The sequence below is a fragment of the Cognatishimia sp. WU-CL00825 genome, from assembly GCF_040364665.1.
In the GTDB taxonomy this organism is placed as follows: domain Bacteria; phylum Pseudomonadota; class Alphaproteobacteria; order Rhodobacterales; family Rhodobacteraceae; genus Cognatishimia.
Genome location: NZ_BAABWX010000001.1, coordinates 1,250,948 through 1,306,861 on the forward strand (window position 1 = coordinate 1,250,948; position 55,914 = coordinate 1,306,861).

Here is a 55,914-nt window from a genome sequence, read left to right on the forward strand (position 1 = left end):
CATGATCTTTCAGACGCTCATAGCCCAAAACATAGCCATGGTCATACACCCCTGCCCCCATTGTGCGACTGCGCAGGGTCACGTTTTTCAGGGCTTTCAATTCATTCAGCAAAGAGCTGATGAAATCAGCAACCGGCTGGCCGTCAATGGTTTCGCCACCCGCGGCGGCATCCACAGCAGAGCGGCCACCCCAATGCGCGGTCTGTTCCAGCACCAGAACTTTGGCCCCGCCCAGTGCTGCGGCCTTGGCCGCCTGCAAACCCGCAATGCCGCCCCCCACAACAACCACATCGACAAAGGCATAAAAATGCTCATAGGTGTCCGCGTCTTTGGTTTTTGGGGCTTTGCCCAAGCCAGCTGATTGCCGCACAATCGGTTCAAACACATGCTTCCAGGCCGCACGCGGATGGATAAAGGTCTTGTAGTAAAACCCGGCGGGCAGAAACCGCGCAACCGCGTTGTTTAAGACACCAATGTCATACTCAAGGCTTGGCCAATGGTTCTGGCTTTCACAGCTGAGACCAGCAAAAAGTTCTGTGGTTGTGGTGCGCTGGTTGGGTTCAAACTGCCCGTCGCGGCCCATATTGACCAAGGCATTTGGTTCTTCGGCACCGCTGGCAACAATCCCCCGTGGCCGGTGGTATTTAAACGACCGTCCCACCATCATTTGATCATTGGCCAGTAAAGCCGAGGCAAGGGTGTCGCCTTCAAAGCCCTTTAGGCGTTTGCCGTTAAAAGAAAACTCAACGGATTTACCGCGGTTGATCAGGCGTCCGCCTGTGGCAAGTCTGGTGCTCATAGAATGTGACCCTGCGCGCGTTGAACTGCCGGAGCCTCCGGCGGGAGTATTTTTGGAAAGATGAAGATCATGCGGCGCTCCACACCCAATCCGGGCGTTTGGCGCGAATGGCGTCCTGAATGAATTTTGGTGGCTCAAGGGTTTGCGCACTATAGGTGCCAAAAACCTCTAGTGTCATGGTGCAGCGCGCCGCGTGAAAATACTTGCCGCAGCCATTGGCGTGACGCCAGCGTTCCAGATGCACACCCTTTGGGTTCTTGCGCATAAAGAGATAGCTCTCAAAATCCGCATCTTCAGACCCCGGTCCAAAGCGTTTCAGATGGGCTTCGCCCTCGGCGTGAAACTCGGTTTCTTCCGCAGAGACATGACAACAGGGACAGGTGAGTATCAGCATTGCAATTCTCCTAGTGTGCGACGCCAGCGGCGACGCTTTCGTCAATAAAGCGGCCTTCGATAAAGCGCTCCATGCCAAATTCTGCAGACAGTGGTCCGGGTTCACCCTTGGCGATCAATTCAGCGGTGGCCCAACCGCCACCGGGAATGGCCTTAAAGCCGCCAGTGCCCCAGCCCGCGTTGATAAAGCAATTGCCCAGTGGGGTTTTGCCAATCACTGGGCTGCGATCACCGGTGACATCCACAATTCCGCCCCATTGGCGCAGCATTTTCAGGCGCGACAGCATCGGGAAAGTTTCCACCAACGCGCGCACGGTTTCTTCGACATGGTGGAAAGAGCCGCGCTGGGTATAGTTGTTAAACCCATCGGTACCGCCACCAATCACCATTTCACCTTTGTCAGACTGGCTGAGGTAGCCGTGGACCGTATTGGCCATCACCACTACATCCATGCAGGGTTTGATAGGTTCAGACACCAAAGCTTGCAACGCCACGCTTTCCAGCGGCAGTCGGAACCCCGACATTTCAGCCAAGGCTCCGGAATTCCCGGCCACAACAAGACCAAGCTTGTCGCAATCGATCGCGCCTTTGCTGGTATCAACGCCCTGCACTTTGCCATTGGCACTGCGCACGCCAACAACTTCGCATTGCTGGATAATATCCATGCCCATATCAGAACAGGCCCGCGCATAACCCCAGGCCACAGCATCATGGCGCGCCGTACCACCACGCGCCTGCCACAGCGCCCCAAGAACCGGATAACGTGGACCAGATATGTTCATGATCGGACAGAGTTCTTTCACCCGCTGGGGGGAAATGAATTCGGTGGTCACGCCCTGCAAAGCATTGGCATGTGCTGTGCGCTGATATCCACGTACCTCATGCTCGGTCTGCGCCATCATCATCACACCACGGGGTGAAAACATGATGTTATAATTCAGATCCTGGCTGAGGTTTTCATAGAGCGAACGGGCTTTTTCATACAGCGCGGCCGAACTGTCCTGCAAATAGTTGCTGCGGATAATGGTGGTGTTCCGGCCTGTATTGCCGCCACCCAGCCAACCCTTTTCAAGAATGGCAACGTTGGTGATGCCGAAATTCTTGCCCAAATAATAGGCCGTCGCCAAGCCATGGCCCCCAGCTCCGACAATGATCACATCGTATTTCTTTTGGGGCTGTGGCGAACGCCAGGCGCGTTCCCAGCCGGTGTGATACCGGGCGGCTTCGCGCGCGATGGCAAAAACGGAATAGCGTTTCATCGTGAGTTTTCCATATTGGCAACGTGATTGGCAACCTGTTCATCTTATCGTCCACAATGACAGGTCTCAGCCCGAATTAAACCGCCGGTTTGCGGCTCAGTTGCGACATGGTAGTCACAAAAACGTTTCGCCCTTTCTTGCCCGCTCTGGTCGGGCTACATGAGGGAGAGAAAAACTGGGAAAAACTCTATGCTGTTCTGGGTCATTGCCACAACTATTGCTCTAATTGTCGGTGCCTTTCTGGGTTTTGCGCTGCTGCGTGGGCGCAGCCAGCAAGACACTGCTGACGCTTCTGACCTGCGGGTGTATCGCGACCAATTGAAAGATGTGGACAAAGATCTGGCGCGCGGCGTGATCGCCGAAGCTGACGCAGAACGCATTCGCACCGAGATTTCCCGCCGCATTTTGGCGGCTGACGCAAAGGGCCAGGAAACATCAATGGGTGGTGGGCAGCCCAAGGGACTTGGCAAAATAGCCGCTGTGCTCAGCGCCGCCTTTCTGATTGCAGGTACGCTTGGTCTTTACAGCTCTATCGGGGCACCGGGTTACAACGACCAGCCCCTGATGGCGCGCATCGAATATGCCAGAGATCATCTGGCAAACCGCCTGTCTCAGGCTGACTTTGAAGCCCAGCTGTCCCCGCAACCCGCAATCGCAGTAGACCCGGATTTTCTAGATCTAATCAAAGAGTTGCGCGTGAAGGTTAAAGAAAATCCAACCGAAAAACGGGGCCTGGATCTTTTGGCAAGAAACGAAGCCACCTTGGGCAACTTCACCGCGGCCTATCAAGCGCAACAACAGCTGATAGACCTGTTGGGGTCCGAGGCCAGCAGCCAAGATTACACCCAGTTGGCAGACCTGATGGCGCGCGCCGCACGCGGCTATATTTCCCCCGAAGCCGACATGGCCCTGCGCGAAGCTTTGGTGCGTGACCCCAGCAATGGTTTTGCACGCTATTACACGGGCTTGATGATGTCGCAAAACGGCCGACCCGATCTGACGTTCCGCGCTTGGCGCACGCTTTTGGCCGAAGGGCCGGAAAACGCACCGTGGATTGCCCCCATTCGCGCCCGCATCGAAGATCTGGCATGGATTGCCGGGGTGAAATACACCCCTCCAGCCCCCAACGGTCCTGGTGCTGCTGATCTGCAAGCCGCCCAAGACATGAGCGACGAGGACCGCGCCGCGATGGTGCAGTCTATGGTCGATGGTCTGGCGGAACGTTTGGCAGAAGACGGCGGTACAGCCGCAGAGTGGGCACAGCTGATCACCGCTTTTGGCGTCATGGGAGAGCAAGACCGCGCCCAGGAAACCGCTGATGCCGCCAAAGGGAAATTTGCCGACGACCCCGAAGGGCTACGGCTCATTCAAACCGCCGCTCAAGAAGCAGGCCTTTCCGAATGACCAGCCAAATCCTAGACAGCCTTGAGGAAAACCCAACGGTATTTCCCCAAATGCAAGCCTTGATGGGCTTGGACCTTGGCACCAAAACCATTGGCGTCGCGGTGTCTGATGGTTTTCAGTCGGTAGCCACCCCGCTTGAAACAGTGAAACGCAAGAAATTTGGCCTGGATGCGGCCCGCTTGATCGAATTGATCCAAGCCCGCAACATCGCCGGAATTGTCTTGGGTCTGCCGCTGAATATGGATGGTTCCGAAGGCCCCCGCGTCCAATCCACGCGCGCCTTTGCCCGCAATTTCGCGAAGCTTTCCCCGCTGCCAATCCTGTTCTGGGACGAGCGCCTGTCCACAGTTGCCGCCGAACGCGCGCTTCTCGAAGCAGATGCCTCACGCAAACGCCGATCAGAAGTGATTGACCACGTGGCCGCGGCCTATATTCTGCAAGGCGCGTTAGACCGGCTTGGCCACCTGCGCCGCAACGCCTGATAAGGCACAAAGTATCTGGGTAAAGCATGTCAAAAGAACAAAAAGACAAGGTTTGGAAACGCGACGAAATCAACTCTCCCTGTATTCAGGTCTGCGTTGTGCACCCGGTCGAACGGATCTGCACCGGTTGCTACCGCACAATCGACGAAATCGCGCAATGGTCCAAACTCAGCCCAGAAGAACGCGCCGACATTACAAGTGACCTAGGGGCGCGTGCCAGCCGTCTTAAGGTGCGCCGGGGCGGTCGGGGTGGCCGCGCTGCGCGGCGGGCCAAATAGGACTCCTTCTGACAGAAGAAGCCCCTAATTTCTTAGCAACCGATGGCCTTAGGCTGCCGCGTAATTGTCCGTTTGTACCAGCCTTAAATTGGTGCTGTTAAACGTGCCATAGCCGTCTTCTACGCGTGCAACTTCGACACCATCAACCAGCACAATCGCTGTGGCCGCGTCGTCCTCTGCGGGTGCAACAGTCACGACACCATCCGCCGCAGTAGGCACAAAAACCGCAAGCACGTCTTCGGTTGGCTCGAAATCCTGCACAACAGGCACATCTGTGCCCGCAATATAACTTCCAGTCACAAAGACATCTTCGCCCGCGCCACCCGTGGCCTCGTCACCACTGCCCATAATCAAAATATCATCGCCGCTGCCGCCAATCAGCGTGTCCGCGTCCAACAGGTCAGCGCTGGCAAAATTATCATCGCGGGTTGTGTCCAGATAGCCATCCAGAACGTCATCGCCACTGCCGCCATCCAAGTTGTCATTGCCCCGGCCGCCGATCAGCTGATCGTGCCCACCTTGGCCATAAATTGTATCGTCATTGATGCCGCCATAGGCAAAATCATCACCAGATCCCGCCAAAATCAGATCATCACCGCGCGACCCACCGATGGCATCGTCGCCACTGCCGCCACTCATGGTGTCGTCACCCAGCCCGCCCAGCAGCACATCGTTGCCATCTCCGCCATAAAGCGAATCCTCGCCATCATGCGCCTGAATCAAATCATTTCCATCCGAGCCAACAAGGGTTTCATCCCCATCGGTGCCGGAAATCTCGTTGTTGATTTCGTCGGTTTCATCGTCAGAGGGTGAAATAAACGCCGACCCAAGGGCAAACAATCCAAGCAGCAAAAAGATTTCCATTGCCAATACCTGTTAACAAATTTCGATTCCGCCTCACACTAAGGCAAAAATGTGGCGAAACAACATCGAAAATTTGCACTGTAAACGTGTGGGAAACGATCAGACTTTCCCCTTCTGATTGTTTCGGCTTCGCTCGATAGATCGCTTGGTTTCTACAATCCCAAAGCCGCGCGCAGCATGTTCACCGCCACAAGGACCAAGAATACAGCAAAGACCCTCTTTAGCGGCTTTGGGTCCATCGCATGCGCCAATTTAACCCCCCATGGGGCCGTGATCAGGGTCATCATGATAACAATTGCAAAGGCCGGCAGATTGACCGCGCCAATCGTCAACGGCGGCCGCATCGAAGCATCAATAGGTAGCATCAAAAACCCAATAACGCCGGGCACCGCAATAATGACGCCAAATCCCGCCGCCGTCGCCACCGCCCGGTGGATCGGCACGTTAAACAAGCTCATCAACGGTACGCCAAAACTGCCGCCGCCAATGCCCATCAAAACCGACAAAAAGCCCACCGCTGGGCTGGTCAGGATGCGCCCGGCCCCCTTGGGCATTTCAGGCCCAAGCCTCCAATGCGCCTTCCCAAAGCCCATATACAAGCCAATCACAATTCCCAGCACGCCAAACACCGCTTGCAAAGTTGTCGATCGCAGATTTGACACCACGGCCACGCCAATGATTGCCCCCACAGCGATGCCCGGTGCCCAACCCCGCAAGATCGCCCAGTCTACGGCACCCTTTTTATTGTGGCTCAGCACAGACCGCATCGAAGTGACAATGATTGTTGCCAGCGAGGTCGCCAAACACATCTGCATCAATTGCGGGCCTTCATATCCAAGCGTTTGGAACGCATAGAAAAAAGCAGGTACTAAAACGATTCCGCCTCCGACCCCCAAAAGCCCGGCCAGAACGCCAGCCAGCGCCCCAATCACTAGCAACAAGGCCGCCATCGGCAACAATAACGACAAATCTGGCATGTGATTTCCTATTCTAAAGGCCGCTTCATGTATCCCGCAGCACGATTTAGCCTATTGAGCGGCCTGATGGTCCGCATAGTCAGTTGCAGACTGCGCAAGATGTGCCAGCGCGTCCAGCACAAGCTCGGGCCCAGCCCCGCGTTTGCTGGCCCCTTCTGACAACATACGCCGCCACCCCCGTGCGCCGGGCCGTCCAGTAAACAGGCCCAGCATATGCCGCGTCACCTGCCCCAACTTTCCGCCAGCGCTTACATGTGCCTCGATATAAGGCAACATCTGCTGCACCGCAGCCTCGGCCGTCAACAGGCGCTTTTTGCCAAAGACCTTTTGGTCCGCCTGCAACAAAACCTCTGCTGGCGTGTGATAGGCAGCACGGCCAATCATCACCCCGTCCAAACCAGCCGCCAGATGCGGCAGGGCCTCGTCCAAAGTGGTAATGCCGCCATTGATCGACAGATGCAGATGCGGGAAGTCCGCCTTCATCTGATGTACCAAACTATAGTCCAGCGGGGGAATGTCGCGGTTTTCCTTTGGCGACAGCCCCTGCAACCAGGCTTTGCGGGCATGCAGTGTAAACCGGGTGATGCCCGCCGCCGACACTTTTTCCAGAAAATCAGGCAAAACCACACTTGGGTCCTGATCGTCCACACCCAACCGACATTTAACCGTCACCTCTACGTCGGTTTCAGCCTGCATGGCAGCCACGCAATCGGCCACCAAATTGGGTTGCTTCATCAAGACCGCCCCAAAAGTACCAGATTGCACCCGGTCAGACGGACAACCCACATTCAGATTGATCTCGTCATAGCCCGCCTCTGCGCCCAGCCGTGTGGCCAAAGCCAATTCCCGCGGGTCAGATCCGCCCAACTGCAAGGCAATCGGATGCTCCTGCGGCGCATATTTCAACAAATGCAAGGCCCCGCCCCGCACCAGAGCAGGCGCTGTGACCATTTCGGTATAAAGCAAGGTTTGCTGTGAAAGGATCCGGTGAAAATAGCGGCAATGCCGGTCCGTCCAATCCATCATGGGTGCCACAGATAGTCGGGCACTTTGACGGATTTTTTGTTTTTTCTCTGCAGACATCAATGCCAGCCTCACCACTTCCGATAAACAAGCGCAGAGATCTTTGAACTGCGTGCTTTAAAAACGGCCCGTTTCTGCCGCGGGTCTTGCGTGCTGCCCTGGTCAGGCAACACCACTTTGCGGCCAATTACCCGTTTTCACACGCAAGAGCCAGCAAAATTGCCCAACCAAAGTCTACACAATATCGCTAGATTGCCAGCCACACAGACAGTTTGCTGGACTTTGCGTCAAAGGATACCCTAAACCCCAGAGCAGCGATCACACCAACCAAGAGCAACAATGCCGATGTCAGCAACCACCAGTTTCGTGCCCGGTCCAGAAACCGCACGTGAATTCCGAGACGCGCTTGGCTGCTTTGCCACCGGCGTGACCGTTGTCACGGCCCAAACAGCCTCTGGCCCGATCGGCATGACTGCCAATTCCTTCAGCTCGCTGTCCCTGACACCGCCGCTTGTGCTTTGGTCGCCGGCCAAATCATCCAAGCGCTATCCGTTTTTTGCCGCTGCTACGCATTTTGCCATTCATGTCATGCGCCAAGACCAGGCCCATATGGCCCAGACATTTGCCAAATCGGGCGATTGCTTTGGTCAATTTGACTGGGTCCCCAATGACAACGGCGTGCCTGTTTTAGACGCCTGCCTAGGGGTGTTTGAGTGCACTCAGGTTGCCAGCCATGACGCTGGCGATCACCAAATCCTTATTGGCCAGGTCGACCGAGCCGCCTTTCGGTCTGGCTCCCCATTGGTTTTCTCACGGGGAAAATATGGCAACTTCTCACCCTTAGGTTGATTTTTTCGTTAAATATCAACCCGATACTCGCAAGATCACAAGCCCCTATTGACCACATAATGCCGCAACGATTCGCGGTTTTTGCCGTTTTTTGGTTTGGAAATCTGGAACAGTCAGGCAAATTCAACGTGACTGGTGCTTGCCTCACAACAATCCCTGGGAACATTCCAACTCACAAAACTTTTAGCGATTTACCGTTTCACCGGACCAAACTGTTTATGATTTCGAAACAGTTTTCCGCCGAGCACCGGCAATATACTGTGAAAACCCACAAAAACACTTACTTCGAGCGCCTCCAGCCCCACATTGCTCAATGGATTGTTTCCAAAACACCAGCAATTCAACAGGTCGGTGTCACGCATCCTGCCACAACATCAGTTCACTTGACCGTTAGAAAGCGAAACAATGGATACGGCATGTTCCAAAACCATGCCGCTGGACAGTATGATAGTCGGCAGAATGTTAACTATCCCTCTGGCAGAACGTCAGAGGCACACTTAAGGCGCGCAGCATGTTGCGACGGGCCGCATCAAGTTAGGAATTGTGTTTTGGCCGGGGATGCCACACACAACACCGGATTAAAGGTATAGCCCTCGCGGGCGAGGTACGGACAACGGCAAGTTACTCCTTGCTGAAATCTGGAAAGGTTTGAAAAATGGCGCTTAACGAGTTTGGAATGTCCCGCACGGTCAACACTTTGGAAAACGGTGTGATTTGCTTTGCAAATGACACGCTGATCGCAACGATGTCGGGCCAACGTCCTGTACAATCCTTGCAGGCTGGTGAAAAAATCATCACTCGTGACAACGGGTTGCAGGAAATCGCCTGGATTGGGTCAAAGCATCTTGATGCCAGCGCTTTGGCGCAACAAAGCAACCTACGCCCGGTTCTGATCAAAGCCGGCGCGCTTGGCAATAACATGCCGGAACGCGACATCATGGTTTCGCCCAACCACCGTATGCTGATTGCCAACGACATCACATCGCTGTTGTTTGACGAGCGCGAAACTTTGGTGGCCGCCAAACATCTGGTTGGCAAAGACGGCGTCGAGATCGCGGCAGTTGCCGAAACCACCTATCACCACATCCTGTTTGAAAACCACGAAGTGGTCCTCGGCAATGGCGCTTGGTCTGAAAGCTTTCAGCCGGGCGACTATTCTATGGGCACGCTGGAAAACGAACAACGCGCAGAAATCTTTACCCTGTTCCCTGATCTCAAGGCCCAAGGTGCATTGCAAGATTATGCCGCAGCGCGCCGGTCGCTAAGCAAGAAAGAAGCCGCGCTGCTACACGCGCATTAACCAGCGCCACAACCTAAAAAAGCTGCGCTTTATCAAATGCGCAGCTAATAATGGCGTGCGCGCGGCTCAAAACACGCCCACCTATTCTAATCCCTAAGATCAGGCAGTCGTCGCTAAGCCAAAGCCGTCAACTCGATTTCAATGCGATATTTTGCATCAATCAGATTGCATTCGATCATCGTTGCAGCCGGTGGGTTGTCGCCAAAAGCCTCTGCCAAGATCGGCCAGCACGGCTCGAACTCTGCCGCATCCGGCAGGTAATAGTTCACTCGAACGGCTTTTTCCAAACCGCTGCCTGCCTCTGCCAATGCTTTGCCGATGACATCCAATGCTGATCGACATTGCGCTTGCACATCATCGCCCTGCCCGACGGTGCCAGCCACATGCACAAAGCCCCCCGCCACAACCGCACGGCAATAGCCAATCTTGGCCTCAAACTCACCACCTGAATGAATACGTCTGATCATATCTCGCTCCATAAAAAAACGGCGCGGTCTTAAACCACGCCGTTGATCATCTAAATTTTCACACGTCTCAGCCCGCAGAGGCCGGGGCTTGGTCCGCATCTGCATGGATCATCAGCGGCGCACTATCAGAGATCACAGCCTCTTCGTTCACAACAACTTCTGTCACGCTGGTCTGACCGGGCAGATCAAACATGGTATCCAACAAGATGTCTTCCAGAATAGAGCGCAATCCACGTGCACCGGTTTTGCGTTCAATCGCGCGTTTTGCAATCGCCGACAGGGCATCTTCGGTAAAGGTCAGCTGCGTGTCTTCGATTTCAAACAGACGCTGATACTGTTTCACCAGCGCGTTCTTAGGCTGGGTCAGAATTGTGATCAGCGCGTCTTGATCCAGATCCTCTAGTGTTGCCAATACCGGCAGACGCCCCACAAATTCAGGGATCAGACCAAATTTCAACAGATCTTCTGGTTCCAGATCTTGGAAAATCTCACCAACGCCACGCTCGTCATTGTCACGCACATCCGCGCCAAAACCCATTGCAGAGCCTTTGCCGCGTGCGGCAATGATCCGGTCCAGACCCGCAAATGCGCCGCCACAGATAAACAAGATATTGGTGGTGTCCACTTGCAGAAATTCCTGCTGCGGATGTTTGCGCCCACCCTGTGGCGGAACCGATGCAACGGTGCCTTCCATCAGTTTCAACAGCGCTTGCTGAACCCCTTCACCCGACACGTCACGTGTGATCGAAGGGTTCTCAGATTTGCGCGTAATTTTGTCGACTTCGTCAATATAGACAATGCCGCGCTGCGCACGTTCGACATTATATTCAGACGCCTGTAACAGCTTCAGAATAATGTTTTCAACGTCTTCACCCACATAACCAGCCTCTGTCAATGTGGTGGCATCCGCCATGGTAAACGGCACGTCTAGAATCCGCGCTAGCGTCTGCGCCAGCAAAGTCTTACCGCAACCGGTTGGCCCGATCAGCAAGATGTTGGATTTTGCCAATTCAATATCGCCGCCCTTTTGGGCGTGATTCAGACGTTTGTAATGGTTGTGAACAGCCACAGACAAAACGCGTTTTGCAACGGCCTGACCAATCACATAATCGTCCAGCACTTCGCAGATCTCTTTTGGCGTTGGCACACCTTCAGAGGACTTCAGCCCAGTGGCCTTGGTCTCTTCGCGGATGATATCCATGCACAGCTCAACGCATTCATCACAGATGAACACCGTTGGGCCCGCAATCAGCTTGCGCACCTCGTGCTGGCTCTTGCCGCAAAAGCTGCAATACAAAGTGTTCTTGCTATCGCCACCGGAATTAGATGCCATGGTCTACCTTTCAGGCCTCAAGTCGTCTTAGCGCTGGATGCTTTTGCACCAACCAATGCGCGCGTTCCGCCTAACTTAGGCCAGTGCAAAACTGCGCACAATCTCAAATTGACCCCGCCCCCAAATGGCGCAGGGTCAAAAGCTTATTTTTCGTCGTCAGACGTATTGCGGTTCTCGACAATCTCGTCGATCAACCCCCAGGCCTTCGCATCTTCTGCGGACATAAAGTTATCCCGCTCAAGCGCCGCTTCGACCTCGGCGTATTTCTGACCGGTGTGCTTCACATAGATGTCGTTCAGACGCTTTTTCAGTTTCATCGTGTATTCAGCGTGAATCATGATGTCTGTCGCCTGACCCTGATATCCGCCGGATGGCTGGTGCACCATGATCGAGGAATTTGGCAGGCTAAAACGCATGCCAGCTTCGCCCGCAGTCAACAGCAGCGACCCCATGGACGCGGCCTGCCCTACGCACAATGTGGATACTTTGGGTTTGATGTATTGCATGGTGTCATAAATCGACAGGCCTGCGGTCACAACGCCACCCGGGCTGTTGATATACATCGAAATCTCTTTGGTCGGGTTTTCCGCCTCAAGGTGCAACAATTGCGCCACGATCAGGCTGCTCATACCATCATGCACCGGGCCATTCAGGAAAATAATCCGCTCCTTTAACAGGCGCGAGAAAATATCATACGCACGTTCACCGCGGCTCGTTTGCTCCACGACCATGGGAACCAAATTCATATATGTTTCAATCGGGTCTTTCATATGCGCCTGCCTACTGCTGTGTGCTGACCCTAACGATCAGCGCCTAAGAGAGTCTTAGTAGTGCCGCCAACGGGCTGCAAGGGCAACGGGTGAATTTAACCAATCCTGTTGGTTCGGCCCGCAAACTTCCGCACAATCAATTTGCAAATCTGCATATTGTTTCCCCTTCTATTTGGGCCTCAGCCCTGCCAAACTCGTTAAAATGACCGCAGAGGGGCCTATGCGTACATTCAATGAACTTTTTGAGATCGCCGCCGCTCGCAAGGGCGGCACCGTGGCGCTAAACGCGCTATTGCCCAAACCCCTACCCGCAGCGGAACTTGCCGCCATCCCCGAGGACCGATGGCTCGCCACGATGACAAAATGTATCTTTCAGGCGGGTTTCAACTGGAAAGTCATCGAACACAAATGGGACGGCTTCGAAAAAGCCTTTAGCGGTTTTGACGTCAACCGCTGCGCCTTTCTGAATGACGAAGAATTTGACGCCCTGCTGTCCAACAAGGACGTCGTGCGCAACGGCATGAAACTGCGCACCGTCATCGACAATGCGATCTTTATCCAGGAATTGCGCGCTCAGGGCGGCGTGGCCCAAGTCTTGGGCAACTGGCCCTCAACCGACTACATCGGTCTTCTGGATTTGCTTAAAAAGCAAGGCGCACGGCTTGGTGGCAGCACCGCGTCTTATGCCATGCGGTTTATCGGGCGCGACAGTTGGATTTTATCGCCCGACGTCACCGCCCGCCTGATCGCCGAGGGCATCATCGACAAACCCGCCACCTCCAAAACCGCCCTAAAATCAGTACAGACCGCCTTTAACACTTGGATGGATCAATCAGATCGCAGCCTCACCGAAATCAGCCGCGTCTTGGCCATGAGCGTCTAAATAGGCCTTTTGTGGGTATCTATTTCACAAATAGGTTAAATATCCTTGACCTCAAACGCCATTCAAGGCTCAAATAGACAGGCCTCAATCGCCAGAAAGAGAGAGACCCATGGAAACCATCGTTCCCTACACCGCTGCAATCATTTCTCTGCTGTTATTCACCCTGATCGTTCTGCTGCAATCTGCCCTGGTTGGCGCAGGCAAAGCCAAAGCCGGCCTTACCCCTGGATCAGACCCCAAAGTGGACTATGACAGCCCGATATATCGGTTAAATCGGTCGCATCAAAATGGTGTCGAGATCATGCCCGCCGCCGCCATTGCCCTGTTCACAAGCATCTTTCTGGGTGTTTCCCCAGGTTGGGTGAACATGTTGATGGCCGTATTCCTGCTGACACGCATCATCTATGTTGCGATCTATGCGCGTAACGTCGGCAAACCAACCCAAGGCGTGCGCACCATCATTTTTGTCCTGGGCTGGGCAACCCTGGTGGCGCTGTGCCTCATGTCAATCTGGGCCTTGATCTAAACCTTCTTGGCAGATCACTTCTGCAAGCTTTCAATATACTCCACCAGTGCGACCACAGGTGCGCTGGTGGCAATCGGTTGCCCCAACTCGCTTTTCAAAAACGCATCTGACCCTTCAAAAAAATCCCCATAGACCGGCATCGGCGAACCATGTGACACCAGCGGATCGCGCCCATCAATGCGGGTCACAACCTGCAACACCGGAAACACCCCATCATTGGCTTGCGCCAATACCGTCAGATCCTTGGGTTTGATGATCATAACTCCAGACATCACCCCCTGCCCATCAAGCTCCATCCCGTGACACGCCGCGCAATGATTAAAATACAGGCTTTCTCCGGTCACCGTTTCCTGTGCGGCAACCATCCCGGCCCCCGCCATCAGCCCCGCAGCCATCACCGTTCGAAAAAACATCTTTGCTCCTCCTCTGCTCATCAATACTCAACCACAGGATGCCACAAATAGCGCAACGTCACTTTGATCCGTATCAGCAATCCAGTGACAATTCTAAATTTCACAGCAATTCTGTCGCTGACACAAAATTAAGGACCGGCCCATGCCCCAAGCCACCACCTATGCGATGATCATGCTTGCAGCCGGCATCGGCATTCCAATTCTCGCGGCTCTGAATGCTGCTCTTGGTCAACACATCGGCTCTGCCCTTGCAGCAGGCGTCGTGATTTTTGTGGTTGGATTCCTGATCAGCCTGACCGTCGTCATTCTCAGCGGAGACCTGCCGCATCTCGCCCAAATCACCACAGCCCCCAAACATCTGTTTCTGGCGGGTGGCTTTATGGCGTTCTATGCCATCACCATCACTTTTGTGGCCCCAAAATTTGGCATCGGCAATGCGGTGTTCTTTGTCTTACTGGGGCAGTTGATCTCTGCCGCCATCATCGATCAATTTGGTCTGTTTGGCGCACAAATCTCACCGCTCTCTCTGACCCGAGCGGCGGGCATCGCGGTCATGGCGGCAGGCGTCTGGCTCACGCAGATCGCCTAGGCATTCCCCCTCGAATCGTACAATTCAGGCCGTGAAACGTACAATTTGTACAATTAATCGGAAATTAAAACGCCGTCCTGCAGACGCAAGACCCGATCCATGCGCGCCGCCAGTTCTAGATTGTGTGTCGCTATCAGCGCCGACATGCCGGTGCCGCGCACCAACTGCATCAACGCTTGGAAAACCGTATCCGATGTGGCCGGGTCAAGGTTACCTGTAGGCTCATCGGCCAACAACAGTTTTGGCTGATTTGCCAACGCCCGACAAAAGGCAACACGCTGTTGTTCTCCTCCTGACAGCGCCGCTGGCCGATGCTCGGCGCGCGCGGCCACCCCGACTGTGGTCAGCAACTCAATGGCACGATTTCGCGCTTGGGTGGCGGGCACACCATCGGCAAGCTGTGGCAGAACAATGTTTTCTAAGGCACTGAATTCAGGCAACAAATGGTGGAACTGATAGATAAACCCAACATCTTGCCGACGCGCTATAGTGCGCCGCCGATCAGACAATTTCGTCATATCAACTCCGTCGATATGCACCGTTCCTGCATCAGCTGTATCCAGCAAGCCAGCGATGTGCAGCAAGGTGGATTTGCCTGATCCAGAGGGGGCCACAAGCGCCACAATCTCACCTTTTGCAAGGCTCAGATCGCAGCCACGCAACACATTCACCTCATTTGGGGCCCCATGATTATAGGCTTTTGTCACGCCCTCAAGTCGCAACACAACATCGCGCACAGCTTCACTCATACCGCAGGGCCTCCACCGGATTCATCCGCGCCGCCCGCCGCGCCGGAAAGATTGTCACAACAAACGACAGCCCCAAAGACAAACCCACAGCTTTCATCACGTCTTCCAGCCTAAGTTCCGCTGGCAATTGATAAATTCCGCGCACAGCCGGGTCCCAGACCCCGCCGCCAGCGACATAATTCACGAAAGAGAAAATTTGATCTATATAAATTGCGAACAAACACCCAAGCGCAACACCCAAAACCGTGCCAATCACCCCGGTAAAAGCCCCACAAATAAAGAATATCCGCAGTACAGATCCCTCGGTCAGCCCCATCGTGCGCAAAATTCCTATGTCTCGGCCTTTGTTTTTTACCAACATAATCAAACCACTTACGATGTTCATTGCCGCGATCAGCACCAATATCGACAGGATGATAAACATCACATTGTCTTCGATTTCCAAGGCGCGCAGAAACCCACCCGACGAGTCGCGCCAGGTCCAAAGCAACGCGCGCTCCCCAGCGGCGCGGATCAAAGACAAAGCCAGATCGTCAACCTCTTCGGGTGCCACAACCATAACCTCGATTTCATTGGCCACGCCTTCGGAATTGAAATAGCTTTGCGCCTCGGCAAAGGGCAGGTAAACACGTGTTTTATCAATGTCATAGCGCCCTGCCGTAAAGATATAGACGATCTCATATGACTTCACACGCGGGCTGGTGCCAAAAGCCGTCTTGACGCCATTGGGCGAAATCAGCTTGATCCGATCCCCCAAACTGGCCCCTAATTCCCGCGCAACGCCCGATCCGATGGCAACCCCATCATTAAAATTGTCTATACTTCCTATTGCGGTGTCGGCCCGCGCAACGCGCGGAATGGTCTTCAGATTTTCCAGTGTAATTCCAAAGACTTCCACCCCGGCATTGCGCTGGCGCAGGTTCACCATGATCTGTCCCTTGACCAAAGGCGCTGCCCGCACAACGCCTTTGACATCGCGCAAACGTGTTGCCATGGCCTCATAGTCATGAATCGTACGATCCAACCTCCCCGAAGCCGTCACTTCGGCACTTTGATAAATGGTAATATGCGCATTTGAACCAAGGATTGTATCGACAAATTCCGTGCGAAATCCGGACCTTACGGCCAATGTGGCTATAAGTGCAAACACCGCTAGAGTGATGCCCACTAGGCTGATCCAGGTCATCACACTCACGCCACCTTCGGCGCGGCGCGCGCGCAGATACCGCCACGCGATCATCCATTCAAACTTCGAAAAAGGAGCTGTGCCTGCCATGCTAATCCCGGCTTTTGTTTTGTGGCAACCTATGTGCCCCCCCGGCGTCGGTCAAGCCGACTGATCAGCGCCCTTCCGCCGGCGAAAAACATTACGCAACGCCGCAAAATTTGCCCAACACCCTAAAATTCCAGCAAAAAATCCAACAGCTGCAAAAATCAACCCTTCAAAAGTCAAAGGCAATGCTGGCCGAAACGCCCGCCAAGCCGCCCGCTGAATCGCCGGATCATTGAATTGCCCCATATGGTAGGCCCGTGTAAATGGCCCGGCATCCGACAAATCACGCATCGCTTGTTTCAATCGTTCGTAACGGTCAATTGTCGCCGACATGGTTTCCGCCCGCGCCGCACTGATATCACCGCCTTGTGAAAGTTGGCCAAGCGCATCGGCACGGCTAAGCCCTAAGTCGTTGGCATCACGGTCAAAATCAGCAACAAAGCTTTGTAACTCATCCACCGCCCCACCAAGACGTTGCGCATATTGTTGCGAAAACTCAGGAAACTGCGACAGCCCCGCCGCGCCGCTCAAACCAGTCATCAATACCAACGCACGCGTGATCATTTGCGATGCCGTCCCGTCTTCATCTTTCCAAAAATACTCAATTCTTCCAGTGCCAAACGTTCTAAGCCAAAAAAAGCCCCCAGTCTCCTGGGGACTTTTATCATAGTTCCGCGTAAATCGCGGCGATTTTGGCAATCGCCTCTTCAGGCGGCAGTTCTTCGCTTTCACCGGTGCGTCGACAGGTAACTTCGACCACGCCGTTTTTCAGCCCGCGTGGACCAACCGTGATCCGCCAAGGCAATCCAATCAAATCCATCGTCGCGAATTTGCCACCTGCGCGTTCTTTTCTATCGTCGTAAAGCGGCTCTAAGCCCAGCGCCTCAAACGATTTTTCCAAAGATTCACAGGCCGCGTCAGCTTGCTCGTCGCCCTGCTTAAGGTTGACAATACCCACATGGAACGGCGTCACGCCTTCGGGCCAAATGATGCCTTTTTCGTCATGGCTTGCCTCGATGATGGCTCCCAGCAAACGCGACACCCCAATGCCGTGGCTGCCCATATGAACCGGCACGTTGGCCCCATCTGGGGTTTGAACCGTTGCGCCCAGTTTTTCGGAGTACTGCGTGCCAAAATAAAAAATCTGCCCAACTTCAATCCCGCGCGCAGTGCGCCGGCGCTCTTCTGGGACATCGGCAAAAACTGCCTCATCATGGGTCTCATCGGTGCGCGCATAGCGACTGGTGAACTCATCCAACACCGCTTTGCATTCGTCTACATTGTCATAATCAATCGCGCGGTCGCCAAATTTAAGATCCGTGATGTCGCTGTCATAAAACACCTCAGATTCACCGGTATCCGCGAGCACAAGGAATTCGTGGGTGTAGTCACCTCCAATAGGCCCAGAATCTGCACGCATTGGAATAGCTTGCAGCCCCATACGTTCATAGGTGCGCAAATAGCTTACCAGATGGCGGTTATAAGCGTGCAACGCATCTTCTTTGGTCAAATCAAAGTTATAGCCGTCCTTCATAAAGAACTCGCGACCGCGCATCACACCAAAACGCGGACGCACTTCGTCGCGAAACTTCCATTGAATTTGATACAGGGTCAGGGGCAAGTCTTTGTAAGACCGTACGTGACTGCGGAAGACATCCGTAAACATCTCTTCAGCTGTTGGTGAAAACAACATGTCGCGCCCGTGCCGATCCTGCATCCGCAGCATTTCATCACCATAGCCATCATAGCGCCCGCTTTCGCGCCACAAGTCCGCCGATTGCAGTGTTGGCATCAGCATAGGGATGTGCCCAGCGCGCACCTGTTCTTGGTGAACAATATCTTCCAGTTTCCGCAAGACCTTAAAGCCCAAAGGCAACCAGGAATAAATGCCGGCACTGGACTGTTTGATCATGCCGGCACGCAACATATAGCGGTGGCTGACAATTTGAGCTTCAGAAGGGGTTTCCTTCAACACGGGCAGAAAGTAACGAGAAAGGCGCATTAGGACTCCATAAGTTGCCCAAAGACTGGACGGGTTTTCTACGGTCTAGGGACTTGTGGCTATGCAGGCAAGAGAATGCGGTGCAAAACTCCTGAGCAACGCGCTGCTAATTGCGCAAACTCACTTTTTTTGATCCAATTGCGCAGAACCCGCGTATTCCTTCTCAGTTGCACCCCAGAAAGGTGCGTCCAACAGAGAGGAATTCCTATGAAACTCGCAAGAAAGTTTGCGGCCACACTCGTGGCTGCCACCATCGGCACGTCTGCAGTTGCCTCAAATACCATCGTTGACATCGCCGTCGCTGATGAACGCTTTTCGACCCTGGTTGCCGCTGTCAGCGCCGCAGGACTTGTGGAAACCCTACAGGGGCCTGGTCCCTTCACCGTCTACGCGCCTCTTAATGACGCGTTTGCTGCCCTACCAGCGGGAACGGTTGATACATTGCTAAAACCAGAGAACAAAGACCAGCTCACAAATGTGCTGCTCTATCATGTCGATGATCGCAACTTAACTGCGGCTATGATCCCCTCAGGATCAAACTACTTCAAACCGGTATTGGCGTCAGAGCGGCTCTGCATAAGCAAAGGTTCAGACGGTGTTATGATTGCTGACGGAACCGGAGAGATGGCCTCGGTGGTCATTGCTGACATTATGGCCGACAATGGCGTCATTCATGTCATCGACAAGGTTCTGCTACCCGGTCAACGTCCAGCCTGTCATTAAGCCCTCAATAAATTTACAGCGTTCGCTCTTTAGCGGGGGCGAACGCTAATCCTGTCCATGACTTAGGACTTTTTGCCATTGCAACCCTCCATCAAAGCAATCCCAAGATTGCCTTTGCCTCTATTCAGCCTCCCCCTACCCGTAATGAAATCTCGCCACGAGTCTTGCTTTACACAGGGGCATACGCCATTTACCTCTCATAAGATTTTGCGAGGCGACTATGGCACTTCCCGTACAACAGCAGGTTAAATACTGGGGTATCTCTACAGCGGTATTTCTAATCACGCTCTGGTTTTTGGGTGACGTGATTTTGCCGTTTGTGCTGGGCGGGGCAATCGCATATTTCCTTGACCCGGTTGCGGACCGTTTAGAGACCATGGGCTGCTCACGCGCTGCCTCGACCACCATCATCACTTTGATCGGCGTTTTGATCTTTGTCGTTATGGTTCTTGCGGTGGTTCCGACTTTGGTGTCGCAGGCAACCTCTCTCATTCAGATCGCGCCGCAGCTCGCAAGCGATTTACAGGCGTTTTTGACCGAACGCTTCCCCCAACTCTTGGAACCTGACAGCGCCGTCAGCCAGACCCTCTCTGTCATAGGGCAGCAGGTTCAAGAAAAAGGCGGAGCCCTGCTTCAGACAGCTCTCAGTTCAGCCGCCTCATTGATCAATGTTGCAGTGCTCATTGTCATTGTCCCCGTTGTGGCCTTCTACCTGCTTCTGGACTGGGACAACATGGTTGCAAAACTTGACGAACTTTTGCCCCGCGATCACGCGCCCGTTGTGCGTCATCTCGCGTCAGAGGTCGATAAAACCTTGGCGTCGTTTGTACGCGGCATGGGGACCGTTTGTCTGGTGCTGGGCACCTATTATGCAGTTGCCTTGATGCTGGTCGGATTACAGTTTGGCCTTGTTGTTGGGTTTATAGCTGGCCTGGTCACTTTTATTCCCTATGTGGGTGCACTGGTCGGCGGCGCTTTGGCCATTGGCCTTGGCTTGTTCCAATTCTGGGGGGACTGGTTTTCACTTGGATTGGTGGCTGCGATTTTTGGTCTTGGCCAGGTGATCGAAGGCAACGTTTTAACACCAAAACTGGTTGGCAGTTCGGTTGGCCTACACCCGGTTTGGCTTATTTTCGCCTTGTCAGTCTTTGGGGCACTGTTTGGGTTTGTTGGCATGCTGGTGGCCGTACCGGTTGCTGCCTCGATCGGCGTTCTGGTGCGTTATGGCACAACCCAATACAAAGCCTCTCGGCTCTATCGCGGCCTGAGTGATCGCAGCGATACCTAACCATGGCAGAACAACTCGGTCTCAAGCTTCCTGCCCGCCCCGCATTGGGTCGTGATGATTTTTTTGTAACCCAGGCCAATGCGATGGCGCTGGCACTGGTTGAAAGCTGGCCGAATTGGCCCGGCAACAAATTGGCCATCATTGGTGCCCAAGGCAGTGGCAAGACCCATCTCACACATGTGTGGGCCGCCCTAAGCAACGCCCAGATTGTATCAGCACGCAACCTCACCCGAAGTGACATTCCGTCCTTGGCTTCGGCACCGATCGCCATCGAAGATGTGCCCGCCATTGCGGATGACCCAGATGCTCAGAATGCTCTCTTTCATCTGCACAATCTCACCTTGGCAGAGGGCCATTCCATGTTGTTTACCGGCATCTCAGAACCCAAACACTGGGGCCTAGGCTTGCCAGACCTTGCAAGCCGTATGCAGGGCACAACAATCGCGGCGCTTTCCGACCCTGACGACACTTTGCTAACGGTGCTTTTAGCAAAGCTCTTTGCTGACCGGCAAATTGTGCCGACCCCCGACACGATCCCCTATCTGGTCAAGCACATGGATCGCAGCTTCGCCGCCGCAAGCCGATTGGTTGAAACACTCGACAACGCGTCTCTTGCACAAAAAAGGCCTATCACCCGGGCCTTTGCGGCAAAACAGCTTAAGTCTGCTTAGACTTTTTGGCACCCAATGCCAGCAGCGACAGATCAATTGCCCTGTTCTCTGGACTTCTTTGTAAACCAACGCGATAGTGCCATATTCCCGTTACCGCCCTCAGGCAAATGTAGGCATATGACTCACGCAGACTTTCTTAAAAATGATTTTCCCGCCCCCGTTGAACTTGCGCACCTTGATCAGACCAGCCAAGCGCGGTTTTTCAATCGCGAGCTAAGCTGGCTGTCGTTCAACTGGCGGGTTTTGGAAGAAGCGGAGAACCCACGTGTGCCCCTGCTTGAACGGCTGCGCTTTCTGTCCATTTCAGCCTCTAACCTTGATGAGTTCTTTACGGTGCGTGTCGCCGGATTGCGGGAACTACACCGAGAAGGCAATGCCGTGCCTGGGCTTGATGGTCTGACCCCAGCCGAGCAACTTGTGCTGATCAATCAAGACGCGCGTAATCTGATGCAGCGGCAACAAAGAACCTTCGGCACGCTTCGTTCCGAGATGGAACAAGAAAACATCATCCTGCTGGATCACAAGAGTGTCACGCCCGAGGACAAGATCTTTCTGGCTGATGTGTTCCTAAACAACGTATTCCCGGTTCTGTCACCGCTTGCGATTGACCCGGCGCATCCGTTTCCCTTCATTCCCAACACCGGCTATTCGCTGGCGCTTGAACTAGAGCGCAAGAAAAGCAAACGCACCTTGCAGGCCCTGTTGCCCATCCCCGCCCAGATCGACCGGTTTGTCGCACTGCCATCTGATCCCGGCATTTTCCGTTTCTTGCCGCTCGAAGATCTGTTGCTCTTGCATCTGGACAGTCTCTTTCCGGGATACAAAACCAAAGGCCATTGCACTTTCCGTGTCTTGCGCGACAGCGATCTAGAAGTCGAAGAAGAAGCCGAAGATCTGGTGCGCGAATTCGAAGTCGCGCTAAAGCGCCGCCGTAGGGGTGAAGTTGTTCGGTTAAAAATGTCCGCCAATGCGCCATCCAGCCTGCAATCCCTGATCAAACACGAACTGCATGTGCAGGGCGATGAGATTGTTGAAATCGATGGGATGATCGGCATTGGTGATCTCAGCGAGTTGGTTTTGGACGAAAGACCAGATCTGTTGTGGCCCTCCTTTACCCCGCGCGTCCCGGAACGGGTGCAAGACCACCATGGCAATATGTTTGAAGCCATCAAACAAAAAGACATGCTGTTACATCACCCCTATGAAACCTTTGACATGGTTGTCCGGTTTCTCAATCAAGCAGCCCGCGACCCCAATGTTGTTGCGATTAAGCAAACCCTGTACCGCACATCCAAACGCTCTCCGATTGTTGAAGCCTTGTGCGAGGCCGCTGAGGATGGGAAATCGGTCACAGCATTGGTCGAGCTTAAAGCCCGCTTTGATGAGGCCGCCAATATTCGCCAATCCCGCCGCTTGGAACGCGCTGGTGCCCACGTGGTTTACGGCTTTACTGACTGGAAAACCCACGCCAAGATTTCAACCGTGGTGCGACGCGAAGGCGATCGTCTTGTCACCTATACGCACTATGGCACCGGCAACTACCACCCGATCACTGCCAAGATTTACACTGACCTCAGCTTTTTCACCTGCGACGCCGCCCTAGGGCGCGATGCAACCAAAGTGTTCAACTATCTTTCGGGCTATGTTCAGCCAGAAAGCCTCGAGAACCTAGCGATCTCGCCGCTGTCGCTGAAATCAAAACTGATCGGAATGATCCGCGCCGAAGCAGAGTACGCGACAGCTGGCAAGCCCGCCGTGATCTGGGCGAAAATGAACTCTTTGATCGAACCCGAGATCATCGACGAGCTTTACAAAGCATCGCAGGCGGGTGTGAAAATCAGCCTCGTGGTGCGTGGTATTTGTGGCCTGCGCCCTGGCATCAAAGGCCTGTCAGAAAACATCCGGGTAAAATCTATCGTTGGGCGCTTTTTGGAACACAGCCGCATCGCGTGTTTTGGCAACGGCCATGGCCTGCCCTCTAACAAAGCCAAAGTTTTCTTTTCCTCTGCTGATTGGATGGGCCGCAACCTTGTGCGTCGTGTTGAAACTCTGGTCGAAGTAAAAAACCCGACCGTGAAGGCCCAGATTGTTGGGCAGATCATGGCGGCAAACCTAGCAGATGTGGCCCAAAGCTGGGTGATGTCAGCGGAAGGGTCTTTCATCCGCACTCCAATGCCCGAAGGAGAGTTCTCGTTTAATTGCCATCGCTTCTTTATGGAAAACCCGTCGTTGTCTGGCCGCGGTTCTGCAGGTGCGGCAGATGTTCCAAAATTGACGCACACCGATTGACCCAGCCGCGCGCTTAGCGCATTTTCAGGACCAACACAGGGCCGGAGTGATTCATGAAGATAGTTGGCGAGTCTGCTCAAGATTGGGGCCCCTTTGGGCGCCCATTGTTCAATGATCCTTCTGCCCGCAAACTGTCCCGCGTTGGCGTTGTGGATGTTGGCTCCAACTCAGTGCGTTTAGTGGTCTTTGACGGTGCCGCGCGCAGCCCCGCCTATTTCTACAACGAAAAAATTATGTGTGCCTTGGGGGCCGGCCTGTCTGACACCGGCCGATTGAACCCAAAAGGACGCGAACGCGCCCTTGCTGCCATCCGGCGTTTCCAAGTTGTCGCGCGCCAAATCTGCGACGAACCTTTGACCGCCGTCGCCACGGCTGCGGTGCGCGAGGCAGAAGACGGCAACGATTTCTGTGACGAGGTTCTGCGCGAAACCGGGCTGAAAATTCATATCATCGACGGTCAAGAAGAGGCCCGTTTGTCAGCCCAGGGCGTTTTACTTGGCTGGCCGGGATCTTACGGATTGGTCTGCGATATCGGCGGTTCCTCGATGGAGCTCGCCGAAATCAGCGAAGGCGAAATCGGCAAACGTGTCACGTCCCAGCTTGGCCCGCTGAAACTGCGTGATGTCTCTGGCGGCCAAAAAGGCCGCAAGGCCTATATCAACGAGACATTGGATGCGTTGCAACAGGCCATGGGCGAACAGCAAAATCGCCTGTTTTTGGTAGGCGGTTCTTGGCGCGCAATTGCCCGCATTGATATGGAGCGTCGCGGATATCCATTGCGGGTTCTGCACGAGTATCGCATGAGCGCCAAAGCCATTTCAGCAACCGCAAAATTCATCAAATCGCAAGATCCGCAAGACTTGCGCAGCCGCTGCGGGGTTTCGGCCCAGCGGATGTCTCTGGTGCCACTCGCCATCGAGGTTTTGAAAGGCGTTGTGCGTCGCTTCAAACCGCACGATATCGCCATTTCCTCATATGGTATTCGCGAGGGTATGCTTTATGAACAAATGCCCGACCGACTGCGCCGCAGAGACCCGCTGATCGAGGCCTGCCGTTTTGCCGAGGCGAAAGATGCACGAGTGCGAGGATACGGCAAAGTCCAATTTGATTTGATCAAACCTTTGTTTAATGCCGCCAGTGAAAGCCGCATGCGCATCATCAAAGCGGCCTGTTTGTTGCATGACGTCAGTTGGCGCGCACACCCAGATTACCGCGCAGAAACCTGTTTTGACTATGCAACGCGCGCCAACTTAGGGGGGCTAACCCACAGCGAGCGGGTGTTTCTAGGCCTCGCCCTGCTGCACCGCTATCAAAACAAGCGCGAAGGCACCCGCTTTAATGATCTGTTTGAATTGCTCAGCCAAAAAGATTTGCAGCAGGCCGAAGTGCTTGGAAAAGCCCTGCGGTTTGGAGCCATGCTCTCGATGCAAAGAGATGTAAATGTGGGCACTTTCACTTATCGCCCCAAAAAGCGCGAACTGCATTTGAAATTACCCAAATCCTCTGAACCGTTGTTTGGTGAGGTGGCCAAAGCCAGGCTTGAATCTTTGGCGTCATCCTTAGATGCTCAAGCTTTCGTCAAGATCACGCGCTAAAGTTCTATTGCTTCATCCGCAGCGTCGCTTTGCTCGTCTTTACGAGGCTTACGCCGAATGATGATATCGCCGTTTGGCAACATCTCTGGTGCCTCATAAGCGCTCCAGTCTTCAACCTCTTCCAGCAAGTTGCCAAAGGCCGGACCCATCTCCGCGAAAAACTGCAACATCTGCGGGCCCATTTCTTGGGTCAAAGAGCGTAGCTCTTCAAGCGCCGGTTCCATTTCATCCGTCAGCCCTTTGAAAAACATTTCGGCACCCATTTGCATCAGCGACTTGCCGCTGCCGTGCTCTGGTTGTTCCTCCGCCAAAGGTGACGTTGCCGTCAGAGCAGCAACCAATATCAAACCAATCGCATCTGTGCGCATAGGATCTCTCCGCATGTGGATGCCTTAGATATCAAGATCCAAGGTAACAGGAAAATGGTCTGACGCTGTCAACAACGCTTGGCGCAGCTTGGGGTCGTGCCAGCAGGCCTGATCATCAAACGGGTGCCAGATGCGCCATTCCGGTCGTTTGCTGCGCAAACTTTCTGAAACCATAATGTAATCCAGTAAGGCCTGCAAAAAACGCTTATCCTTGTGGATGTAAAACCGCGACGTTGTTGGTTTTGCCCCCAATCTGCGAGACAAGGCAGCGCGTGCATGTGGGTCATGCAAACAGTTTTTTCCCTTTTCGCCCATGACAATTTCGACTGACGAGCGCCCAAAAAGGTCTTCGTATTCATCAAGACCCGGTCCATCGTTGAGATCGCCCAATACAATCAGGTGTTCATTTGCCTCAAGATACCGAACAACCCGTCGCCGCAACCAAATCGCTTGCGCCAATTGTTTACGCCGATTGGCAATCGAAATGCGCATCACATCCGCTGCATTGCGCGCGCCATGCGGGGCCTTTGATTTTAGATGTACCCCAATCAAACGCAGCGTCTGATTGGTCAAAGTGGTCAACTCCAGCTCGAGAGGTGGCTTTGAAAACTGCACAATGTCCTGATTTTCATCTACGTCCAAATCAATGTGAAATTCCTGATCAAAACGCGGCGCATCAAAACTTCCGTGCGGATTATGTTTGACGCGCACAACATCCGGGTCATACAGCAGGGCGATTTCCTGTTGTGTATCGTTGGAAAACCCGATGATCGCCTTGTTTGTGCGTAAATCAAAGGCATTTGCAAACCCTTCTAGCGCGGCAACAGTAGAGCGCCGACCATTTTGATCAGGCGCTTCAATCACCATAATCGCGTCACTGTCCAAGGTTTGAAAAACCACCGACAAGGCGTCGATTTGTTCCGCCTTGGTGACATCGCGCCGCGACGACCAACTGCCATCCTTAATCAGCTGGTCCTGCTCGTCAAATAGACCAGTGAACCACTCCACATTATAGGTGGCAATGCGCATCAAGCGGCCTTGCGGCTGATGGTTTCCCAAGCCTGATTGACATCAATCATTTTTTTCTCTGCCATTTTGATTGCCTCCTGAGGTACACCACGCGCCATCATGGCATCAGGGTGGGTCCGCCGTACCAATTGCCGCCAGGCCTGACGAATTTCTGGCATGGGCGTGTCCGGAGTAACGCCTAGAACGGTATAGGGATCTGGAGCACTGTCTGGCACAAACCGCGTTTTGATCGCCTGAAATTTGGCAGGGTCCATTTCAAAGATCTCTGCAACACGTTCCAAAAACACATCTTCGTTTGGATGAAACGTGCCGTCTGCCATCGCGATATGAAACAGCCCCTCCATCAAGTCACAATAACAACTGTGATCCTCGCGAAAGAGATTGCGAATGCTCTGGGCATATTCTTCAAAGCCCGCCGCATCCTTGCGCGCAAGGTTAAACACCTTGGCAGCCCCAGCTTCATCCTGAGCAGAAATTTGAAAGACCTCACGAAACGCAGTCACCTCGTCGCGGGTCACTTGACCATCGGCCTTTGCCATTTTTGCGCCCAAGGCAATCACTGCAATGGTAAAGGCCACCGACCTTTCCGGCGGTGCGCGCAACTTTTCAAAGACCTCGGTGAGGCTTTCACCGCTGGCCAAAGCGGAAATCGCATCGCTTATTCGAGCCCAAATAGACATACCAAAATCCTACTCGTTTCACACGCCATTGTCACCGCGTTACAATTTTCTGCATTAAAATCAAATTCATCCACCTGTCAAACTTTCGCCCTACCTCCGGCATTTGTCCGACATGCTCAAATCCCATATGCGTATGGAAATCCACCGCACCTGTGTTCTCACCACCAATCGCCGCGACAAGTACGTGAACATCTGACTGGCGCGCCACCTGCTCGAGCGCCCGCAATAAGGCGCTGCCAATGGATTTGCCCTGCGCGCTGGCAAGCAAATACAGACTATGCTCTTTGCAATGCGCATATCCAGGCCCTGCCCTAAAGGGGCCAAGGGTGCCAAACCCAACAACCCTGCCCTGCAATTCAGCCACCAGAAAGCATCCGCGGCGTGCTGACACCAATTGCGTTACGTCTTTTATTGATTTTTCAGTGGAATTAAAGGTACTGATGCCGTCGCGAATTTCAGCATTCCATATCGCGGCAATCGATTTGGCATCGTTTGCGGTGGCGTCGCGCAAGATCATCACAAAACCTTTTGAGCAGGAGACGTTTAGTTTACATCAATAGCTTGGTAGCCCAAATGCAGGTCACAAAGCATCACAGATATCGCGACGTCAAGCCCTGTCCGGAGATTACGGGGCAAACATAGCAATGCAACCGCGTTTACTCAGTTTCGCTGAGCCCCACCCCAGCAGCTTTGCCAAATCCAATCCAAAAGCAAAAAACCACTTTTTCCGCAGGCAATTGACACAAAAACGGGCAGAGAAACCCTGCCCGTTCAAATCTCTTTTGCTTAGAAACCCGAGGTTTAACTACGCGCTTGACGGATCAAAGCCAGAATATCTTGCGCGGCTTCCGGAATATTTGTCCCCGGACCAAAAATCGCTTTGACCCCTGCTTTGACCAAGAAATCATAATCTTGCTGCGGAATAACCCCGCCACAGATGACGATAATATCGCTGGCGTCGTTATCGGCCAAAGCTTTGATCAGCTGCGGTGCCAGAGTTTTGTGGCCAGCAGCCTGTGACGAAATCCCAACCACATGAACATCATTGTCGATGGCATCTTGCGCGGCTTCTTCGGGGGTTTGGAACAACGGACCTACATCAACGTCAAAGCCAATATCCGCAAAAGCAGTCGCAATCACTTTGGCACCGCGATCGTGGCCATCTTGACCCATTTTCACAACCAGCATCCGTGGCCTGCGGCCTTCATCTTCAGCAAAATCCTCTACTGATTTCTGGATCTTGGCAAAACCTTCGTCGCCTTCGTAAGCCGCACCATAGACCCCCGCCAAGGTTTTGACTTCGGCGCGGTGACGACCAAACTCATCTTCCATGGCCATGCTGATTTCCCCTACAGATGCCCGTTGGCGCGCGGCTTCGACGGCCGCTTCCAAAAGGTTTCCACCTTCTTTTGCCCGCCGCGTCAGCTCTGCCAAAGCGGCTGCACAGCCAGCACTATCGCGGGTGGCCTTGATGTTCTCTAGACGCTCAATCTGGCTTTGTCGAACAGCCACATTGTCCACATCCAAAATGTCCAGATGGTCTTCTTTTTCCAGACGGTATTTGTTGACACCAACAACCACCTCATCACCGCGATCCACCATGGCTTGACGCCGCGCGGCGCTTTCTTCGATCCGAAGCTTAGGCATGCCAGAGGCCACAGCCTTGGTCATCCCGCCCATTTCTTCGACTTCTTCGATCAGCTCCCAAGCCTTAGTGGCCAAATCATGGGTCAGGCTTTCCACATAATAAGACCCTGCCAATGGGTCGACCACATTGGTCACACCAGTTTCCTCTTGCAAGATCAACTGCGTGTTGCGGGCGATACGGGCCGAGAAATCTGTCGGCAAAGCAATCGCTTCGTCCAAAGCGTTTGTGTGCAAGGACTGTGTCCCGCCCAACGCCGCTGCCATAGCCTCATAGGCGGTGCGCACAACGTTGTTATATGGATCTTGCTCTTGCAGCGATACGCCCGATGTCTGGCAATGGGTCCGCAGCATCTTTGACCGCTCTGACTTTGCGCCAAATTCTGTCATAATCCGGTGCCACAACAAACGCGCCGCGCGCAGTTTGGCGGCCTCCATAAAGAAATTCATACCGATGGCAAAGAAAAAGCTCAGACGCCCAGCAAATTTATCAACATCCATGCCGGCTTCGATTGCGGCACGGACATATTCACGCCCATCAGCCAAAGTATAGGCCAGCTCTTGAACGAGGTTCGCACCGGCTTCCTGCATGTGATAGCCGGAGATCGAGATAGAATTGAATTTGGGCATCTCGTTAGAGGTGTATTCGATGATGTCTGAGATAATCCGCATCGACGGTTCTGGTGGATAGATATAGGTGTTGCGCACCATGAATTCCTTCAGAATATCGTTCTGAATGGTGCCTGCCAGCAACGCCTTGTCATGCCCTTGTTCTTCACCTGCTACAATGAAACTTGCCAGAATAGGCACCACCGCGCCGTTCATGGTCATCGACACTGACACCTTGTCCAACGGAATGCCGTCAAACAAAATTTTCATATCCTCGACGCTATCGATCGCAACACCAGCTTTGCCAACATCGCCCACCACCCGTGGATGATCGCTATCATAACCGCGGTGGGTCGCCAGATCAAAAGCCACCGATACACCCTGCTGGCCAGCCGCAAGGTTACGACGGTAGAACGCATTGGATTCTTCTGCCGTCGAAAACCCGGCATATTGACGAATGGTCCAAGGGCGTCCAGCATACATCGTCGCCTTGACACCACGGGTAAACGGTCCAAATCCGGGCATAGAGCCCAAGTGATCGACGTTTTCAAGATCTTGCTCGGTGTACACCGGCTTGACGCCAATGCCCTCTAGCGTGTCCCAATCCAGATCTTTTAGGGGGCGCCCACGCAATTCTTTCTCTGCAAGCGCTTGCCATTCTTTTTTGGTCGTCATCTCGGTATCCTCTCATTAACAGGCGGATCGCTCTTTAAGGGAAACGATACTTGCGCTGCCATTCTTTGTCTTTGTTTGCCGGGCGCGGTAATAATTCCGCGATTCAAAAATTCAGCCATCGCATTCACCGCGATACCGCCTATATTGAGTCTTATGGGAACATTTAATCGACTCTGCTTAGCCCTTGTTATTCCGCTCTTTCTTGGCTCTGAACTGGCCGCACAAGAGGCCGTGGAACCAGACCGTCCTTCCGTCTTCATCGACGACACAGACGTCGACATAGACGGCTTCCTTTGGACACACCGTCCGATCGTTGTTTTTGCCGATAGCGAAAACGACCCGCGCTTTGTAAAACAACTCGAGTTGCTCAACGCGCTGCCGGAAGAATTACGATTGCGGGACGTGGTGGTGCTCACCGACACCGACCCAGCCGCAAAGTCGGCGCTGCGCAAAAAACTGCGACCACGCGGTTTTATGTTTGTTCTGATCGGCAAAGACGGCACGGTATATCTGCGCAAACCTTTGCCGTGGAATGTGCGCGAGATCACCCGATCTATAGATAAGCTGCCGATGCGCCAGCAAGAAATTCGCGATCGACGCGTCACACAATAGGTTGGGCACCATGGCAGCCTGGGAAAAGCTGGCTTTTCCCTGCAGTCCATATGGTGCCCAAACCCAATCACGGCTTATTCAAACTCCATGATCACATCATCAACCGCCAGGCTATCACCGGCACTCGCGTTGATCTTTGCCACCACAGATTTCTTTTCTGCCCGCAGAATGTTCTCCATTTTCATGGCCTCTACGGAACACAAAGCCTGACCTTCTTGCACTTCTTGGCCAACCTCTACCTCGACCTTGACGATCAATCCCGGCATGGGGCACAGCAATAGCTTGCTGGTATCTGGCGCGACCTTTTCGGGCATCAGGCGGGCCAATTCTGCCTGACGCGGCGTGCGCACGTGTACTTTCATATCTGCGCCACGGCTGCGAATGCGGAACCCACCAGAAATTTTGCCAACCTTAAGTGCAAGCAATTTGCCGTCAATATCCAACGTCGCCAGTTGATCCCCCGGTGTCCAGTCACTGCTGACGCGCACAGCGGTTCCATCAGAAAAGGAAACCGTTGACCCATCACGATCCGCGTCAATCTGCACTTCAAAGTCGGTACCTTGCAAGGAAACGACCCAATCCGCACCCACACGTCGCTCGTGGTTATCCATGCGCCCCGACACGCGGGTCCGGCGGATTTCAGCCACACGGTGCATTGCCGCTGCACTTGCTGCCACTTGGCGCAACTCCGACTCTTTCAGCTGAACACCGTCAAAGCCTTCGGGGTATTCTTCTTCGATAAACGCCGTAGTCATGTCCCCTGAAATGAACTTGGGGTGATCCATGACGGCGGACAAGAACGGCAGGTTATGGCCAATGCCTTCAACTTCAAAACTGTCCAAAGCCACGCGCATCGCATCGATGGCTGCTTCGCGGGTTTCAGCCCAGGTACACAGCTTGGCGATCATCGGATCATAATACATGCTGATTTCGCCGCCTTCATATACACCGGTGTCATTGCGCACAGCCGCTTGACCAGTTGGCGCATCGCCCATCCATTTGCCATTCACCAACATCGGACCAGCTGCAGTTTCTGCAGGTGGGCGATAGCGGGTCAAACGCCCAATGGACGGCAAAAAGCCGCGATACGGATCTTCGGCATAAAGCCGGTTTTCAATCGCCCAGCCCGTCAAGGTCACATCGTCTTGTGAAATGCTGAGCGGCTCGCCATTGGCCACGCGGATCATCTGTTCGACCAGATCAACACCAGTAATCAACTCTGTCACCGGGTGTTCAACCTGCAATCGCGTGTTCATTTCCAAGAAATAGAAATTGCGCTCGCCATCAACGATGAATTCCACCGTGCCTGCTGACGCGTAATCAACGGCTTTGGCAAGCGCCACTGCCTGCTCGCCCATGGCTTTACGGGTTGCTTCATCCAAGAACGGCGACGGGGCTTCTTCAACCACTTTCTGCTGACGACGCTGAATAGAGCACTCGCGCTCACCCAGATAAATGCCATTACCATGCGCATCACACAGCACCTGAATTTCAATATGGCGCGGTTGCGTGATGAATTTCTCGATAAAGATCCGGTCATCACCAAAGCTGTTGGCAGCCTCGTTTTTGGACGATTGAAAGCCTTCGCGCGCCTCTTGGTCATTCCAGGCAATCCGCATGCCCTTGCCACCACCACCGGCAGAGGCCTTGATCATCACCGGATAGCCAATTTGATTGCTGATTTTCACAGCTTCGTCGGCATCTTCAATCAGACCCATATAGCCTGGCACGGTACTCACATCTGCATCTTGCGCGATTTTTTTCGAGGTGATTTTGTCACCCATCTTTTCAATCGCCCCAACAGGTGGGCCAACAAATGCCACGCCCTGCGCCGACAGTGCCTCGGCGAACTTGGCATTTTCAGAAAGAAACCCATATCCAGGGTGCACGGCTTGGGCACCGGAATCTTTGATCGCCTGCATCACCTTGTCGATGACAATATAGGATTGATTGGCAGGCGGCGGCCCAATGTGAATGGCCTCATCCGCCATCTCAACATGCAGTGCATTTTTATCAGCATCCGAATAGATGGCCACGGTTGAAATGCCCATCTTTTTAGCCGTTTTGATAACACGGCAGGCGATTTCGCCCCGGTTCGCGATCAGGATCTTATTGAACATGGGATGTCCCTTCTGGTTCTTGGCTCAAAGGCTGGCCCTTGAGTTTCGGCAACAAAAATCCACCAGCGCGCAGAGCACCAGTGGATACAATGTCATTGGGTCGCAGTTGTGCGACAGGATTGGATTTAGCGGCAGCGTTCTGGGTAGGTTTGGCAGTAGGCCACATTGGCAAAGCCGCCAATGACCGCCGCAGTTTTTGCATTTCCGCCAGTGACGATGGCTGCACCGGCACCCGCGCCCGCGCCCAAGACACCCTGTTCAAGCGCTGTGTCGCCACAGGCCGACAGGCCAAGCGACGCCGCGCAAATGACGGCAATCTTCCAGTATTTATACATGATCTAAAGCCTTCCCTGCTGTTGCTCGATGTCATCCAGCATGGCACAGCCCACGGATTGCGAAAGCCACAGGCAACAAACGCAGTTATTTCGGCAAGGCTTTGCGCAGAGCGTGTCAGGCCAGGGAATGAAATTGCAGACGGTTCGGAGGGGACATCGCCAAACCGTCTGCAGGGGGAAGGGTAACGGAATACTCTGTTACAGGCGACCACGGAGGGATATGTGATCGCCATGGGTGCACTATCTTTGCGTGCATCGCGAAAGACAAGCGCACCCGTGGCTTGAAGAATTGCGCCAGCCAAAACCTGCCCAAACCCTGTAGGCGTCGGCAAATACATGCCAGTTACGCGACAGGCCCCGCCCTTTTTTGTAAGGCGATAAGCGATATTTGGCTGACAATTCCTCATTGCCAGTCATCGTCCGTTTCAAAGGCTTCCGGAAAGGACGCCCGCGCGACATTTTCATTGATCACCATGACCGCGTCATAGCTTGTGGGGTCAAAACCCTCCTCGACCGCAACCACTTCGCGGCCAAACAGCCAGCTCAGGCGGCCCGCGTCCAGATTGCCGCGTTCAAACGGCTGATCGCCAAAGCATTCCCACAGGGCTTTCATAAAAGCCGCGTCCGCACGCCGATCCGCTGGGCGACGGTCCTTAAACCGCTCACGACGCGTGACGGCTGTCGCCCCTTTGGGATTTGGGCGACGAATGACAAATTGAAAATCCGAACCCGGCAAACGCCCCGGGAAACCACGATGCTTGATCATGCCGCAACCCCCCGGATGTCAGAGGTGCGGGATTGGGCAGACGTGAAAGCCTGCCCAAGATACTTATTTATATTTGCCGGTGTGCATTGGCTCTGTCGAGATCGGCTCTGGATCAACAACAACATATTCTTCAACAGGCTCTTGGGCGCAGGCTGCGACCAGAACAACAAGGCCAACGGCCAAAACGGTTTTGATGCTCTTAGACATCTTTCTCTCCTAAATTTATTTTCAATAGAAACAGGGCCAGTTTGCCCTGCCTGCCTCTTTGTTAGGTACGAGGTATCTCGGGTGTACCCATGGGGCAGATTAAGAGAATTGGATGCAAAAAGAAACGCATAGCCCCCAAAGCCCAACTCATGTGGCTTCAAAGACGCAAATTTCCGCCGAACAGCGCGCCATGGCGCAATATCTTGTGGGTACATTAGAATCCCTCCCAGATGCAGATGTCAGTTTCGAGTGTGAATGCCTCGAAATACTGGGTCGCATCAGAGTTTGACACCCCAAAATCGGTTTCACGGTCAGAAAGCGAAACTACGATGTGATCGATGTCTTTTGACTGCGCGCCAACCACGCGCCAAGCCAAATGATTACACAGTGCCTCAAAATCTCCCGCCACATCAGAATAGACGTGGTCCGGACGGGCAATGGCAGGCATCACAAACCGCAGCCGCAAAACCTGCGCCCCATCTGGCAATTGATCAACGCGTTTTTCTTGCAGTTGAACCGCATACCCAGAGGGCACAGCCAGGGTTTCCTCCAAAACCCCAGCCGTGGCCGCGCCCGCAAGGGCCCCTCCTATCGCGGCGTATTTCAACCAATTCGCCATTTTACACCTGGCCTGCAGCACGCGCGTAGTTGCTCCAGCGCGCGCGATTGCGCGGGTCCGCCAGAACTTCCGCTATCAAGGCGTCAACCGTGGGTTTGTGAAAGGTCGCCTCGATGCGACCGCCTGCAGTTACCCGCAAACCGGTGCCTGCCTGCACAACACAAACCACTGGGGAAAACCCGCGCAGCTTTTGCAACTTGCGCCACAGATCCTGACGCACTTGCTGGGCCACCTTCAAAACGCGGCCAGCAGGCAAGGTCGTTTCCGCACAGACATCAAAACGCACGGGCAGAACACGCGTCACCGTCACGCTGCCCTCATCGCGTAGAATATGCCAAGTGTTGCGTCCCACATCTCACCTTTGTTCTTGATCCAAATACCCTTGGGGGAAAGCGAAACCCTGTTTCGCTGCGGGGGCAAACAGCCCCCGACCACCCCCGCCTAAAGCGGAATGTTGTCGTGCTTTTTCCAAGGATTCTCGAGCTTCTTATTGCGCAGGCTTGCAAAAGCCCGGCTGACACGGCGGCGGGTCGAATGCGGCATGATCACCTCATCGATAAAGCCGCGCTCGGCAGCAACAAACGGGTTAGCAAAGCGATCCTCGTAATCTTGCGTATGCTTGGCGATTTTCTCCGCATCCCCAAGATCCGCACGATGGATGATTTCCGTGGCTCCCTTGGCCCCCATCACCGCAATTTCCGCCGTCGGCCAAGCATAATTGAAATCACCGCGCAGATGTTTGGACGCCATCACGTCATAGGCACCGCCATAGGCTTTGCGGGTGATCACCGTGACCTTTGGTACGGTGGCCTCGCCATATGCAAACAACAACTTGGCCCCATGTTTGATCACGCCGCCATATTCTTGTGATGTGCCCGGCAAAAACCCAGGAACATCCACAAGCGTCAGGATTGGGATCTCAAAACAATCACAAAATCGCACAAAGCGTGCGGCTTTACGGCTGCTGTCAATATCAAGACACCCCGCCAAAACCATTGGCTGATTGGCCACGACCCCAACGGTCTGTCCTTCAAGACGCATAAAACCGGTGATGATATTCTTGGCAAAATCTTCTTGGATTTCGTAAAAATCACCCTCGTCGGCAATCTTCGCGATGAGTTCTTTCATGTCATAAGGGGTATTGGGGTTCTCTGGAACAATCGTGTCCAAACTCGCCTCCACGCGACCCGGCTCATCAAAAAACGGCCGCACCGGAGGTTTCTCGCGATTGTTCAATGGCAGGAAATCCACCAGACGCCGCACTTCTGCCAAGGCCTCGACATCGTTTTCAAATGCGCCATCGGCAACAGAAGATTTCTTGGTATGGGTAGAAGCCCCACCCAATTCCTCTGCGGTCACCACTTCGTTGGTCACTGTTTTGACGACGTCCGGACCGGTGACAAACATGTAAGATGTGTCTTTTACCATAAAGATGAAATCTGTCATCGCAGGTGAATAAACCGCACCGCCCGCACAAGGGCCCATGATCACGGAAATCTGCGGCACAACGCCCGAAGCCATGATATTGCGCTGAAACACTTCTGCATAGCCTGCCAAAGACGCCACACCCTCTTGGATACGCGCCCCGCCGGAATCATTGATGCCGATCACAGGCGCGCCATTCTGAATGGCCATATCCATGATCTTGCAAATCTTTTCAGCGTGGGTTTCAGACAGGGAACCGCCAAACACCGTAAAGTCCTGTGAGAACACATAGACCATGCGGCCATTAATCGTGCCCCAGCCGGTGATCACGCCATCACCAGCAGGCTTTTGCTCTTGCATGCCAAAGTCTGTACAGCGATGCGCTTTGAACATATCGAATTCTTCAAAGCTACCTTCGTCCAGCAACAATTCGACACGTTCCCGCGCGGTCAATTTGCCCTTGGCATGCTGACTATCAATACGGCGCTGACCACCACCCAAACGCGCAACATCGCGGCGGCTCTCTAGCTCTTGAAGAATATCTTTCATTCCGGTTCCCCTTGAATTTCCCAGCACCATAGGGGCGACTGGGAAAATCCGGAAGTAAAATTCGGCAAATTTGCAAATACATGCAAATGCAATGCTTGAATAATGCAAACTTGCTAATTTTGAACCGCTAAGTTCATTTTCTGTTTGGATTCTATAGACAGCTCAGAACACAGGCCCTAGCTATCTCAATATGACACAAAGCCAAACAGTTCGCTATTTTGACAGCGCAACTCCACCGCATATTTCAACTCTGATCCTATTGGCCGGGGCTAGCGCTCTGACCATGAATATCTTTTTGCCCAGCCTGCCCGGCATGGCCGCATATTTTGAAACCGACTACCGGATCATGCAATTGTCGGTCGCGGTCTATCTGGGTTTCAGCGCGTTTCTGCAAATCATCATCGGCCCGATTTCTGACAAAGTGGGCCGCCGACCCGTGATGCTCTGGGGCCTCGTGCTCTTCTTGATCGCCACTTTGGGCTGCATCTTTGCGCCAAACGCAACCGTATTTCTTGCATTCCGAATGGCCCAAGCCGTAATGGCCATCGGCATGGTGCTGTCGCGCGCCGTGGTGCGCGATGTGTTTCCTTCAGACAAAGCCGCCTCAATGATTGGCTATGTCACCATGGGCATGTCGATTGTGCCCATGCTTGGGCCGGTTCTGGGCGGTGTCATCGAACAAAGCTTTGGATGGAAGGGTAATTTCTGGGTGCTATTTAGTTTGGGCGCGCTGACGCTGGCAATTGTCTGGCGCGACGTGGGCGAGACCAAATCCTCCAGTGGCAAGACATTGATTGCCCAATTCAAGGAATATCCAGAGCTTTTGACCAGCCCGCGATTTTGGGGCTACACGCTGGCATCAGCCTTTGCTTCGGGCGCGTTCTTTGCCTACCTCGGCGGGGCACCTTTTGTGGGCACTGAGCTGTTTGAAATGCGCCCTGCCGTTCTTGGGACCTATTTTGGCGCACCAGCTGTTGGCTACTTTTTTGGTAATATGATCACCGGGATCGTTTCTGCCCGCATCGGCATAAATCGCATGGTGTTTTGGGGATGTTTTGTGAATGCAGCAGGCATAGCAGCCTCGCTCATGGTATTTGAAATGGGGCTTGGTTCGCCGCTCAGCTTCTTTGGCTTTATGACGCTTGTCGGTCTGGGCAATGGCCTGGTGATCCCCAGCGCCACATCCGGAGCGCTCTCGGTGCGACCGCACCTTGCGGGAACAGCCTCCGGGCTAACTGGCGCAATGATGATCGGCATCGGTGCACTGCTGTCAGCTTTGGCCGGCGTCCTACTTACCCCTGACACTGGCGCATTCCCTCTTTTGTGGTTGATGTTCATCAGCTCTGTGCTTGGCATTATCTCAATCTGGTGGGTTGTTTGGCGCGAAAAACAGATCAGAGGCTAGCCATCCGCAATTTGCAAAGCTAAGCTAAAGCACTGCTAATTTGCAAAGGACGGCACAAATGGCCAGTCAAAAGCTCTATGCCGGAGCCAAACTACGCGAAATCAGAAACCGCGTGTCTCTGACACAAAAGGAATTTGCGCAAAAGCTCGGCATTTCCCTGCCTTACCTAAACCAGATGGAAAATAACAACCGACCAGTGTCCACCACGGTGGTTCTGGCGCTGGCCCAGGAATTCGGCGTTGATGTCACCGAGTTGTCTACCGGCGATTCCGAACGCATTGTTAGCGACCTGCGCGAAGCGCTCGCTGACCCTGTCTTAGCTGAAACCGAGGTGCCTCTGGCTGACCTCAGGCTATCTGCCTCTAACGCCCCGATGCTGGCGCATGCCTTTCTAAAGCTGCATCACGCCTACCGTCAAACTCATGAACGTCTGGCCTCGTTGGACGAGGCCCTTGGTCGCCAAGATGTGAAAATGCAGCCCAGCCCCTGGGATGAAGTCCGTGATTTTTTCCACTATTGCGACAATTATATTGATGCGGTTGATCACGCCGCCGAAAACTTTGCAGTGCAGGCCCAAGACCACGGTGGCGTGCAAAACGCCGCAATTCGGGCGCTGACCCATATCGGGGTTACGGTAAAGATGGTTGATCAAGAAGTGCTGCGAAACTACGATCCGGCGACCAAAACCCTCTCGTTGTCCAATCGCAGCGCTGCTGAAACCCAAGCTTTCCAGTTATTGTTGCAAGTGGCTCTTCTACAAAGAAATTCCCTGTTGGAAGCCACGCTTGACCTGGCAAGATTTCAATCAGACTCCGCACGTAATATCGCAAAGATCGGCTTGGCCAATTATTTCGCCGGGGCCGCCATGATGCCCTATGCAGCCTTCCTGAAAGCCGCGCAAGATTTGCGCCACGATCTTGAACTCTTGGGTCGTCAATTTGGGGCCTCTATCGAACAAATCGCCCACCGGCTGTCGACTTTGCAGCGCCCCGGCAAGAAAGGCGTGCCATTCTTTTTCGTCCGGGTCGACCAAGCGGGCACAATCACCAAACGCCACTCCGCCACCCGGTTACAGTTTGCCCGATTTGGCGGGGCTTGCCCTTTGTGGAACGTACATCGCGCCTTTGAAACGCCGGGCCATTTTCTGCGCCAGTTGGCAGAAACACCCGATGGGGTGCGCTATTTTTCTCTCGCCCGAGATATCTCCAAATCTGGTGGTCACTACGGTGCCCCGGTGCGGCGTTATGCGATTGCCTTAGGATGTGAAATCAAACATGCTGACCAGCTGGTTTATGCCGACAATATGGATGTGACCAGCGCAGCGGCCTACCAACCGATCGGCATATCTTGTCGTATTTGCGAGCGGCCCAATTGCCATCAAAGATCTGTGCCTCCTCTGGAACGCAAACTGACAATACATGAAAACACCCGCGGTGTGTTGCCCTATGAAGTTAGCTAACTTTGCAATCATCAAATGCAAAGTAATGAAATACGACGCGCGTCGCCAAAGTTTCCCCTTTGGTAGCAAACCCCGCTAACTATATGCTCGGGCTTTGGGCCAGTGTAGCTTCTTTCACCGTTCGATTGCCCTAACCAACGGATGTAATAAAGGCATCAGATGTTTCGTATATTTGCGCTTTTGATTGTGGGCTTTTTCGGTGTCGCCAGCTTAGGGAGCTATGCAGAACGTTGGCTGCTCTATCCGTTTGACAGCGCTCGCATAGCTCCGGGATCCGTTGGCCTAAACGCCGTCAGCGAACAGATCATGACCATCAAGGGTACCCAATTGGTGGTGTGGACAGCCCCTCCCAAACGCGGCAAACCTATCATTTTGTATTTCCACGGCAACGCCGGAAATCTAGCCAATCGTGCTGGCCGTTTTCAGCGGTTCCTGGATCGCGGCTATGGTTTGGTCGCCCCGGCCTATCGTGGCAGTTCAGGCAGCAAAGGTACGCCCGACCAAGACATCCTAACGCAAGATGCGACCACCATTGCCATGCAGCTTGCCACCCGCACTGCGGCCTTTGCCGACTTCGCGCCCAAATCCCCGATCGTGATCTATGGCGAAAGCCTAGGCACCGCCGTATCAATTCAGGTGCTAAACGCCAAGAGCATCGGACATAACCAGCATATTTCTGCAGTGGTTTTAGAAGCGCCGTTTACCTCACTAAAAGACCTAGCCGCAGAGCATTATTCATCTTTTGCGGCGCTTGCCGACAGTTTGGACAGTCAGTGGCGATCCATCGACGTCGCCCCGCTTGCGCTGTCTTCACCGCTGTTGGTGATACATGGCACAAACGACACGTTGATCCCCATCAGCCAGGGTCGACGCATTTTTCAAGCCGCCCCCACCCGTTCAAAACAATTTATTGCCGTCAAAGGCGCGGGACACACGGATTTGTGGCGCAGCGATGTTCTGCCGCGCCTTTGGTCCTTTATCGACAAGGTCTTATGAAGCGGTGCTTAGCACGCGATAGATTTCGTCCTTAAGCGCGCCACGTTTTTTGCGCAAGTCAGTCTCAGCGCTCTCGTTCATCGGCTCTACATTGGTTTCCGCGCGATGAATGTCGCGATTAACCTGATGATACTCATCAGACAGCCGCGCGAAATGCGCATCCGTTTGCTTAAGCTCGCTCATTTTTTCGGCGTGCTCCGGAAATTCCTCGGCCAATTCATGTGGGGTATGAGACATTTTGCGCTCCTTTGCTCGTGTTCAAACAAAGGATAAACCTTTTCAATTTCCGCCCACTTTGACCGGGATCAATTAGCTGATCAAAAGCGCTATCTTTGTGCTGTTTCCCAGGTTTCATTCACCCATGGCACCGCATTGGAACTGGGCAGGTTTTTCCCCAGAATATGGTCAGAGGCTTTTTCACCCGTCATGATCGACGGGCCGTTTAAATTGCCGTTGGTGATGCGCGGGAAAATCGAACTGTCAGCAACCCGCAACCCCTCAACCCCAATGACTTTGCATTCCGGATCGACCACGCTTGTTGGATCGTCTGCGGCCCCCATTTTACAGCTGCCGCAGGGGTGGTAGGCACTTTCAACATGTTCCGCGATAAAGCTGTTCAACTCGTCATCGCTCTGCACGGCGTCCCCGGGTTGGATTTCGTGCTTCACAAAGGGCTCAAAGGCATCCTGGGCAAAAATTTCGCGCGTTAGTCGAATGCACTTTCTGAAATCCGACCAATCTTGCTCTGTTGACATATAGTTAAACAAAATATTAGGCGCGTCCTTTGGGTCGGCGCTCGCCAATGTGATTGCCCCACGAGAGGGGCTGCGCATCGGGCCAACATGGGCTTGGAAGCCGTGACCTTCTGCTGCCACTTGCCCGTCATAGCGCACAGCAATTGGCAAAAAATGGTATTGAATATCGGGGTAAGACACCCCTGCGTCAGAGCGGATAAATCCAGCAGTTTCAAACTGGTTAGAGGCCCCAAGCCCAGTCTTAGTGAACAACCATTGAGCGCCGATCAGCGCTTTGCCAAGCAGGTTCCAATATTTGTACAAAGTAATAGGCTGGCTGGCCGCCATTTGCAGATACAGTTCCAAATGGTCCTGCAAATTTTGCCCAACACCCGGACGATCCGCCACCACATCTATGCCATGCTCTGCCAGATGCGCCGCTGGTCCAATGCCAGACAACATCAAAAGCTTCGGAGAGTTGATCGAGCTTGCAGCCAATATAACCTCACGCGCGGCACGTAAGATTTCCACTTTTCCGCCGCGCTCTACTTCAACCCCAACGGCGCGCCCGTCTTCGATCACCACACGGCGGGCAAACGCTTTGATTATGTCGCAGTTTTCGCGCTTTAACGCCGGTTTCAAATAGGCATTCGCCGCAGACCAGCGACGGCCCTTCCATACGGTCATGTCCATCGGGCCAAAGCCCTCTTGCTGATGACCGTTATAATCTTCGGTCACAGGATAGCCGGCTTCACGCCCGGCGTCGACAAAGGCCTTGTGCAACGGATTGTTGCGCGGTCCGCGAGACACATGCAAGGGCCCGGTATCGCCCCGCCAATCCGGGTCGCCGCCCTGCCCTCCGGCGTGCCAGTTTTCCATGCGCTTAAAATACGGCAAGACATCAGAATAGCCCCACCCATTGGCCCCGCTCTCTTGCCAATGGTCATAATCGCCAGCGTGTCCGCGCACATAAACCATGCCATTGATAGAACTTGATCCACCAACCACTTTGCCGCGCGGCGTGGCCAATCGGCGCCCTCCAAGATGCGGCTCTGGCTGTGTCCGAAAACCCCAGTCATACATTGGCATATTCATTGGATAGCTCAATGCCGCAGGCATCTGAATCAAGGGGCCCATATCGGTGCCCCCATGTTCGATCACCAATACACGTTTGCCTGCTTCGGCCAACCGATAGGCCATGGCGCAGCCAGCAGAGCCCGCGCCCACAATGATATATTCTGCAATCATGCTCAAACTCCGCCGCCGAATTCCAATTGGTGCCATCAATCAAAGATTGCGGTATCCTCGCCTAAAAGGCCGCTTCCACATCACCCATGCGCACATAGACCGATTTGACTTGGCTATAGTGTTGGATCGCTTCTTTGCTGTTCTCGCGCCCAACGCCGCTCGCCTTAACACCGCCAAAAGGCGCTTCGACCGGGGCATCGTTGTAGGAATTGATAAAGCAGCTGCCTGCTTCCAACTTGCCAATCACCCGATGTGCGCGTGTCAGATCTTTGGTAAAGACGCCAGCTGACAAGCCAAATTCTGTGTCATTGGCCCGCGCGATCACCTCGTCCTCGTCTTCAAAATCCAGAACAGCCATGACCGGCCCAAAGATTTCCTCGCGGGCAATGATCATGTCGTCACTGACATCCGCAAAAACCGTTGGCTCCAGAAACCAACCTTTTTGGTCCAGCCGTTTGCCACCACTCACCAGACGAGCGCCTTCGGCTTGCCCCTTTTCAATATAGCCTGCGACAATGTTCAACTGTGCTTCGCTGACCATCGGGCCAAAATTCGTCGCCTCATCCAAAGGGTCGCCAATCACCGCATTTTGCAAACGCTCTGTTAAACGCTGAAGAAACGCTTCTTTCAGGCCCTTTTGCACAAAGACCCGTGTCCCATTCGAACAAACCTGCCCAGAGGAATAGAAATTTCCATTGATGGCCCCGCCCACGGCATTGTCCAGATCCGCATCGTCAAAGATGATCAGTGGCGACTTGCCACCAAGTTCCATTGTGACGTGTTTCATCTGTGCAGCCGCAGCCGCATAGACCTTTTTGCCAGTTGGCACGGACCCCGTCAGAGAAACCTTATCGACCCGAGGGTCGGTCACCAATGAACCGCCAACTTCCCCCATGCCCTGTACCACATTAAACAGACCTGCCGGCAAGCCAGCGTCACACAAGATTTCGGCAACCTTAAGCGCACACAAAGGGGTGGTTTCTGACGGTTTGAAAATCATGGCATTGCCACAAGCCAAAGCGGGTGCTGCCTTCCAACATGCGATCTGGGTTGGATAGTTCCAGGCCCCAATCCCCACACAAACCCCCAGGGGTTCCCGCACGGTATAGACCCAGTCTTCACCCATCGGAATATGCTCACCGGTCAAGGATCCAGCCAGACCGCCAAAGTACTCTAAGGCGTCTGCCCCGCTTGTCGCATCCGCGACCAGGGTTTCCTGCAACGGTTTACCGGTGTCATAGGTTTCCAAGATCGACAAATCGCGGTTTTGCGCCCGGATCATATCAGCTGCGCGACGCAATATCCGGCCGCGTTCTGTACCAGACATGGCGGCCCACTGTTTCTGAGCGCGCTTGGCGGCCACAATCGCTTGGTCAACAATTGCTGGCGTCGCCGCATGCACTGTTGCGATCTGTTCACCGGTTGCCGGATAGACAACCGCAATCGGCGTCCCAGCAACGTCGTCGACATAGGCACCATCAATAAAATGACTGGCTTTAGGCTGAATCTGCATAGGACCCCCAGAAAGGACAAAACACTGAACAACAGCGGTGACACGAATTTCTTGGCTTCTCAAGAAAAAACTTAAATGATCATTTAAGAAAATTCACCAGAATTCGGATTGCACATTTGATATTGCACGTCAAAACTGCGCGCCATGACAAGAAGACGTATCCGCGATATTCGCAACGAAGAGTTGATCGACGCCACCATCCAGGCCGTCTATGACAAGGGCTATTCTCTTGTTACTATGGCGGAAATTGCTGAAGAAGCTGGGGCGTCCGCCGCAAGTATCAATTACTATTTCGGTTCCAAAGACCGATTGATGGAAGCGACGATGCGCCGCTTGTTGACGATTCTAAAGACAGCAACGCTCGACCGCCTCAAAAACGCCCATTCACCGCAAGATCGCTTATTGGCTGTCTTGGATGCAAACTTTGACGATCGTCTTTTTACCGTCGAGCAATGCTCTATTTGGATGCAATTTTGGGCGAACGCACCCTATTTCACGTCCTTGTCACGTTTGCACCGGATCAACCGGCGCCGGGTGCAAAGTCACTTTCGCGCGGAATTGCGTCATCTGGTGGGGGCGGAGCATCGCGAAACCGTGCGCGTCGCGCTGCAATGCTATATGGATGGCGTTTGGCTCGAGGCCGCACAGGCCGCCAGGCCGCTTGACCCGCAATCTGCGCGCGCCGAAGCCCGCCGTGTCGCGGGCCTCATGATCAGCGGCTCGCCGGATTAGCCCAAAGCAAGTCCCACAGCGCCAGCACATCAAATCTAGGACATCAAAAGCGTCGCCGCGATGGCCCACATCGTGACACCAATTCCAGCGTCTAATATGCGCCAGGCGCGTGGGGACGCAAAAAACGGGCGCAGATAACGTGCTCCAAAACCTAAAAGCGCAAAGAACGTCAGGCTGGCCGTGGCTGCGCCGATTCCAAACGCCCAAGCCGGCGCATAGGTCGCTGAAATCCCACCTAACAACACCACGGTATCCAAATAGACATGCGGGTTGGCCCATGTCAGCAAAAGACAGGTTGTCACCGCAACCCAAAGCCCGCCACCGCCTGCCTCTGCCGCATCCAAACTGCCGCCGCCCTGCCAGGCAGAGCGAAAGTTTAGCACGCCATAGACAAACAAAAACAAGGCCCCTCCCCATTTTGCTGCCGAAACAACCCAAGGCGCGGCCAACACCAAGGCCCCAAAACCCGCAACCCCCGCAGCTATCAATAGAGCATCAGAAATCGCGCAGGTCATCACCACAGGCAGCACAAATTGCTTCTTTAGGCCCTGTCGCAAGACAAAGGCATTCTGCGACCCGATCGCCATGATCAATGAAAACCCCAGGGCAAACCCAGCAAACAGTGCATCTTGCATCGTCCTACTCCATATTAGTCTTGGCCTTGTCTAATGGCTGCGATAACATTACTCAAATTAAAGCATTTAGCCATTCATTAGGAATACTAATGCAATACGACTATCACCAGCTTGCTACTCTGGCGGCGATTCTGCGCCTTGGGAGTTTCGAAGCCGCCGCTGCTGAGCTTGCGGTGACACAGTCGGCAATTTCCCAAAGGTTGAAGGCCCTTGAAGAGCGCACCGGAGCCCTTTTGGTTCATCGAGGGCAACCCTGTACGGGCACTGCCCTTGGCACCCGGCTTGCGGCGCATCACGGCCATGTGGCTTTACTCGAACATCAACTAAACGACGATCTGCAAACCCGCGCAGCCCTGCCCAAAGGACGGTTGCGGCTTGTCGTGAATGCCGACAGCTTGGCGTCATGGTTCATGCCCGCAATCGCCAATGTGTCAGGTATTCTTTACGATCTGGTCATTGATGATCAGGAATTTTCGGTCGACCTGTTGCGCCGTGGCGAAGTGGGCGCAGCGGTGACCTCGCATGGTGGGGTGATTGCGGGCTGTGAATGTTACTATCTGGGACGACTGGTGTATCGCGCGACCTCCAGCCCCAAGTTCTGCGCGCGCTATTTCCCCACCCAAGCCACAAAACAAAGCCTGCGCCACGCACCGATGCTGCGGTATAATTCCAAGGATGATTTGCAAAACCGGTGGCTGCGCACCCAGGTTGGCACCGATGATTTCTCAAACTTTCATATGATCGCCTCCACCCAAGGCTTTATTGACGCAAGCCTTGCAGGCCTTGGCTGGGGCATGAACCCAGCGTTGATGGTAGATGGCCATATCGCAGCGGGTCGATTGCAGGAAATCATTCCAGATACCGCATTAGACACACCGCTATTTTGGCAATGTAACCGCCTTTTGGCCCCTGCCCTTAAGCCGCTGACCCGCAGCATTTGCCAAACTGCGCACAAACACTTGCCACAATAATAACAAACCCCTGGGCTACTCAAATAGCCAACACATGCAATCCCAAGCGCGCCGAGGGGCACAGAGACCAATGATAGCGACACATCAACTGGCACGCCAAACCAGCTTTGGCCAAGCGATTTTTGTGACTGGGTTGGGCATCAGGCTGGTCATCTTTTTGATCATGTTTCTGGTGCTCTTGCTCAAGCCAGAACATTTTTTTGTGGTTGGCGCGATCATCTTGTTGGATCTTTCGATTTTCGCTTGGCAATCCAAACACATGCATAAAAAAGCTCTGAACTACTTCCTTCAGACCGGCAGATTTTGGACCATGGCATCAGGCTATCTGGCGTTTTTCTTTTTGGCTCTGTTGATGTTTTCCCAATGGGTTCCCGTCATCAGCAATGTCTCGTTCCATGAACGTCAATGGGAGGTCGTGATCGACGAAGATCTGCCAGATCGTCAGTTTCACGAGCGTTTCAAAGCTGTGTTGTCCGAAGATGGCAAAACGCTAACCTTAACCGGCATTATGGCCAAAGATATGAATGAAAAGTTGTGGCCACTGTTGTCAGAGGCCAAACTGCTCGAAACATTTGTACTCAACAGCCACGGCGGCAATTTGCACGAAGCCCGAGATTTGGCGCAATATGTGCGTGACCGCGATCTGGACACACATGTAACTCAGATTTGCGGTGCCAGCTGCCTATTGGTCTTTGCCGCCGGATCACAGCGCACATTAGGCCCTGGTGCCGAACTGGGCGTGCATCGCTATGGTTTGGATTTTCTGAAATTACAGCCACATTTGCGCCCTGAACAGGAAATGAGCACCGACCGACGCTATCTCCAAAGCCGCAATGTTAGCCCAAAATTCCTCGACCAATTGTTCAATTTTGATCGTGCCCCGCTTTGGTTCCCTTCACGTGGCGAAATTCAAAGCAGTGGCTTTCTCACAGACTACTAAACAAAAAGGGCGCTGCAAATTGCGCGCCCCTTTTCACATCATCAAACACAGACTTTAAAGCTGCGCCATAACCTCGTCCGAGGCTTCAAAATTTGTCGTAACGCGCTGCACGTCGTCGTCATCTTCCAGCGCATCCACCAATTTCATCAGTTTCTGCATATTCTCCAGATCCAACTCGGTTGTTGTGGTCGGCTTCCAGATCAATTTGGTGGATTCAGACTCGCCAAGATCCGCTTCCAAAGCATTTGAAACATCGTTCAGATCGGTGTCTGCACAATAAACAACATGCCCGTCTTCGCCGCTTTCAACATCTTCCGCGCCCGCTTCGATCGCCGCCATCATGATGTCGTCTGCATCACCCGCATCCGCCGGATAAATCACCTCGCCCTTGCGTTCAAACATAAAGCCAACAGACCCGGTTTCTCCCAGATTGCCGCCATTCTTTGAAAACGTGGAACGCACCGTCGACGCCGTACGGTTCTTGTTGTCGGTCATAGTTTCAACGATGACCGCCACGCCATTGGGGCCATAGCCCTCATAGCGGATCTCATCATAGTTTTCCGCATCCCCGCCAACGGCCTTTTTGATCGCGCGATCAATCACGTCCTTTGGAACAGATTGCGATTTCGCTTCTTTCACAGCCAAACGCAAACGTGGGTTTTTCTCCGGATCCGGATCCCCCATCTTTGCTGCAACTGTGATTTCTTTTGCGAGTTTTGAAAACAGCTTAGACCGCGCGGCGTCCTGACGCCCTTTACGGTGCTGGATATTTGCCCATTTACTGTGGCCAGCCATGCGTATTGCCCTGTATTTGATCGAGTTTCGCCCCATATACCCCATGCGCCCGGTGGGCTCAAGTTGGCGAATACCGCTGATTTCCCCTTGCGCCGAACCCCGCAGTGAGATTGGCTGGTCAAAAGCCAGGCAGGGACACCAATGTCACAAGATCAAATCATCCTATTTTCGCTCTTCGGCATTGTTTTTGCGATGTTTTTATGGGGCCGTTTCCGCTACGATATCGTCGCCTTTTCCGCTTTACTGGTCGGGGTTGTGCTCGGGGTAGTCCCGGAAAAAGATGCGTTTTCGGGCTTTGGCCACCCGGCAACTCTGGTGGTGGCCCTGGTTTTGGTGGTTTCGGCGGGGCTTGTGCGTTCTGGTGCCGTGTTTTTGATCACCCGCACCTTGGTTGACAGCTCACGCGGCCTAGGGGCGCATATCACTTTGATGGGCGGTATCGGCGGGGTTTTGTCGGCCTTTATGAACAACGTCGCCGCATTGGCGCTCTTGATGCCGGTTGATATTCAAACTGCGCGTAAAGCGGGCCGCAGCCCGGGGCTTTCGCTGATGCCCCTGTCCTTTGCCACCATACTGGGCGGGATGGCCACTTTGATCGGCACCCCGCCAAATATCATCATTGCCTCAATCCGCGAAGACAGCCTTGGCGCCCCCTTCAAAATGTTTGATTTTGCCCCGGTTGGCGGCATCACTGCGTTAGCCGGTCTGGCCTTTGTGGCCCTGATTGGCTGGCGCTTTATCCCTAAACGCGAAGACGCCGGCCAAAAGCTTGGCGACATCACTGAATATATCGCCGAACTCACCGTGCCTGACGATAGCAAACACATCGGCAAGCGCTTGGCAGAACTCGAAGATCTGGCCACCAAATCTGATGTTGCCCTGCTGGGATTGATCCGCGGCGGCAAACGCCGCTATGGGGCGGCCCGCAATGTTGAATTGGCCGCCCATGACACGCTGATCCTAGAAGCCGCACCAGATGCGCTGGATGAATTTCGCGCCGCCGCCTCGCTGAATTTTTCAGACAGCGAACGCGAAGATCACTTAAAAGCTGCAGGCGAAGGCCTGGATGTGATCGAAGTGGTTGTGCCAGAAAACGCCCGCATTGCCGGTAAAACCGCCCAACGTTTGGGCCTGGCCTGGCGGCGCGGTGCTGTTCTTATGGGCCTGTCTCGCCAAGGCCGGCGCATCACCCAACATCTGCGCCAAACCGAAGTGAAGGCCGGTGACATACTGCTGCTTTTGGTACCCAAAGACCGCGGCAACGACATCACCGAATGGTTGGGCTGCTTGCCCCTTGCAGACCGCGGTCTCGCGGTGACTGCAGATAAAAAGGTCTGGCTGGCGATTGGCCTCTTTGGCGCAGCCGTTGCTGCCTCTGCCCTGGGTCTGCTTTATTTGCCGATCGCGCTTGGGCTGGTTGTAACGGCCTATGTGCTGACAAAAATTGTTCCGCTGTCTGAACTCTACACCCATATCGAATGGCCGGTGGTGGTTTTGCTGGGCAGCATGATCCCCTTGGGAGCCGCGCTGGAGAATGTCGGCGGCACCGAATTGATCGCGGGCACATTGGTGGGGATCACCGACGGGCTGCCCGCCTGGGCCATCCTGACAGTGCTGATGCTCGTGACCATGACGCTCAGTGACGTCTTAAACAACACCGCCACCACCATCGTGGCCGCGCCGGTAGGGATCCAGATGGCCCAAAGCCTGAACGTTTCACCTGATCCGTTTCTCATGGCCGTGGCCATTGCCGCAAGCGCGGCCTTCCTGACCCCGATTGGCCATAAGAACAACACGCTCATTCTGGGCCCCGGTGGTTATCATTTTGGAGATTACTGGCGCATTGGTCTGCCGCTCGAGATCATCGTCGTGTTGGTGTCGATCCCGTCGATTCTGATCTTTTGGCCGCTGTAGGCCACCCAGCCTACAGCTTGTTCTTGATCAAAATACCCAATGCAACCTGGCCTAAAGCGGCCAGATCCAGGGAATAAGCGCACTGGCCAACAGACCAACACTCAGGTTCAACGGAATGCCAACCTTCATGAAATCCGTGAATTTATAGCCCCCTGGCCCATAAACCATCATATTGGTTTGATAGCTGATCGGCGTCGCGAACGTCGCGCTTGCGGCCACCATAACCGCCACCACAAGCGGACGCGGATCCACCCCAAGCGACACTGCCAAACCAATGGCCACCGGGGTCAGAACGACGGCCACCGCATGGTTGATCAGCTCTGACAAAACAGAGGTCAGCAAATAAATCGCCCAGACGATAAAGAAAGGCGAAAAGCCAACGATCAACGGCGTCAAATTTTCGACAATCAACTCAATCGCCCCAGACGTCTCAAGCGCTGTCGCCACGGCAAGCATGGCAAAAATCAACGCCAACAAACGCCCATCGACAAAACCAAAGGCCTCGTCACTGTCGATACAGCGGGTCAAAAACACCACGGCCATGGCCAGAACCGCCAACAACAAAATCGGTGCCACCCCAAAGGCCGCCAACAGCACAATGCCAAACAAGGCCGCAATTGCGACCGGGGCGTGGCTGCGCCGAAACGCCCGCGCGGTAGGCTTTGATACATCCAGCAGGTTCATTTCAGTGGCCAAGCGCTGGATGTCCTCAGGCGCGCCTTCCAGCAACAGCGTGTCACCGGGTTGGATCACCAGATCATCCAATTGACGGCCAATATTCTTGTCCCGCCGGTGGGCCGCAATCGGATAAACCCCAAACCGGCGACGCAAGCGCAAATCTCCCAATCGACGCCCAGCCATTTTACAATTGGGCGTGATCAACACTTCAACCGTGTTGGTTTCTACGGCCGACACCTGATCCACGCGCTTCAAACTTTTGTCGCGCTGCAAACTCAAGAGTTCCGTCATCTTGGTGCGCAGAACAACCCTGTCGCCGGCCTGCAACTTCACCCCATCCATTTTGCGCCGCAACGAGGCATCGCCGCGGACCACATCCACCAAGCGCACCCCATCACGTTTGAACAGCTGCACGCTCAGCACTTCGCGGCCAATCAGATTTGAGTCAGGCGGCACCACAGCTTCGGTGAAAAATTTCTTAGACGCTTTGTCGCTGGTCAAAAGATCAGACATGCTGCTGCGGTCCGGCAAAAGACGCGGCGCAATGAAACGCAGATAAACACCCCCCCAAATCGCCAAGACAATCGCCAAAGGCGTGACCTCAAAAATGGTAAACGGCTCCAGCCCGCGCGCCCGCGCCACCCCATCCACCAACAGATTGGTCGAGGTGCCAATCAAGGTCAGGCAACCACCTAGAATCGCAGCATAACTTAAGGGTATCAACAACTTACTGGCAGATATGCCCACTTTTCGCGACAGCTGCACAAAAACCGGGATCATCACAACCACAACCGGTGTGTTGTTCATAAAGGCCGAGGCCACCATGACAAAGGCCATCAAAGCGCCAATGGCAATCGCCGGGCTGCGTTCCGCCTGGGCATTGGCCAGGCTGGTGAACCAATCCAGCGCCCCGGTGCGCACCAGCGCGCCCATCACGATGAACATTGCGGCAATTGTCCAGGGGGCTGGATTGGACAAAACATGCAGGGCTTCGTCATAGGGTAAAAGACCCAAGATCAACATAACCGAGGCCCCGGCCAAAGCAACAACTTCGGCGGGATAAACCTCGCGCATAAAAAGGGCAAACATCACAGCCACGACGCCAAGCGCCAGAAAGGCTTGTGTGGACTGGGAGAAATCAAAGAGTTCCATAGACCATCCAAAACTTATGCTTCAAATTACAATTGCTGATGCACTTGCAATAGGCAAGCACAGCTTTCTGCGGCAAATCCGGCGCGCTCTGCTGGCACGCAAAGCATTATTCTGGGCCAGACTGGCTTAGCCGCCCGCCCTGCCGCACCATTTCGATGCGCGTCGCAGCGCCGGTTTTATCATCGGTTTCAATATAGACCCCTGACAAGGTGGCCTCGCCCAGAGCCGGGGTAAAGCGCGCCTTTGGCATGCCGGTGATAAACCGGCGCATTGGTTCGGCTTTTTCCATGCCAATCACCGAGTTATAATCGCCGCACATGCCCGCATCCGCCTGAAATGCCGTGCCGCCAGGTAAAATCTGGGTATCTGCTGTTGGCACATGGGTATGGGTGCCCACCACCAAGGACGCACGGCCATCACAGAAATGACCCATGCCCATTTTTTCAGAGGTGGCTTCGCAATGCACATCGATGATGCTGGCCTGCACCATGCCGCCGCGCGGGTGGGCTTTGAGCACTCGGTCGACCGCGGAAAACGGGTCATCAAACGGCCGTTTCATAAAGACCTGCCCCAGGACCTGCATCACCAACACTTTGCGACCACCGCGGGCCTCAAACACCCGAAACCCACGTCCCGGCACATTGCCATGGGCGTAATTGATAGGTCTGATAATGCGACTGTCTTGCCCGATATGCTGCATCATGTCTTTTTGGTCAAAAGCATGATCCCCAAGCGTGACACAATCCGCGCCCGCCTCAAACAGACCCTTGGCATGCTCGCCACTGAGCCCCATACCATTGCTGGCGTTTTCACCGTTGATCACAACAAAATCCAGCGCCCAGTCTTTGCGCAACTGTGGCAGCCTGTCTTTGACAGCAGCACGCCCGGCGCGCCCCATCACATCTCCGAGAAACAGAATTTTCATAAAGACCCGGCCTAATGCCCAATCATGGTCCGGGCAAGATGCCAGCGCGGATTTTGGGTATTTTTGTCAAGAACAAAGCCGATTTGAGTGGTTTTTTGGCACTCTTAGCTCAGATCGCGAATGCTGCTCTCGGTCACGATCAGATCAAGCGGTTGATCTGTAGGTTCCAGCGGCAGTGTTTCCGCTTGCTGGGCGTCAAAGGCAAAGCCAATCGCCAGCGTGGCACGTTTGTTGCGCAGCTCTTGCAGCGTGCGATCATAAAACCCGCCGCCATAGCCCAACCGGCCACCCTGGGCGTCAAAAGCCACTAACGGCACAATCACAATTTCAGGCTCAAAAAAGGCATCAACCTCGGGAATGCTGGCCCCAAAGGGCCCGGCGCGCATTGGCGCTTCGGGGGTCCAAAGGGAAAACTTAAGTGGCAGGCCCGCGCCTTGGATCACCGGCACACCCACCGGCCCATATGCTGCCGCCTCGGCCATGGCGCCCAGCGGATTTATCTCTGTTTGAATGGGCATATAACCAGCCAAGGCAACGCCGCGATAGCCGGCCAGCACCTCTGACAAATAGGCTGATTGGCCAGGGTGACGCGCGCCAAATGCAGTTTTGCGGCGGGCAAATCCAGCTTTGCGGGCCTTGGTTTTGATCTCTGAAATATCCATCTCGGGCCCTAAAATAATATCATGCCGGCCAAGGCCAAAAAGGCAAAAAAGCCCACAACATCGGTGACCGTGGTGACAAATGCTCCAGAGGCCAAAGCCGGGTCAATGCCAAACCGCTCTAGCAGGACCGGAATGGCGGTGCCCGCAAGGCCCGCAACCACCAGATTGATGACCATTGCCACAGCGATCACCAGCCCAAGCAAAGGCGACCCAAACCAAAGGATGCCAATCACTCCCATGATCACCGCAAACACCAAGCCATTAACCAGACCAACCAGCACTTCGCGGCGAATAACCCGCCACACATTGGCCCCGGTCAAATCCTTGGTGGCAATGGCACGCACGGCAACGGTCAACGACTGGGTGCCCGCATTGCCCCCCATCGAGGCCACAATCGGCATCAGCACCGCAAGCGCCACAAGCTGCACAATAGTGGCTTCAAATTGCGCTATCACCAATGAGGCCAATATCGCTGTCACCAGATTAACCGCCAGCCATGGCAAACGTTGACGCGTGGTTTCCATCACCCTGTCAGACAACGAGCTTTCCTCGCCAACACCAGCAAGACGCAGAATATCTTCTTCGTGTTCCTCATCCAGCACTGCCATCGCATCATCGATGGTGATCACCCCTACCAACCGCTCGTCTTCGTCCACCACAGGGGCAGAAATCAAATGGTATTGGTTGAACGCATAGGCGACATCCGCTTCGTCTTGGGTGACCGGGATCACCTGAAACATTTCTTCGGCGAGGTTTTTGAGCGGCGCGGTGCGCGGCGCCCCCATGATTTTTCCCAAGGTTACATTGGCCACCGGCCGCATCCGCGGATCCACCAAAATCACGTGATAAAACTGCTCTGGCAATTCTGACGCATCACGCATGTAATCGATCGCATCCCCAACAGCCCAATGTTCAGGGGCCATAACGGTTTCGCGCTGCATCAGGCGACCAGCAGAAAACTCCGGATAGTTCAGCGCTTGCTCAACCGCTACCCGATCCGCGTCTTCCAAAGCGTCAAGAATGGCCTCTTGCTGAGGCTCGTCCAGATCCTCAACCAGATCCACCACATCGTCTGATTCCATATCCCGGACCGCTTCGGCCAGGGTTTCAGGATGCAGGGCTGCAATGACCTCTTCGCGAATACTCTCGTCAAGTTCCGACAGAATTTCGCCGTCAAACTCTTGATCATAAAGCTGGATCAAACGGCGGCGGTCAAAGGCGTTGATTTGCTCAAGAAGGTCAGCAATATCAGCCGCATGCATCGGTTCGATCAGCTCAAGAAGCTGCGCGCGATCCGCCATTTCCAAGGCCTCTAGAACCGCCGAAACATTGCGGCGATCCAGGATGTAGGCGTCGTCCTCATCCAATTCGGTGTCAGGCGTAATTTGTTCGTTGAGTTCGGCCAAGTTCTGCCTCCCTGCCACCGGATTGATTTCTGCCGTGACCATAGGGGAAGCCGCACCAGAAATTCAATGCCATAGCGTGATTTACTCGCCAATTTGCCCGCGTTAGGGTGATCAGGAAAGGATGTGTAATGCGTAAAGACACAAATGCGACGTTGCTTTTGGGCCAGACCCTCAGTTTCTCGGCCAATCCGTTTGAGTTGCCTGTCACCGAAGCCGTGCACCTGCAATCCGCAGGGGCGGTCTTGATCCGCGGGGGCAGCATTGCAGCTGTCGGCGATGCGGGCACCCTGCGAGCCTTGCATCCCACGGCACGGGTTGTGGATTATGGAAAAGGCCTGATCATGGCCGGTTTTGTCGACGCGCATGTGCATTATCCACAAACCGCCATCATCGCCAGTTGGGGCAAGCGGCTGATTGATTGGCTCAACAGCTATACATTTCCCGAAGAAATGCGATTTGGCAGTAAAACCTATGCCACTGAAATCGCCAATCGTTATCTGGATCTGACCACAAGCCATGGCACAACCACCAGCGTCAGCTATTGCACCATTCATCCGCAATCGGTGGATGCGTTTTTTGACGCCGCTCAAACCCGTGGCCAACGGGTGGTCGCGGGCAAAACCTGTATGGACAGAAATGCGCCCGACGATCTGACCGACACGGCGCAATCTGCCTATGATGACAGCAAGCGATTGCTGACAAACTGGCATGGCGTCGACCGGCTTGAATATGCCATCACGCCCCGGTTTTCCCCCACCTCTACGCCCGAGCAACTAGAGGCCTTGGGGGCGCTTTGGTCTGAACACCCAGACTGTTTGATGCAAACCCACCTGTCGGAACAAACCGACGAAATCGAATGGGTGCAGTCACTTTTTCCGGCAGCGCGCGATTATCTTGATACTTACGAAGAAT

At 54.0% G+C, this 55,914-nt stretch carries 57 protein-coding genes (2 of these 57 only partly in view); 22 read left to right on the forward strand and 35 right to left on the reverse strand.

Translation table 11 applies throughout. The features are described from left to right. From ABXG94_RS06195 to ABXG94_RS06205, 3 genes are all read right to left on the reverse strand, one after another. Positions 1–799: the start of a sarcosine oxidase subunit alpha family protein gene (locus tag ABXG94_RS06195; protein WP_353532947.1), read on the reverse strand. Its footprint begins 2,225 nt before the window's first position; only the first 799 of its 3,024 coding nucleotides appear in the window; it begins with the start codon at positions 797–799; the stop codon falls past the left edge of the window. Positions 800–866: 67 nt separating this feature from the next. Further along, complete coding sequence (locus ABXG94_RS06200; protein ID WP_353532948.1) at positions 867–1,193, reverse strand: sarcosine oxidase subunit delta; 327 nt, start codon at positions 1,191–1,193, stop codon at positions 867–869. A gap of 10 nt (positions 1,194–1,203) precedes the next feature. Continuing rightward, positions 1,204–2,451 (reverse strand): sarcosine oxidase subunit beta family protein, encoded by a 1,248-nt coding sequence (locus ABXG94_RS06205; RefSeq protein ID WP_353532950.1) that lies wholly within the window; start codon positions 2,449–2,451, stop codon positions 1,204–1,206. Between the two features lie 189 nt (positions 2,452–2,640). Between ABXG94_RS06205 and ccmI the strand changes: the two genes are divergently transcribed. From ccmI to ABXG94_RS06220, 3 genes are read left to right on the forward strand one after another with little or no spacing between them, the layout of a single operon-like run. After that, positions 2,641–3,855, forward strand: coding sequence for a c-type cytochrome biogenesis protein CcmI (gene ccmI, locus ABXG94_RS06210; RefSeq protein WP_353532951.1), 1,215 nt, complete (start codon positions 2,641–2,643; stop codon positions 3,853–3,855). Continuing rightward, positions 3,852–4,337 carry a Holliday junction resolvase RuvX gene (ruvX, locus tag ABXG94_RS06215; protein ID WP_353532952.1) on the forward strand — a complete coding sequence of 162 codons (486 nt, stop codon included), beginning with the start codon at positions 3,852–3,854 and terminating at the stop codon, positions 4,335–4,337. The genes ccmI and ruvX overlap by 4 nt, the downstream gene beginning before the upstream one ends. Positions 4,338–4,363: 26 nt before the next feature. After that, complete coding sequence (locus ABXG94_RS06220; RefSeq protein WP_353532953.1) at positions 4,364–4,615, forward strand: DUF1289 domain-containing protein; 252 nt, start codon at positions 4,364–4,366, stop codon at positions 4,613–4,615. 48 nt (positions 4,616–4,663) lie between these two features. Here ABXG94_RS06220 and ABXG94_RS06225 read toward each other — a convergent pair whose 3' ends face one another. From ABXG94_RS06225 to dusA, 3 genes are all read right to left on the reverse strand, one after another. Continuing rightward, entirely contained in the window at positions 4,664–5,479 is an 816-nt protein-coding gene (locus ABXG94_RS06225; RefSeq protein WP_353532954.1) for a calcium-binding protein, read from the reverse strand. Between the two features lie 152 nt (positions 5,480–5,631). Beyond that, on the reverse strand, positions 5,632–6,456 hold the full coding sequence (locus ABXG94_RS06230; RefSeq protein WP_353532955.1) for a sulfite exporter TauE/SafE family protein: 825 nt from the start codon (positions 6,454–6,456) through the stop codon (positions 5,632–5,634). A gap of 51 nt (positions 6,457–6,507) precedes the next feature. Next, positions 6,508–7,539: a tRNA dihydrouridine(20/20a) synthase DusA gene (gene dusA, locus ABXG94_RS06235; protein ID WP_353532956.1), complete on the reverse strand. Its 1,032-nt coding sequence runs from the start codon at positions 7,537–7,539 to the stop codon at positions 6,508–6,510. A 279-nt stretch (positions 7,540–7,818) separates the two neighbouring features. Between dusA and ABXG94_RS06240 the strand changes: the two genes are divergently transcribed. Beyond that, positions 7,819–8,328: a flavin reductase family protein gene (locus ABXG94_RS06240; RefSeq protein WP_353532957.1), complete on the forward strand. Its 510-nt coding sequence runs from the start codon at positions 7,819–7,821 to the stop codon at positions 8,326–8,328. 655 nt (positions 8,329–8,983) lie between these two features. Then, on the forward strand, positions 8,984–9,628 hold the full coding sequence (locus tag ABXG94_RS06245; RefSeq protein WP_353532958.1) for a Hint domain-containing protein: 645 nt from the start codon (positions 8,984–8,986) through the stop codon (positions 9,626–9,628). Between the two features lie 113 nt (positions 9,629–9,741). Here ABXG94_RS06245 and ABXG94_RS06250 read toward each other — a convergent pair whose 3' ends face one another. The 3 genes from ABXG94_RS06250 to ABXG94_RS06260 form a co-directional block, all read right to left on the reverse strand. Next, positions 9,742–10,095, reverse strand: a complete 354-nt coding sequence (locus ABXG94_RS06250) for a RidA family protein (RefSeq protein WP_353532959.1) — start codon at positions 10,093–10,095, stop codon at positions 9,742–9,744. A 67-nt stretch (positions 10,096–10,162) separates the two neighbouring features. After that, on the reverse strand, positions 10,163–11,428 hold the full coding sequence (gene clpX / locus ABXG94_RS06255) for an ATP-dependent Clp protease ATP-binding subunit ClpX (protein ID WP_353532960.1): 1,266 nt from the start codon (positions 11,426–11,428) through the stop codon (positions 10,163–10,165). A gap of 143 nt (positions 11,429–11,571) precedes the next feature. Then, on the reverse strand, positions 11,572–12,198 hold the full coding sequence (locus tag ABXG94_RS06260) for an ATP-dependent Clp protease proteolytic subunit (protein ID WP_353532961.1): 627 nt from the start codon (positions 12,196–12,198) through the stop codon (positions 11,572–11,574). A gap of 220 nt (positions 12,199–12,418) precedes the next feature. Between ABXG94_RS06260 and ABXG94_RS06265 the strand changes: the two genes are divergently transcribed. Continuing rightward, positions 12,419–13,081, forward strand: a complete 663-nt coding sequence (locus ABXG94_RS06265) for a DNA-3-methyladenine glycosylase I (RefSeq protein ID WP_353532963.1) — start codon at positions 12,419–12,421, stop codon at positions 13,079–13,081. Positions 13,082–13,190: 109 nt separating this feature from the next. Continuing rightward, entirely contained in the window at positions 13,191–13,607 is a 417-nt protein-coding gene (locus ABXG94_RS06270; protein ID WP_353532964.1) for an MAPEG family protein, read from the forward strand. Positions 13,608–13,621: 14 nt separating this feature from the next. Here ABXG94_RS06270 and ABXG94_RS06275 read toward each other — a convergent pair whose 3' ends face one another. Further along, positions 13,622–14,020: a c-type cytochrome gene (locus ABXG94_RS06275; protein ID WP_353532965.1), complete on the reverse strand. Its 399-nt coding sequence runs from the start codon at positions 14,018–14,020 to the stop codon at positions 13,622–13,624. Positions 14,021–14,162: 142 nt separating this feature from the next. Here ABXG94_RS06275 and ABXG94_RS06280 point away from each other — a divergent pair, with 142 nt between their 5' ends. Next, positions 14,163–14,609 carry a DMT family transporter gene (locus ABXG94_RS06280; RefSeq protein WP_353532967.1) on the forward strand — a complete coding sequence of 149 codons (447 nt, stop codon included), beginning with the start codon at positions 14,163–14,165 and terminating at the stop codon, positions 14,607–14,609. A 53-nt stretch (positions 14,610–14,662) separates the two neighbouring features. Here the strand turns inward: ABXG94_RS06280 and ABXG94_RS06285 are convergent, their stop codons facing one another. The 4 genes from ABXG94_RS06285 to proS form a co-directional block, all read right to left on the reverse strand. Further along, complete coding sequence (locus ABXG94_RS06285) at positions 14,663–15,358, reverse strand: ABC transporter ATP-binding protein (RefSeq protein WP_502901680.1); 696 nt, start codon at positions 15,356–15,358, stop codon at positions 14,663–14,665. Continuing rightward, positions 15,351–16,634 (reverse strand): lipoprotein-releasing ABC transporter permease subunit, encoded by a 1,284-nt coding sequence (locus ABXG94_RS06290; RefSeq protein WP_353532968.1) that lies wholly within the window; start codon positions 16,632–16,634, stop codon positions 15,351–15,353. Before ABXG94_RS06290 ends, ABXG94_RS06285 begins: the two co-directional genes overlap by 8 nt. A gap of 51 nt (positions 16,635–16,685) precedes the next feature. Next, positions 16,686–17,195 carry a DUF2937 family protein gene (locus tag ABXG94_RS06295; RefSeq protein WP_353532969.1) on the reverse strand — a complete coding sequence of 170 codons (510 nt, stop codon included), beginning with the start codon at positions 17,193–17,195 and terminating at the stop codon, positions 16,686–16,688. A gap of 100 nt (positions 17,196–17,295) precedes the next feature. Continuing rightward, a complete protein-coding gene (gene proS / locus ABXG94_RS06300; protein ID WP_353532970.1) occupies positions 17,296–18,633 on the reverse strand; it encodes a proline--tRNA ligase in 1,338 nt (445 codons plus the stop codon). A 207-nt stretch (positions 18,634–18,840) separates the two neighbouring features. Here proS and ABXG94_RS06305 point away from each other — a divergent pair, with 207 nt between their 5' ends. From ABXG94_RS06305 to ABXG94_RS06325, 5 genes are all read left to right on the forward strand, one after another. Further along, positions 18,841–19,356, forward strand: a complete 516-nt coding sequence (locus ABXG94_RS06305) for a fasciclin domain-containing protein (protein WP_353532971.1) — start codon at positions 18,841–18,843, stop codon at positions 19,354–19,356. A gap of 220 nt (positions 19,357–19,576) precedes the next feature. After that, a complete protein-coding gene (locus ABXG94_RS06310; protein ID WP_353532972.1) occupies positions 19,577–20,644 on the forward strand; it encodes an AI-2E family transporter in 1,068 nt (355 codons plus the stop codon). A 2-nt stretch (positions 20,645–20,646) separates the two neighbouring features. Beyond that, the gene (locus ABXG94_RS06315) at positions 20,647–21,315 is read left to right on the forward strand and encodes an HdaA/DnaA family protein (protein WP_353532973.1); all 669 of its coding nucleotides are present in this window, start codon (positions 20,647–20,649) and stop codon (positions 21,313–21,315) included. Between the two features lie 117 nt (positions 21,316–21,432). Further along, positions 21,433–23,604: an RNA degradosome polyphosphate kinase gene (locus ABXG94_RS06320; RefSeq protein WP_353532974.1), complete on the forward strand. Its 2,172-nt coding sequence runs from the start codon at positions 21,433–21,435 to the stop codon at positions 23,602–23,604. A 53-nt stretch (positions 23,605–23,657) separates the two neighbouring features. Next, complete coding sequence (locus ABXG94_RS06325) at positions 23,658–25,199, forward strand: Ppx/GppA family phosphatase (RefSeq protein ID WP_353532975.1); 1,542 nt, start codon at positions 23,658–23,660, stop codon at positions 25,197–25,199. Here ABXG94_RS06325 and ABXG94_RS06330 read toward each other — a convergent pair. From ABXG94_RS06330 to scpA, 5 genes are all read right to left on the reverse strand, one after another. Continuing rightward, the gene (locus tag ABXG94_RS06330; RefSeq protein WP_353532976.1) at positions 25,196–25,567 is read right to left on the reverse strand and encodes a hypothetical protein; all 372 of its coding nucleotides are present in this window, start codon (positions 25,565–25,567) and stop codon (positions 25,196–25,198) included. The two genes, ABXG94_RS06325 and ABXG94_RS06330, sit on opposite strands and share 4 nt — an antisense overlap. Before the next feature lie 24 nt (positions 25,568–25,591). After that, positions 25,592–26,596 (reverse strand): endonuclease/exonuclease/phosphatase family protein, encoded by a 1,005-nt coding sequence (locus tag ABXG94_RS06335; protein ID WP_353532977.1) that lies wholly within the window; start codon positions 26,594–26,596, stop codon positions 25,592–25,594. Beyond that, positions 26,596–27,276: a TerB family tellurite resistance protein gene (locus ABXG94_RS06340; RefSeq protein ID WP_353532978.1), complete on the reverse strand. Its 681-nt coding sequence runs from the start codon at positions 27,274–27,276 to the stop codon at positions 26,596–26,598. The genes ABXG94_RS06335 and ABXG94_RS06340 overlap by 1 nt, the downstream gene beginning before the upstream one ends. 31 nt (positions 27,277–27,307) lie before the next feature. Continuing rightward, positions 27,308–27,793 carry a GNAT family N-acetyltransferase gene (locus tag ABXG94_RS06345; protein ID WP_353532979.1) on the reverse strand — a complete coding sequence of 162 codons (486 nt, stop codon included), beginning with the start codon at positions 27,791–27,793 and terminating at the stop codon, positions 27,308–27,310. 284 nt (positions 27,794–28,077) lie between these two features. Further along, positions 28,078–30,204 (reverse strand): methylmalonyl-CoA mutase, encoded by a 2,127-nt coding sequence (scpA, locus tag ABXG94_RS06350; protein WP_353532980.1) that lies wholly within the window; start codon positions 30,202–30,204, stop codon positions 28,078–28,080. A gap of 153 nt (positions 30,205–30,357) precedes the next feature. On the opposite strand from scpA, the gene ABXG94_RS06355 reads away from it, so the two are divergent. After that, entirely contained in the window at positions 30,358–30,816 is a 459-nt protein-coding gene (locus ABXG94_RS06355) for a DUF4174 domain-containing protein (protein WP_353532981.1), read from the forward strand. A 74-nt stretch (positions 30,817–30,890) separates the two neighbouring features. Here ABXG94_RS06355 and ABXG94_RS06360 read toward each other — a convergent pair whose 3' ends face one another. From ABXG94_RS06360 to ABXG94_RS06390, 7 genes are all read right to left on the reverse strand, one after another. Beyond that, positions 30,891–32,936 carry an acetyl-CoA carboxylase biotin carboxylase subunit gene (locus ABXG94_RS06360; RefSeq protein WP_353532982.1) on the reverse strand — a complete coding sequence of 682 codons (2,046 nt, stop codon included), beginning with the start codon at positions 32,934–32,936 and terminating at the stop codon, positions 30,891–30,893. A gap of 125 nt (positions 32,937–33,061) precedes the next feature. Further along, positions 33,062–33,271, reverse strand: a complete 210-nt coding sequence (locus ABXG94_RS06365) for a hypothetical protein (protein WP_353532983.1) — start codon at positions 33,269–33,271, stop codon at positions 33,062–33,064. A 403-nt stretch (positions 33,272–33,674) separates the two neighbouring features. Beyond that, positions 33,675–34,037 carry a hypothetical protein gene (locus tag ABXG94_RS06370; RefSeq protein WP_353532984.1) on the reverse strand — a complete coding sequence of 121 codons (363 nt, stop codon included), beginning with the start codon at positions 34,035–34,037 and terminating at the stop codon, positions 33,675–33,677. 63 nt (positions 34,038–34,100) lie between these two features. Then, positions 34,101–34,244 (reverse strand): hypothetical protein, encoded by a 144-nt coding sequence (locus ABXG94_RS06375; protein ID WP_353532985.1) that lies wholly within the window; start codon positions 34,242–34,244, stop codon positions 34,101–34,103. Between the two features lie 214 nt (positions 34,245–34,458). After that, complete coding sequence (locus tag ABXG94_RS06380; protein ID WP_353532986.1) at positions 34,459–34,863, reverse strand: DUF6497 family protein; 405 nt, start codon at positions 34,861–34,863, stop codon at positions 34,459–34,461. 1 nt (position 34,864) lies between these two features. Further along, a complete protein-coding gene (locus ABXG94_RS06385) occupies positions 34,865–35,215 on the reverse strand; it encodes a hypothetical protein (protein ID WP_353532987.1) in 351 nt (116 codons plus the stop codon). 89 nt (positions 35,216–35,304) lie between these two features. Then, on the reverse strand, positions 35,305–36,837 hold the full coding sequence (locus ABXG94_RS06390; RefSeq protein WP_353532988.1) for an acyl-CoA carboxylase subunit beta: 1,533 nt from the start codon (positions 36,835–36,837) through the stop codon (positions 35,305–35,307). Between the two features lie 190 nt (positions 36,838–37,027). Here ABXG94_RS06390 and ABXG94_RS06395 point away from each other — a divergent pair, with 190 nt between their 5' ends. From ABXG94_RS06395 to ABXG94_RS06405, 3 genes are all read left to right on the forward strand, one after another. Beyond that, entirely contained in the window at positions 37,028–38,242 is a 1,215-nt protein-coding gene (locus tag ABXG94_RS06395; RefSeq protein WP_353532990.1) for a multidrug effflux MFS transporter, read from the forward strand. A 58-nt stretch (positions 38,243–38,300) separates the two neighbouring features. Beyond that, complete coding sequence (locus ABXG94_RS06400; protein WP_353532991.1) at positions 38,301–39,701, forward strand: helix-turn-helix domain-containing protein; 1,401 nt, start codon at positions 38,301–38,303, stop codon at positions 39,699–39,701. A gap of 159 nt (positions 39,702–39,860) precedes the next feature. Beyond that, positions 39,861–40,697 carry an alpha/beta hydrolase gene (locus ABXG94_RS06405; RefSeq protein WP_353532992.1) on the forward strand — a complete coding sequence of 279 codons (837 nt, stop codon included), beginning with the start codon at positions 39,861–39,863 and terminating at the stop codon, positions 40,695–40,697. Here the strand turns inward: ABXG94_RS06405 and ABXG94_RS06410 are convergent. The 3 genes from ABXG94_RS06410 to betB all read right to left on the reverse strand — a co-directional run bounded on the left by ABXG94_RS06410 (position 40,692) and on the right by betB (position 44,192). Next, positions 40,692–40,934, reverse strand: coding sequence for an HP1242/YdcH family protein (locus tag ABXG94_RS06410; protein WP_353532994.1), 243 nt, complete (start codon positions 40,932–40,934; stop codon positions 40,692–40,694). The genes ABXG94_RS06405 and ABXG94_RS06410 overlap by 6 nt on opposite strands. Positions 40,935–41,023: 89 nt before the next feature. Then, complete coding sequence (gene betA, locus ABXG94_RS06415; RefSeq protein ID WP_353532995.1) at positions 41,024–42,679, reverse strand: choline dehydrogenase; 1,656 nt, start codon at positions 42,677–42,679, stop codon at positions 41,024–41,026. 61 nt (positions 42,680–42,740) lie between these two features. Next, positions 42,741–44,192 carry a betaine-aldehyde dehydrogenase gene (gene betB / locus ABXG94_RS06420; protein WP_353532996.1) on the reverse strand — a complete coding sequence of 484 codons (1,452 nt, stop codon included), beginning with the start codon at positions 44,190–44,192 and terminating at the stop codon, positions 42,741–42,743. A gap of 144 nt (positions 44,193–44,336) precedes the next feature. On the opposite strand from betB, the gene betI reads away from it, so the two are divergent. Beyond that, complete coding sequence (gene betI, locus ABXG94_RS06425) at positions 44,337–44,924, forward strand: choline-binding transcriptional repressor BetI (RefSeq protein ID WP_353532997.1); 588 nt, start codon at positions 44,337–44,339, stop codon at positions 44,922–44,924. Between the two features lie 35 nt (positions 44,925–44,959). Here the strand turns inward: betI and ABXG94_RS06430 are convergent, their stop codons facing one another. After that, positions 44,960–45,559 carry a LysE/ArgO family amino acid transporter gene (locus ABXG94_RS06430; RefSeq protein WP_353532998.1) on the reverse strand — a complete coding sequence of 200 codons (600 nt, stop codon included), beginning with the start codon at positions 45,557–45,559 and terminating at the stop codon, positions 44,960–44,962. An 89-nt stretch (positions 45,560–45,648) separates the two neighbouring features. Here ABXG94_RS06430 and ABXG94_RS06435 point away from each other — a divergent pair, with 89 nt between their 5' ends. Further along, positions 45,649–46,530 (forward strand): LysR family transcriptional regulator ArgP, encoded by an 882-nt coding sequence (locus ABXG94_RS06435; protein WP_353532999.1) that lies wholly within the window; start codon positions 45,649–45,651, stop codon positions 46,528–46,530. 70 nt (positions 46,531–46,600) lie between these two features. Beyond that, positions 46,601–47,470 (forward strand): COG3904 family protein, encoded by an 870-nt coding sequence (locus ABXG94_RS06440; RefSeq protein WP_353533000.1) that lies wholly within the window; start codon positions 46,601–46,603, stop codon positions 47,468–47,470. 54 nt (positions 47,471–47,524) lie between these two features. Here ABXG94_RS06440 and ABXG94_RS06445 read toward each other — a convergent pair whose 3' ends face one another. After that, positions 47,525–48,265 (reverse strand): YebC/PmpR family DNA-binding transcriptional regulator, encoded by a 741-nt coding sequence (locus ABXG94_RS06445; protein ID WP_353533001.1) that lies wholly within the window; start codon positions 48,263–48,265, stop codon positions 47,525–47,527. A 141-nt stretch (positions 48,266–48,406) separates the two neighbouring features. Between ABXG94_RS06445 and ABXG94_RS06450 the strand changes: the two genes are divergently transcribed. After that, complete coding sequence (locus tag ABXG94_RS06450; protein ID WP_353533002.1) at positions 48,407–50,179, forward strand: SLC13 family permease; 1,773 nt, start codon at positions 48,407–48,409, stop codon at positions 50,177–50,179. A 51-nt stretch (positions 50,180–50,230) separates the two neighbouring features. Here the strand turns inward: ABXG94_RS06450 and ABXG94_RS06455 are convergent, their stop codons facing one another. From ABXG94_RS06455 to mgtE, 4 genes are all read right to left on the reverse strand, one after another. Then, on the reverse strand, positions 50,231–52,009 hold the full coding sequence (locus ABXG94_RS06455) for an SLC13 family permease (protein ID WP_353533003.1): 1,779 nt from the start codon (positions 52,007–52,009) through the stop codon (positions 50,231–50,233). A gap of 106 nt (positions 52,010–52,115) precedes the next feature. Next, entirely contained in the window at positions 52,116–52,934 is an 819-nt protein-coding gene (locus tag ABXG94_RS06460; protein WP_353533004.1) for a TIGR00282 family metallophosphoesterase, read from the reverse strand. A 104-nt stretch (positions 52,935–53,038) separates the two neighbouring features. Then, positions 53,039–53,596 (reverse strand): 5-formyltetrahydrofolate cyclo-ligase, encoded by a 558-nt coding sequence (locus tag ABXG94_RS06465; RefSeq protein WP_353533005.1) that lies wholly within the window; start codon positions 53,594–53,596, stop codon positions 53,039–53,041. A gap of 8 nt (positions 53,597–53,604) precedes the next feature. Then, the gene (gene mgtE, locus ABXG94_RS06470) at positions 53,605–55,044 is read right to left on the reverse strand and encodes a magnesium transporter (RefSeq protein ID WP_353533007.1); all 1,440 of its coding nucleotides are present in this window, start codon (positions 55,042–55,044) and stop codon (positions 53,605–53,607) included. An 86-nt stretch (positions 55,045–55,130) separates the two neighbouring features. Between mgtE and guaD the strand changes: the two genes are divergently transcribed. After that, on the forward strand, positions 55,131–55,914 hold the 5' portion of the coding sequence (gene guaD, locus ABXG94_RS06475) for a guanine deaminase (RefSeq protein ID WP_353533008.1). The gene runs 515 nt beyond the window's last position; 784 of the gene's 1,299 nt are visible here — the first part of the coding sequence; the start codon lies at positions 55,131–55,133; the stop codon falls past the right edge of the window.

What these genes read in the sequence shown, in the direction of transcription:
- ABXG94_RS06230 (WP_353532955.1), bottom strand. Translation starts at nt 6,456, where the DNA reads ATGCCAGATTTGTCGTTATTGTTGCCGATGGCGGCCTTGTTGCTAGTG.
- ABXG94_RS06305 (WP_353532971.1), top strand. Translation starts at nt 18,841, where the DNA reads ATGAAACTCGCAAGAAAGTTTGCGGCCACACTCGTGGCTGCCACCATC.
- ruvX (WP_353532952.1), top strand. Translation starts at nt 3,852, where the DNA reads ATGACCAGCCAAATCCTAGACAGCCTTGAGGAAAACCCAACGGTATTT.
- ABXG94_RS06270 (WP_353532964.1), top strand. Translation starts at nt 13,191, where the DNA reads ATGGAAACCATCGTTCCCTACACCGCTGCAATCATTTCTCTGCTGTTA.
- ABXG94_RS06410 (WP_353532994.1), bottom strand. Translation starts at nt 40,934, where the DNA reads ATGTCTCATACCCCACATGAATTGGCCGAGGAATTTCCGGAGCACGCC.
- ABXG94_RS06245 (WP_353532958.1), top strand. Translation starts at nt 8,984, where the DNA reads ATGGCGCTTAACGAGTTTGGAATGTCCCGCACGGTCAACACTTTGGAA.
- ABXG94_RS06295 (WP_353532969.1), bottom strand. Translation starts at nt 17,195, where the DNA reads ATGATCACGCGTGCGTTGGTATTGATGACTGGTTTGAGCGGCGCGGCG.
- scpA (WP_353532980.1), bottom strand. Translation starts at nt 30,204, where the DNA reads ATGACGACCAAAAAAGAATGGCAAGCGCTTGCAGAGAAAGAATTGCGT.
- mgtE (WP_353533007.1), bottom strand. Translation starts at nt 55,044, where the DNA reads ATGGTCACGGCAGAAATCAATCCGGTGGCAGGGAGGCAGAACTTGGCC.
- ABXG94_RS06290 (WP_353532968.1), bottom strand. Translation starts at nt 16,634, where the DNA reads ATGGCAGGCACAGCTCCTTTTTCGAAGTTTGAATGGATGATCGCGTGG.
- ABXG94_RS06370 (WP_353532984.1), bottom strand. Translation starts at nt 34,037, where the DNA reads ATGATCAAGCATCGTGGTTTCCCGGGGCGTTTGCCGGGTTCGGATTTT.
- ABXG94_RS06285 (WP_502901680.1), bottom strand. Translation starts at nt 15,358, where the DNA reads ATGAGTGAAGCTGTGCGCGATGTTGTGTTGCGACTTGAGGGCGTGACA.
- ABXG94_RS06405 (WP_353532992.1), top strand. Translation starts at nt 39,861, where the DNA reads ATGTTTCGTATATTTGCGCTTTTGATTGTGGGCTTTTTCGGTGTCGCC.
- dusA (WP_353532956.1), bottom strand. Translation starts at nt 7,539, where the DNA reads ATGTCTGCAGAGAAAAAACAAAAAATCCGTCAAAGTGCCCGACTATCT.
- ABXG94_RS06390 (WP_353532988.1), bottom strand. Translation starts at nt 36,837, where the DNA reads ATGAAAGATATTCTTCAAGAGCTAGAGAGCCGCCGCGATGTTGCGCGT.
- ABXG94_RS06250 (WP_353532959.1), bottom strand. Translation starts at nt 10,095, where the DNA reads ATGATCAGACGTATTCATTCAGGTGGTGAGTTTGAGGCCAAGATTGGC.
- ABXG94_RS06275 (WP_353532965.1), bottom strand. Translation starts at nt 14,020, where the DNA reads ATGTTTTTTCGAACGGTGATGGCTGCGGGGCTGATGGCGGGGGCCGGG.
- ABXG94_RS06320 (WP_353532974.1), top strand. Translation starts at nt 21,433, where the DNA reads ATGACTCACGCAGACTTTCTTAAAAATGATTTTCCCGCCCCCGTTGAA.
- ABXG94_RS06325 (WP_353532975.1), top strand. Translation starts at nt 23,658, where the DNA reads ATGAAGATAGTTGGCGAGTCTGCTCAAGATTGGGGCCCCTTTGGGCGC.
- ccmI (WP_353532951.1), top strand. Translation starts at nt 2,641, where the DNA reads ATGCTGTTCTGGGTCATTGCCACAACTATTGCTCTAATTGTCGGTGCC.
- ABXG94_RS06440 (WP_353533000.1), top strand. Translation starts at nt 46,601, where the DNA reads ATGATAGCGACACATCAACTGGCACGCCAAACCAGCTTTGGCCAAGCG.
- proS (WP_353532970.1), bottom strand. Translation starts at nt 18,633, where the DNA reads ATGCGCCTTTCTCGTTACTTTCTGCCCGTGTTGAAGGAAACCCCTTCT.
- ABXG94_RS06375 (WP_353532985.1), bottom strand. Translation starts at nt 34,244, where the DNA reads ATGTCTAAGAGCATCAAAACCGTTTTGGCCGTTGGCCTTGTTGTTCTG.
- ABXG94_RS06335 (WP_353532977.1), bottom strand. Translation starts at nt 26,596, where the DNA reads ATGCGCATTGCCACCTATAATGTGGAGTGGTTCACTGGTCTATTTGAC.
- ABXG94_RS06360 (WP_353532982.1), bottom strand. Translation starts at nt 32,936, where the DNA reads ATGTTCAATAAGATCCTGATCGCGAACCGGGGCGAAATCGCCTGCCGT.
- ABXG94_RS06315 (WP_353532973.1), top strand. Translation starts at nt 20,647, where the DNA reads ATGGCAGAACAACTCGGTCTCAAGCTTCCTGCCCGCCCCGCATTGGGT.
- ABXG94_RS06340 (WP_353532978.1), bottom strand. Translation starts at nt 27,276, where the DNA reads ATGTCTATTTGGGCTCGAATAAGCGATGCGATTTCCGCTTTGGCCAGC.
- ABXG94_RS06465 (WP_353533005.1), bottom strand. Translation starts at nt 53,596, where the DNA reads ATGGATATTTCAGAGATCAAAACCAAGGCCCGCAAAGCTGGATTTGCC.
- ABXG94_RS06240 (WP_353532957.1), top strand. Translation starts at nt 7,819, where the DNA reads ATGCCGATGTCAGCAACCACCAGTTTCGTGCCCGGTCCAGAAACCGCA.
- ABXG94_RS06225 (WP_353532954.1), bottom strand. Translation starts at nt 5,479, where the DNA reads ATGGAAATCTTTTTGCTGCTTGGATTGTTTGCCCTTGGGTCGGCGTTT.
- ABXG94_RS06455 (WP_353533003.1), bottom strand. Translation starts at nt 52,009, where the DNA reads ATGGAACTCTTTGATTTCTCCCAGTCCACACAAGCCTTTCTGGCGCTT.
- ABXG94_RS06220 (WP_353532953.1), top strand. Translation starts at nt 4,364, where the DNA reads ATGTCAAAAGAACAAAAAGACAAGGTTTGGAAACGCGACGAAATCAAC.
- ABXG94_RS06445 (WP_353533001.1), bottom strand. Translation starts at nt 48,265, where the DNA reads ATGGCTGGCCACAGTAAATGGGCAAATATCCAGCACCGTAAAGGGCGT.
- ABXG94_RS06310 (WP_353532972.1), top strand. Translation starts at nt 19,577, where the DNA reads ATGGCACTTCCCGTACAACAGCAGGTTAAATACTGGGGTATCTCTACA.
- ABXG94_RS06400 (WP_353532991.1), top strand. Translation starts at nt 38,301, where the DNA reads ATGGCCAGTCAAAAGCTCTATGCCGGAGCCAAACTACGCGAAATCAGA.
- clpX (WP_353532960.1), bottom strand. Translation starts at nt 11,428, where the DNA reads ATGGCATCTAATTCCGGTGGCGATAGCAAGAACACTTTGTATTGCAGC.
- ABXG94_RS06280 (WP_353532967.1), top strand. Translation starts at nt 14,163, where the DNA reads ATGCCCCAAGCCACCACCTATGCGATGATCATGCTTGCAGCCGGCATC.
- ABXG94_RS06260 (WP_353532961.1), bottom strand. Translation starts at nt 12,198, where the DNA reads ATGAAAGACCCGATTGAAACATATATGAATTTGGTTCCCATGGTCGTG.
- betB (WP_353532996.1), bottom strand. Translation starts at nt 44,192, where the DNA reads ATGCAGATTCAGCCTAAAGCCAGTCATTTTATTGATGGTGCCTATGTC.
- betA (WP_353532995.1), bottom strand. Translation starts at nt 42,679, where the DNA reads ATGATTGCAGAATATATCATTGTGGGCGCGGGCTCTGCTGGCTGCGCC.
- ABXG94_RS06265 (WP_353532963.1), top strand. Translation starts at nt 12,419, where the DNA reads ATGCGTACATTCAATGAACTTTTTGAGATCGCCGCCGCTCGCAAGGGC.
- ABXG94_RS06200 (WP_353532948.1), bottom strand. Translation starts at nt 1,193, where the DNA reads ATGCTGATACTCACCTGTCCCTGTTGTCATGTCTCTGCGGAAGAAACC.
- ABXG94_RS06205 (WP_353532950.1), bottom strand. Translation starts at nt 2,451, where the DNA reads ATGAAACGCTATTCCGTTTTTGCCATCGCGCGCGAAGCCGCCCGGTAT.
- ABXG94_RS06430 (WP_353532998.1), bottom strand. Translation starts at nt 45,559, where the DNA reads ATGCAAGATGCACTGTTTGCTGGGTTTGCCCTGGGGTTTTCATTGATC.
- ABXG94_RS06380 (WP_353532986.1), bottom strand. Translation starts at nt 34,863, where the DNA reads ATGGCGAATTGGTTGAAATACGCCGCGATAGGAGGGGCCCTTGCGGGC.
- ABXG94_RS06330 (WP_353532976.1), bottom strand. Translation starts at nt 25,567, where the DNA reads ATGCGCACAGATGCGATTGGTTTGATATTGGTTGCTGCTCTGACGGCA.
- ABXG94_RS06395 (WP_353532990.1), top strand. Translation starts at nt 37,028, where the DNA reads ATGACACAAAGCCAAACAGTTCGCTATTTTGACAGCGCAACTCCACCG.
- ABXG94_RS06355 (WP_353532981.1), top strand. Translation starts at nt 30,358, where the DNA reads ATGGGAACATTTAATCGACTCTGCTTAGCCCTTGTTATTCCGCTCTTT.
- ABXG94_RS06345 (WP_353532979.1), bottom strand. Translation starts at nt 27,793, where the DNA reads ATGATCTTGCGCGACGCCACCGCAAACGATGCCAAATCGATTGCCGCG.
- betI (WP_353532997.1), top strand. Translation starts at nt 44,337, where the DNA reads ATGACAAGAAGACGTATCCGCGATATTCGCAACGAAGAGTTGATCGAC.
- ABXG94_RS06450 (WP_353533002.1), top strand. Translation starts at nt 48,407, where the DNA reads ATGTCACAAGATCAAATCATCCTATTTTCGCTCTTCGGCATTGTTTTT.
- ABXG94_RS06365 (WP_353532983.1), bottom strand. Translation starts at nt 33,271, where the DNA reads ATGTATAAATACTGGAAGATTGCCGTCATTTGCGCGGCGTCGCTTGGC.
- ABXG94_RS06435 (WP_353532999.1), top strand. Translation starts at nt 45,649, where the DNA reads ATGCAATACGACTATCACCAGCTTGCTACTCTGGCGGCGATTCTGCGC.
- ABXG94_RS06460 (WP_353533004.1), bottom strand. Translation starts at nt 52,934, where the DNA reads ATGAAAATTCTGTTTCTCGGAGATGTGATGGGGCGCGCCGGGCGTGCT.